The 57671-nt window shown below is 59.6% G+C and carries 54 protein-coding genes (1 of these 54 running past the window's edge); 7 read left to right on the top strand and 47 right to left on the bottom strand.

The window, feature by feature from the left end; translation table 11 throughout:
• Positions 1-673 carry the 3' portion of a DegV family protein gene (locus tag DWY51_RS07140; protein ID WP_117770347.1) on the top strand. The gene continues 194 nt to the left of window position 1, outside the view, so the window shows 673 of its 867 coding nt (coding positions 195-867); its start codon lies beyond the left edge, outside the window; it ends in the stop codon at positions 671-673.
• 55 nt (positions 674-728) lie between these two features.
• On the opposite strand, the gene DWY51_RS07135 is transcribed toward DWY51_RS07140, so the two are convergent.
• Both DWY51_RS07135 and DWY51_RS07130 read right to left on the bottom strand, forming a co-directional pair.
• On the bottom strand, positions 729-1340 hold the full coding sequence (locus tag DWY51_RS07135; protein WP_199411392.1) for a DUF1836 domain-containing protein: 612 nt from the start codon (positions 1338-1340) through the stop codon (positions 729-731).
• Positions 1341-1493: 153 nt separating this feature from the next.
• Positions 1494-2432 carry an NAD(P)/FAD-dependent oxidoreductase gene (locus DWY51_RS07130; RefSeq protein ID WP_117770346.1) on the bottom strand — a complete coding sequence of 313 codons (939 nt, stop codon included), beginning with the start codon at positions 2430-2432 and terminating at the stop codon, positions 1494-1496.
• Between the two features lie 69 nt (positions 2433-2501).
• Between DWY51_RS07130 and DWY51_RS07125 the strand changes: the two genes are divergently transcribed.
• The gene (locus DWY51_RS07125; RefSeq protein WP_233504654.1) at positions 2502-3851 is read left to right on the top strand and encodes a glycosyltransferase; all 1350 of its coding nucleotides are present in this window, start codon (positions 2502-2504) and stop codon (positions 3849-3851) included.
• A 392-nt stretch (positions 3852-4243) separates the two neighbouring features.
• On the opposite strand, the gene dut is transcribed toward DWY51_RS07125, so the two are convergent.
• From dut to DWY51_RS07110, 3 genes are read right to left on the bottom strand one after another with little or no spacing between them, the layout of a single operon-like run.
• On the bottom strand, positions 4244-4687 hold the full coding sequence (gene dut / locus DWY51_RS07120) for a dUTP diphosphatase (protein WP_117770345.1): 444 nt from the start codon (positions 4685-4687) through the stop codon (positions 4244-4246).
• A 4-nt stretch (positions 4688-4691) separates the two neighbouring features.
• Positions 4692-5135, bottom strand: coding sequence for a transcriptional regulator NrdR (gene nrdR, locus DWY51_RS07115; RefSeq protein ID WP_022093781.1), 444 nt, complete (start codon positions 5133-5135; stop codon positions 4692-4694).
• 51 nt (positions 5136-5186) lie between these two features.
• Positions 5187-5636 carry a LysM peptidoglycan-binding domain-containing protein gene (locus tag DWY51_RS07110; protein ID WP_158556925.1) on the bottom strand — a complete coding sequence of 150 codons (450 nt, stop codon included), beginning with the start codon at positions 5634-5636 and terminating at the stop codon, positions 5187-5189.
• A 163-nt stretch (positions 5637-5799) separates the two neighbouring features.
• On the opposite strand from DWY51_RS07110, the gene lexA reads away from it, so the two are divergent.
• Together lexA and DWY51_RS07100 are read left to right on the top strand one after the other, a co-directional pair.
• Positions 5800-6444 (top strand): transcriptional repressor LexA, encoded by a 645-nt coding sequence (gene lexA, locus DWY51_RS07105; RefSeq protein ID WP_147332642.1) that lies wholly within the window; start codon positions 5800-5802, stop codon positions 6442-6444.
• Positions 6444-7148, top strand: a complete 705-nt coding sequence (locus DWY51_RS07100) for a heparan-alpha-glucosaminide N-acetyltransferase (RefSeq protein ID WP_117770343.1) — start codon at positions 6444-6446, stop codon at positions 7146-7148. Before lexA ends, DWY51_RS07100 begins: the two co-directional genes overlap by 1 nt.
• Here DWY51_RS07100 and hflX read toward each other — a convergent pair.
• The 42 genes from hflX to pyrR all read right to left on the bottom strand — a co-directional run bounded on the left by hflX (position 7133) and on the right by pyrR (position 52917).
• A complete protein-coding gene (gene hflX, locus DWY51_RS07095) occupies positions 7133-8422 on the bottom strand; it encodes a GTPase HflX (protein ID WP_117770342.1) in 1290 nt (429 codons plus the stop codon). The genes DWY51_RS07100 and hflX overlap by 16 nt on opposite strands.
• Complete coding sequence (gene miaA, locus DWY51_RS07090) at positions 8422-9360, bottom strand: tRNA (adenosine(37)-N6)-dimethylallyltransferase MiaA (protein ID WP_117770341.1); 939 nt, start codon at positions 9358-9360, stop codon at positions 8422-8424. The genes hflX and miaA overlap by 1 nt, the downstream gene beginning before the upstream one ends.
• Positions 9360-10730: a tRNA (N6-isopentenyl adenosine(37)-C2)-methylthiotransferase MiaB gene (gene miaB, locus DWY51_RS07085; RefSeq protein ID WP_117770340.1), complete on the bottom strand. Its 1371-nt coding sequence runs from the start codon at positions 10728-10730 to the stop codon at positions 9360-9362. Before miaB ends, miaA begins: the two co-directional genes overlap by 1 nt.
• A gap of 49 nt (positions 10731-10779) precedes the next feature.
• Complete coding sequence (locus tag DWY51_RS07080) at positions 10780-11097, bottom strand: stage V sporulation protein S (RefSeq protein ID WP_006235982.1); 318 nt, start codon at positions 11095-11097, stop codon at positions 10780-10782.
• Between the two features lie 74 nt (positions 11098-11171).
• On the bottom strand, positions 11172-12257 hold the full coding sequence (locus DWY51_RS07075; protein WP_006235981.1) for an ATP-binding protein: 1086 nt from the start codon (positions 12255-12257) through the stop codon (positions 11172-11174).
• A 1-nt stretch (position 12258) separates the two neighbouring features.
• Positions 12259-13809, bottom strand: a complete 1551-nt coding sequence (gene rny / locus DWY51_RS07070) for a ribonuclease Y (RefSeq protein WP_117770339.1) — start codon at positions 13807-13809, stop codon at positions 12259-12261.
• 257 nt (positions 13810-14066) lie between these two features.
• Positions 14067-14759: a regulatory protein RecX gene (locus DWY51_RS07065; RefSeq protein WP_117770338.1), complete on the bottom strand. Its 693-nt coding sequence runs from the start codon at positions 14757-14759 to the stop codon at positions 14067-14069.
• An 11-nt stretch (positions 14760-14770) separates the two neighbouring features.
• Entirely contained in the window at positions 14771-15919 is a 1149-nt protein-coding gene (gene recA / locus DWY51_RS07060) for a recombinase RecA (protein WP_117770337.1), read from the bottom strand.
• Positions 15920-16176: 257 nt separating this feature from the next.
• Positions 16177-16707 (bottom strand): CinA family protein, encoded by a 531-nt coding sequence (locus DWY51_RS07055; RefSeq protein WP_117770336.1) that lies wholly within the window; start codon positions 16705-16707, stop codon positions 16177-16179.
• A gap of 12 nt (positions 16708-16719) precedes the next feature.
• Positions 16720-17268: a CDP-diacylglycerol--glycerol-3-phosphate 3-phosphatidyltransferase gene (pgsA, locus tag DWY51_RS07050; RefSeq protein WP_006235973.1), complete on the bottom strand. Its 549-nt coding sequence runs from the start codon at positions 17266-17268 to the stop codon at positions 16720-16722.
• A gap of 99 nt (positions 17269-17367) precedes the next feature.
• A complete protein-coding gene (rimO, locus tag DWY51_RS07045) occupies positions 17368-18717 on the bottom strand; it encodes a 30S ribosomal protein S12 methylthiotransferase RimO (RefSeq protein WP_117770335.1) in 1350 nt (449 codons plus the stop codon).
• A 27-nt stretch (positions 18718-18744) separates the two neighbouring features.
• Entirely contained in the window at positions 18745-19242 is a 498-nt protein-coding gene (locus tag DWY51_RS07040; protein WP_117770334.1) for a YajQ family cyclic di-GMP-binding protein, read from the bottom strand.
• Between the two features lie 26 nt (positions 19243-19268).
• On the bottom strand, positions 19269-20780 hold the full coding sequence (locus tag DWY51_RS07035; protein WP_117770333.1) for a RodZ domain-containing protein: 1512 nt from the start codon (positions 20778-20780) through the stop codon (positions 19269-19271).
• Positions 20780-23560, bottom strand: a complete 2781-nt coding sequence (locus tag DWY51_RS07030) for a DNA translocase FtsK (RefSeq protein WP_233504653.1) — start codon at positions 23558-23560, stop codon at positions 20780-20782. Before DWY51_RS07030 ends, DWY51_RS07035 begins: the two co-directional genes overlap by 1 nt.
• Before the next feature lies 1 nt (position 23561).
• On the bottom strand, positions 23562-25232 hold the full coding sequence (locus DWY51_RS07025; protein ID WP_006235967.1) for a ribonuclease J: 1671 nt from the start codon (positions 25230-25232) through the stop codon (positions 23562-23564).
• Between the two features lie 640 nt (positions 25233-25872).
• On the bottom strand, positions 25873-28119 hold the full coding sequence (locus DWY51_RS07020; RefSeq protein WP_055309899.1) for a polyribonucleotide nucleotidyltransferase: 2247 nt from the start codon (positions 28117-28119) through the stop codon (positions 25873-25875).
• Positions 28120-28268: 149 nt separating this feature from the next.
• Positions 28269-28547, bottom strand: a complete 279-nt coding sequence (gene rpsO / locus DWY51_RS07015) for a 30S ribosomal protein S15 (RefSeq protein WP_035138510.1) — start codon at positions 28545-28547, stop codon at positions 28269-28271.
• Between the two features lie 138 nt (positions 28548-28685).
• On the bottom strand, positions 28686-29435 hold the full coding sequence (recO, locus tag DWY51_RS07010; protein WP_117629181.1) for a DNA repair protein RecO: 750 nt from the start codon (positions 29433-29435) through the stop codon (positions 28686-28688).
• 15 nt (positions 29436-29450) lie between these two features.
• Positions 29451-30518, bottom strand: a complete 1068-nt coding sequence (era, locus tag DWY51_RS07005; RefSeq protein WP_199411391.1) for a GTPase Era — start codon at positions 30516-30518, stop codon at positions 29451-29453.
• A gap of 12 nt (positions 30519-30530) precedes the next feature.
• Positions 30531-30908, bottom strand: coding sequence for a diacylglycerol kinase family protein (locus DWY51_RS07000; RefSeq protein ID WP_117770332.1), 378 nt, complete (start codon positions 30906-30908; stop codon positions 30531-30533).
• A 9-nt stretch (positions 30909-30917) separates the two neighbouring features.
• Complete coding sequence (gene ybeY / locus DWY51_RS06995; protein WP_117770331.1) at positions 30918-31427, bottom strand: rRNA maturation RNase YbeY; 510 nt, start codon at positions 31425-31427, stop codon at positions 30918-30920.
• The gene (locus tag DWY51_RS06990; RefSeq protein ID WP_117770330.1) at positions 31424-32410 is read right to left on the bottom strand and encodes a PhoH family protein; all 987 of its coding nucleotides are present in this window, start codon (positions 32408-32410) and stop codon (positions 31424-31426) included. Before DWY51_RS06990 ends, ybeY begins: the two co-directional genes overlap by 4 nt.
• Positions 32391-33683, bottom strand: coding sequence for a MiaB/RimO family radical SAM methylthiotransferase (locus tag DWY51_RS06985; RefSeq protein ID WP_117770329.1), 1293 nt, complete (start codon positions 33681-33683; stop codon positions 32391-32393). The genes DWY51_RS06990 and DWY51_RS06985 overlap by 20 nt, the downstream gene beginning before the upstream one ends.
• Before the next feature lie 9 nt (positions 33684-33692).
• The gene (gene dnaJ / locus DWY51_RS06980) at positions 33693-34841 is read right to left on the bottom strand and encodes a molecular chaperone DnaJ (protein ID WP_055309893.1); all 1149 of its coding nucleotides are present in this window, start codon (positions 34839-34841) and stop codon (positions 33693-33695) included.
• Positions 34842-34922: 81 nt separating this feature from the next.
• A complete protein-coding gene (locus DWY51_RS06975; protein WP_196031227.1) occupies positions 34923-36026 on the bottom strand; it encodes a DnaJ domain-containing protein in 1104 nt (367 codons plus the stop codon).
• Positions 36027-36084: 58 nt separating this feature from the next.
• Positions 36085-37317, bottom strand: a complete 1233-nt coding sequence (hemW, locus tag DWY51_RS06970) for a radical SAM family heme chaperone HemW (RefSeq protein ID WP_117770328.1) — start codon at positions 37315-37317, stop codon at positions 36085-36087.
• A gap of 2 nt (positions 37318-37319) precedes the next feature.
• The gene (gene dusB, locus DWY51_RS06965; RefSeq protein WP_117770327.1) at positions 37320-38363 is read right to left on the bottom strand and encodes a tRNA dihydrouridine synthase DusB; all 1044 of its coding nucleotides are present in this window, start codon (positions 38361-38363) and stop codon (positions 37320-37322) included.
• A gap of 4 nt (positions 38364-38367) precedes the next feature.
• Positions 38368-40179 (bottom strand): translation elongation factor 4, encoded by a 1812-nt coding sequence (lepA, locus tag DWY51_RS06960; protein ID WP_117770326.1) that lies wholly within the window; start codon positions 40177-40179, stop codon positions 38368-38370.
• 96 nt (positions 40180-40275) lie between these two features.
• Complete coding sequence (gene rpsT, locus DWY51_RS06955) at positions 40276-40542, bottom strand: 30S ribosomal protein S20 (protein ID WP_022094714.1); 267 nt, start codon at positions 40540-40542, stop codon at positions 40276-40278.
• 133 nt (positions 40543-40675) lie between these two features.
• The gene (gene holA, locus DWY51_RS06950) at positions 40676-41638 is read right to left on the bottom strand and encodes a DNA polymerase III subunit delta (RefSeq protein ID WP_117770325.1); all 963 of its coding nucleotides are present in this window, start codon (positions 41636-41638) and stop codon (positions 40676-40678) included.
• Between the two features lie 78 nt (positions 41639-41716).
• On the bottom strand, positions 41717-44020 hold the full coding sequence (locus DWY51_RS06945) for a DNA internalization-related competence protein ComEC/Rec2 (protein WP_117770324.1): 2304 nt from the start codon (positions 44018-44020) through the stop codon (positions 41717-41719).
• The gene (locus tag DWY51_RS06940; RefSeq protein ID WP_117770352.1) at positions 44017-44730 is read right to left on the bottom strand and encodes a helix-hairpin-helix domain-containing protein; all 714 of its coding nucleotides are present in this window, start codon (positions 44728-44730) and stop codon (positions 44017-44019) included. Before DWY51_RS06940 ends, DWY51_RS06945 begins: the two co-directional genes overlap by 4 nt.
• 213 nt (positions 44731-44943) lie before the next feature.
• Positions 44944-46188 (bottom strand): tRNA uracil 4-sulfurtransferase ThiI, encoded by a 1245-nt coding sequence (gene thiI, locus DWY51_RS06935; protein WP_117770323.1) that lies wholly within the window; start codon positions 46186-46188, stop codon positions 44944-44946.
• Positions 46189-46470, bottom strand: a complete 282-nt coding sequence (locus DWY51_RS06930; RefSeq protein ID WP_035138532.1) for a DNA-directed RNA polymerase subunit omega — start codon at positions 46468-46470, stop codon at positions 46189-46191.
• A gap of 5 nt (positions 46471-46475) precedes the next feature.
• Positions 46476-47045, bottom strand: a complete 570-nt coding sequence (gene gmk, locus DWY51_RS06925) for a guanylate kinase (protein WP_006236131.1) — start codon at positions 47043-47045, stop codon at positions 46476-46478.
• Entirely contained in the window at positions 47046-47354 is a 309-nt protein-coding gene (mihF, locus tag DWY51_RS06920; RefSeq protein WP_006236130.1) for an integration host factor, actinobacterial type, read from the bottom strand.
• A gap of 239 nt (positions 47355-47593) precedes the next feature.
• Positions 47594-48310, bottom strand: a complete 717-nt coding sequence (gene pyrF / locus DWY51_RS06915; RefSeq protein ID WP_117770322.1) for an orotidine-5'-phosphate decarboxylase — start codon at positions 48308-48310, stop codon at positions 47594-47596.
• The gene (locus DWY51_RS06910) at positions 48304-49212 is read right to left on the bottom strand and encodes a dihydroorotate dehydrogenase (RefSeq protein WP_006236128.1); all 909 of its coding nucleotides are present in this window, start codon (positions 49210-49212) and stop codon (positions 48304-48306) included. Before DWY51_RS06910 ends, pyrF begins: the two co-directional genes overlap by 7 nt.
• Positions 49213-49226: 14 nt before the next feature.
• Positions 49227-49994, bottom strand: a complete 768-nt coding sequence (locus DWY51_RS06905; protein WP_117770351.1) for a dihydroorotate dehydrogenase electron transfer subunit — start codon at positions 49992-49994, stop codon at positions 49227-49229.
• Positions 49995-50110: 116 nt separating this feature from the next.
• The gene (locus DWY51_RS06900; RefSeq protein WP_117770321.1) at positions 50111-51400 is read right to left on the bottom strand and encodes a dihydroorotase; all 1290 of its coding nucleotides are present in this window, start codon (positions 51398-51400) and stop codon (positions 50111-50113) included.
• On the bottom strand, positions 51384-52328 hold the full coding sequence (locus DWY51_RS06895) for an aspartate carbamoyltransferase catalytic subunit (RefSeq protein WP_035138537.1): 945 nt from the start codon (positions 52326-52328) through the stop codon (positions 51384-51386). Before DWY51_RS06895 ends, DWY51_RS06900 begins: the two co-directional genes overlap by 17 nt.
• Before the next feature lie 4 nt (positions 52329-52332).
• On the bottom strand, positions 52333-52917 hold the full coding sequence (gene pyrR / locus DWY51_RS06890) for a bifunctional pyr operon transcriptional regulator/uracil phosphoribosyltransferase PyrR (RefSeq protein WP_117770320.1): 585 nt from the start codon (positions 52915-52917) through the stop codon (positions 52333-52335).
• Positions 52918-53369: 452 nt separating this feature from the next.
• Between pyrR and rpmB the strand changes: the two genes are divergently transcribed.
• From rpmB to DWY51_RS06875, 3 genes are all read left to right on the top strand, one after another.
• Positions 53370-53558, top strand: a complete 189-nt coding sequence (gene rpmB / locus DWY51_RS06885) for a 50S ribosomal protein L28 (protein ID WP_022094725.1) — start codon at positions 53370-53372, stop codon at positions 53556-53558.
• A 516-nt stretch (positions 53559-54074) separates the two neighbouring features.
• A complete protein-coding gene (adhE, locus tag DWY51_RS06880; RefSeq protein ID WP_117770319.1) occupies positions 54075-56723 on the top strand; it encodes a bifunctional acetaldehyde-CoA/alcohol dehydrogenase in 2649 nt (882 codons plus the stop codon).
• A gap of 88 nt (positions 56724-56811) precedes the next feature.
• On the top strand, positions 56812-57576 hold the full coding sequence (locus DWY51_RS06875; protein ID WP_035138543.1) for an aminoglycoside phosphotransferase family protein: 765 nt from the start codon (positions 56812-56814) through the stop codon (positions 57574-57576).
• The last annotated feature ends 95 nt before the right edge of the window (positions 57577-57671 follow it).

Genomic DNA, 57671 nt, shown 5'->3' with positions numbered 1-57671 from the left:
TCCCAGCGTAGGGGAGTGGGCCGAGCTCTTCAAATTGGCAGACAAGACCATCTGCATGCCGATCTCTGAGGGCGTGTCGGGCAGCTACAACGCGGCAGCCACGGCTCGCGATATGGTTCTTGCCGAGGAGCCCGACCGACAGATTCATCTAGTCAATTCACGCGCAGCTGGCGGCAAAATGGACCTCATTTTCTTGCTGTTCGACCGCTATCTTGCAAGCAATCCGAATGTCTCATTCGAGGATGCTTGCGCATACTTCGATAGCCTTGAACAGAACAGCAAAATCCTCTTCAGTTTGTGCAATTACGAAAACCTCGCCAAAGCCGGACGTATCCCTAAGGCAGCCGGCGTCATTGCCAACAAGCTCAATATCCGCATTTTGGGCACAGCGAGTGAGGCCGGTAAAATCGAACTCGTCGGGCACACGCGTGGCGAAAAGAAGATGCTCAACAAGATCATCGACACTATGGAAGCCGAGGGCTTTACGGGCGGTGAGGTCGTCATCGATCACGTTGAGAACGAAGCTGGAGCCCAGGCGCTTACTGACCGCATAGTCGAGCATTGGCCCGGCTCCAAGACCATCATCATGCCCTGCAACGGCCTGGATTCCTATTACGCCGAGATGCACGGCCTCATCATCGGCTACGGCATGGGCGTAGCTTCGGGCAAATAGAGTCAGGTGGGACAAATTAGTCAGTAATTCTTTGTCCCACCACCTTTCAAATCAATTAACTACTAAACCCGTTGAACTTGAGATAGCTCATCAGGTACGCCTTCGAAACGAAGGACGATACCGCGCTGCGCACAAGCAGCGACTCACGCGTTACCTGATGCGCCGTATCGGGCACGGGAGTCTGCTCGACGGAAAACGCCGCACGAATCGATGCCTCGAGCTGATCGACCACATAATCAAAGGCCGTCGGGGCATCGTAGCTCAATCGCTGAATGTTAAAGAGTGCCTGCACCGCAGCAATAGGTAGCACCTGCTTAAAGATGCAGATAGCGATCAGGCGGGCAATCTGCTCGCGGCCATATTGCTTTTTGACCGGAGCAGGCACCAGGCCAACCTTTACGTAGTTATTGATCATCGATGGCGTAATGATAGGCTGCTCAACGCAAAGGGACAGCGGCTCCATCCACAGCGCAACATACTCAATGACCTGGTCGCGGTAGAGCGTCACATTGGGCAACTGGTCATAGCGCGGCAGGCTCAACGTATTAAGTTTGCGCACGATATCGGACTGAATAAATGCATCGGGCAGCACAGTGGGCTGAATATCCTCAGGCTTAATGCTGACCGACGAATCGGACATCGGAATAACGTGTTTAACGTGGTTCATAAGGTTCCTCCGTTCATTTTCTATATTGTATTCTACGTTATCTAGTTTTGCATACCACATAGCAGACAAGAAAATTGGTGGGACAACGCACTGATGCATCGTCCCACCATTTAGTTAATTGATAACAACCTTACATAAGATATATTATCGTACTTATCTACGGAGAAATGCGTATGCGCTGGTTGCCGCTATGGCTCCGTCAGAAACCGCGGTCACAACCTGGCGCAAACGCTTGGAACGGATATCGCCAGCGGCAAATAGACCTGGCGTGCGGGTCGCCATGGATTCATCAGTCAGAATGCCGCCATCAGGCGCCAGATCGACTAGATGCTCGACAAGTTCGGTATGGGGTTGCGTCCCGGTATAGACAAAGATGCCGAAAAAGCCGGGCTCAAATGACTCGGCATGAGTCTCGCCGGATGCATTGTCCTTAAAGGTGATCGTCGTTGGCATGGCTTCGCCCGAGAGCTCCACAATACTAGTTTGGTACCTAACTGAAATATTATCTTTTGCAAGAACTTTTTGAACCACACCATCGGAGGCACGGAACTGATCGCGGCGCAAAACGATGGTCACGCTGCTGGCGATTTCTGACAAGAACAGAGCTTCCTCGCAGGCAGCATTGCCGCCGCCGATGACAAAAACCTGCTTGCCGCGAAAGAACATGCCGTCGCACGTCGCGCAATACGAAACGCCGCGACCGCGATACGCATCCTCGCCAACAAAACCAGCAGATCGCGGCGTGGCACCCATGCAAGCGATAACGCTCGAGGCCGACGTATCGCCCAAATCGTGATGCACCGTAAACAGCGCTGTATCGGCATCGTAATCGATACCCGTAACCATGCTCCATGTAACCTGTGCTCCCAGGCCTTCTGCATGCTGCTGAAAACGCTCGCCGAGTTCGGCGCCACTCAAGAGCGGAATGCCCGGATAGTTCTCGACCTCATTGGTTGTGGCGATCTGTCCTCCCGACATGCCCTGCTCAATCACAGTCGTCGTTAGGTTGGCGCGCGCCGCGTAAATGGCTGCAGCATAGCCCGCAGGGCCGCCGCCGATAATAGCAACATCGATCGGCTGATGGGTAGTCATGAAGAGACCTCCTGTCGAAAGATTGGCGTTCTTTGCGCTCATACCCAAATTTACGTGAACATGACACTCATGCACTACAATGATAAATCGCGTAACAAAGCTGAAGGGGAGTTATCGATGGATCAAACGCAGACGAGCAATAGCGCTCCCCTGCCCATGCAAGCCACTCCCCAACCGGAGCTAATGACCGTTTCACCTGCACAAAAACCCCTAGTAACCATTGTGCACGCATCGGTTGGATCGGGCCACAAAGCCGCCGCCAACGCGATTGCACAAGCATTTGATCTTATCCGCGGCACCAAGGGAATCCCTGAGGATGTTGAGATCGAAGTCCTGGATATCCTCGATTTTGGACGCATTAGGTTCGATGGTAATAAAACAGCGGCTTCGTTTACCGGCGCCACGCGCCCCATATATGACCTAACCTGGCGATATACGTTTACGGGACATCTGCTCTGGGGTGGCGGCACGGCATGGTCACGTATTATGTTCCCCGCCTTCAACGAATACGTCCGCACCCGCAGGCCCATGGCCGTGGTTGCAACACACATTACGGCAGCCAATGTTGCTGTGGGCGCCCGCGTCATCACGGGTATCGATTACCCGGTCATCTGCGTACCAACAGACTATGAAGTCGAAGGCTTTTGGCCCCACAAGGACACCGACCTATTCTGCGTAGCCAACGAGTTTATGGCCGAAACGCTGCGCCCGCGCAAGGTTCCCGAGTCAAAGATCCGCATAACGGGCATCCCCATCCGAGCCGGTTTCGATTCAGATTACAAACGCGAGGATGAGCTGAGCAAGTTCAATCTCCCCATAGACAAAACCGTCGTATTGGTGATGGCCGGCGCCAGTTTGCCCCAACCATACGTGCGTTTCCGTGCCGCGATGGACCACACGCTCCCCTTCTTACGCAGCTTTGAGGACATGCACTTTGTCTTTTTACCGGGCAAGGATAAGGAATACGCCACCCGACTCAAAACGCTCTTCGACGCCATGAAGCTCGACAACGTCACGGTTCTGGACTACGTGGACGACATGGCGGCCCTCATGCACGGCTGCGACCTGGCAATCCTCAAATCGGGCGGACTCACCGTCACCGAGTGTCTGTGCGCGCATCTGCCGATGATCCTGCTGGGCAAGTCCTATGGCCAGGAAAAGGCCAACACCACGATGCTCACCGGAATGGGCGCCAGCATGCATGTCACCACCGCACGAGAACTCATCGTAACCCTGCGCCATCTGCACGATCATCCCGAATCACTCAAAGCCCTACTCATCAACGGCGAAGTACTACGCCGCCCCCACGCAGCCGAAGATATAGCCATCGCAACCATGGAGCTCGTAGGCAAACCCCAAAAGCGCAAACGAGCCTTCTGCCGCTTCTACTGGGGAGGAAAGCCCGCGCATATCCGCTAGTCGAATGTCCGCCGCTCTGCCGGAGCCGCCCTTATATCATTCCATGCTCAAACATTCTCGCTTCGCTGCGAAACTGCGCGTGGAACGATATAAGGGCGGCTCCGGCAGAACGGCTGCGTTTACTTACTAGCAGCTACTTCGGTTTCCCCTCCATTAGAACCTGCAAAGGCAAAACAGGAAAATATAAATACAGTAAGCCGATGCGACAAAGGAGGCGCCCCTTTATCGCATCGGCTTACTAGAAAAGTAAATATTGTTTCAAGCGAGTAGCCGCCCGCCCGGGGCTTACCTATATCGTTCCACGCGCAGTTTCGCAGCGAGCGAAGCGACGCGAGAATGTTTGAGCATGGAATGATATAGGTAAGCCCCGGGCGGGCGGGATACGAGCGCCCCTAGGCGACGCCGCTGGAGCCGAAGCCTCCTTTGCCTCGGTCGGTTTCGTCTAGTTCTTCTACTTCTACGAGGTTGACCGTGGGGACTTCTTGGATGACGAGTTGGGCTATGCGGTCGCCTTTGTTGATTTGGATGTTGTTGGAGGGATCCAGGTTGATGAGGATAACCTTGAGTTCTCCTCGGTAGTGGGCGTCGATGAGGCCCGGCGTATTGACTATAGACAGGCCCTGCTTGATGGCCAAGCCGCTGCGGGGCTGGACAAAGCCGGCGTAGCCGTCGGGCAGGGCGATGGCCAACCCAGTAGAGACCAGACGGCGTTCGAAGGGCTTCAGAACACAGTCCTCGTTGGAGCGCAGATCCAAGCCGGCATCGGTGGGATGGGCGTATTTGGGAAGCTCAACGGTGGGGTCGAGACGCTTTATGTTGACGGTAATGTTGGACATGGAATCACCTTAGCTTGTCGAGCTCTTGCAGAAACTCATCGACGTCTTTGAAATCGCGGTAGACCGAGGCAAAGCGGATGTACGCCACCTTGTCGATCTTGGCCAAGCGCTTGAGCACCATGTCACCCAACTCATGGGACGTGACGGCCGTCAGCGTACGAGAACGCAGCTCGACCTCGATATCGTCGATAATCTCATTGAGCTTCTTAGTGTCGATATCACGCTTGATGGTGGCGCGCATCAAGCCGACGAGCAGCTTATTGCGATCGAACCGCTGCTTGGTTCCGTCCGACTTAATGACCTCGATTGGGTCTTCGCATCGCTCGAACGTTGTAAAGCGGTAGTTACACGAGCAACATTCGCGACGGCGCTTAATGGTGTTATTTGACTCCTGCATACGGGAATCAACGACGCGGGTATGTGCCTTGCCGCATTTGGGACAGCGCATGGTACCTCCTCTTAAACGATAACAAGGGTACCATGCGCAGCGCGATAATGATTACGAACGAGCAGGAACCTTAAGATGCGCACCGGCGGCGAGCGAACCATGCTCCAGATGATTGACGTTACGGATCATGTCGGAAGTCTCTTGCGTGGAAAGGCCTTCGATTGGATATTCCTCGGCAAGAGACCAAAGAGAATCGCCAGGCTGAACGCGAATGGTCTCGTAGGTAACGTTGGAAACGGACTCGGCATACGCGGCGTGACGAGCGCTAAAGACCGACGTAGCGAGGACAAAGAAGAGCGTAAGCGCAACGGCAACGGCGACAATCGTCGGAACCTTCAGGGCAACGCGAGCTGGCGCGAGTACAGCCTGCTGATTGCGGGCAGGCTTTACGGTCAAAGGCTGAAAGCCGGAGCGGCCACCCTGAACAACCGTAAAAGTGGGTTCTGCAGGCGTCTCGAGCTTAAGGGCGAGGTTTCCCTGGACCATATTCGTTGCGTTCATCATGTTCTCCTCTCGCGTGTTTTGCTGAGAACAGTTTTATCAAGCCGCGCGGACAAAAATGTCTAGCGCGAGAACGAATGTTCGGTTATTATTATCTTCGAACAGTTGTTCCTGTCAAGCAAAATTCGAACATTTGTTTGACATGGGTAGAGAGGATGCCCTGATGGCTCGCAAAATTACCAAGCGTCAGCAGCAAATTTACGACTTCATCAAGGAATATCAGCAGGAGAAGGGTTATCCGCCCAGCGTGCGCGAGATGGCTTCTGCCGTGGGCCTTTCCTCCCCCAGCACCGTGCACGCCCATCTATCTGCCCTGGAGGCGCGCGGGCTACTCAAGCGCGATGCCACCAAACCGCGCGCCCTGGAACTCTTTAACGAGGACGGTTCCTCTGTCTCAATTTCTAAATCTGACGAGCCCACCGCACCTCGCGGAACGGTCTCGCTACCGCTCGTTGGTCGCGTCGCGGCTGGGATTCCCATTCTGGCCGAGCAGAATATCGAAGACACGTTTACTATCCCGACCGAAATCGCCACTGATCAGGGTTCCTTTATCCTTGAGGTGCATGGGAGCTCAATGATCAATGTCGGCATCTTCAATGGCGATTACATCATCGTCCGTGAACAAAAGAGTGCCATGAACGGCGAAATTATCGTGGCCATGATTGATGGTTCAGCGACCGTCAAGACGTTCTACAAGGAGCAGGGACGCGTACGCCTGCAGCCCGAGAATGACACCATGGAGCCTATCTATACAACAAATCCCGTTATTTTGGGCAAAGTCGTCGGCTTGATGCGCCGGTTCTCGTAATGCAAAAACGCATCACCATCTTTGATACCGTCCGCGGGTTTACGATGATTTCAATGGCAGGTTTTCACGCTTGCTACGATCTCGCCTACCTGTACGGTTGGGATATGCCCTGGTTTACCCAGACTGTCTTTCAAGACATCTGGCGCGCCAGCATCAGCTGGGTATTCTTGTTTATCGCGGGTTGGATGTGCACTCTTTCGCGCAACAATATCAAACGTGCCGCCAAATACGCCTTAGCAGCACTCGTCGTCTGGTTGGCAACAACACTTGTCTCAGTAGACGATTCGGTTAATTTTGGCATCATCTACTGTATGGCCGCATGTACCGGCATCGTCGCGTTGACCGATCCCGTCCTTAAAAAGATTTCGGCGAGATGGGGCATGTCCCTATGCCTTGTGTTGTTCGCCCTCACCTGGAGCATCCCCAAGACGACCTACCCTGTCCCATACCTGGCGTGGCTAGGATTTCCGAGCCCTGGATTTATCTCAGGTGATTACTACCCCATCATCCCGTTTATCTTTATGTATCTTGCAGGATACTTCGCCGCACACATAGCGCAGGGAATCGGTAAGACCGCCCCAAGCTGGGCCTACGCCAACCCCCTGCCGGCGCTCGCCAGCCTTGGACGTCATGCACTCCCCTTTTATCTGCTGCATCAGCCCATCATTCTGGGCATTTTGGAGCTCGCCTACTCGGTGCGGTAACGCTCTAGACGCGGCGCGATTCGGGCCGGCAACTTCGCCACAATGCGAACTCCGTCCTCTAGATATTCCTCATGCAGAAGGGTTCCCTGCTCATGCACCAGCGTGATGAGGGCGCCCTCACGATACGGGATATCAGCAGAGAGCAACACATCGGTGGCAGCCGCCTCACGAGCAATGCGGTCGACGAGATCGTCGAGTCCCTCGCCCGTCTGGGCCGAGAACAGCACGGCCTCGGGATAGCGACGACGGAAGCTCAATCGATCAACGCTATCGAGAAGATCGATTTTATTGAATACGGTCAGCGTTAAACGCTCTCCAGCGCCGATCTCATCAAGCACGCGATCGACCGCCTCGAGCTGCCGCTCATAGTCCTCATCAGACGCATCTACGACTTTGAGAATAAGATCGGCACCTAACACCTCGGAAAGCGTCGATTTAAAGGCATCGACCAGACCATGCGGCAGCTTTTGAATAAAGCCGACGGTATCGGTAATCGTCATGCCGCGACCGCCGGGCAGGCGATACGAACGCGTCGTCGGGTCGAGCGTAGCAAACAGCTTGTCCTGCGAAAGTACCGTAGATCCGGTCAGACGATTGAGCAACGTCGATTTACCCGCATTAGTATAACCGGCCAACGCGACGCGAAACGCCGGTGACTCAATGCGGCTCTTGGATTGAACATCGCGACGCTGTTCAACCTGCTTAAGCTCACGACGAAGCGCGGCAATCTTATTGCGAATGAGGCGACGGTCGACCTCGAGCTGACTTTCGCCCTGACCAAAGCGTGAGCCGATGCCGCCGCGCGTCTGTTCCTTGGCGAGATGACTCCACATGCCACGCAGACGGGGCAACAGATATTGAAGCTGTGCCAGCTGTACCTGTAGGCGCCCCTCACGCGTCTGAGCATGCAGGCCAAAGATATCCAAGATCAATGCCGTACGATCGATAATCTTTACCGGCTCGCCCACGGCTTTCTCCAAATAGGATTGCTGCGAGGGCGTCAGGTCGTCGTCAAAAATAACGACATCGGCATCCATACGATGTACCAGGCCGCACAGCTCTTCAACCTTACCGGAACCGATAAACGATTTAGGATACGGCTTTACCAAACGCTGAGACAAGCGAGACACGCACTGGGCACCAGCCGTATGGACAAGGCGCTCCAGCTCATCGAGCGATCGACCGAGTGGCCATGCATTGTCGCGCCACTCAACACCAACTAAAATGGCACGCTCGGGCTCGGGCGACGTGGGAACAAGGGGGAAACGGGCCATTAGGCAGCCTCAATACGATGCAGGATATCCTCAACGACCTCATCGATCGTACATTCATCCATATCAAACCACACGATGCGGTCATCGCGCTTAAACCACGAAAGCTGACGCTTGGCATAGCGACGCGAACGCATCTTGATGAGTTCGCGAGCCTCATCCATAGAAATCACGCCGTTAAAGGCATCGATAATCTCTTTATAGCCAATTGCCTGCATCGACGTCAGGGCATCTCCCAGCCCCTGCCCCATAAGACCGCGGACCTCATCGACAAGACCCTGCTCAAACATCATATCGACACGCAAGTTAATGCGCTCGTAGAGCACCTCGCGATTACGCGTCAGACCAAACCATAGGGCATGATAATGCTCGCGCGGAACACTAAACTGACTTTTTTGCTGTGCATAGGAGATACCATCATCATGCATCTCGAGCGCGCGAATCACGCGACGAACATTATGGGGGTGGATGACCGCAGCGGACTCGGGGTCACGCTCGGCAAGCAGCGCGTGCAGCGCTTCCTCGCCAATGCGCTCGGCAAGCTCCTGATACTCCGCGCGGCGATCGTCCTCAAGCTCGCCCGAGGGAAAATCCATCTCATCTAGGGCGGCCTTGAGATACAGCCCCGTACCTCCGCAAAAAACCGGCAGGCAACCCGAACCAAGGAGACGTTCAACATGCGCGCGAGCGTCAGCCTGATAAAGCGCAGCAGAATATGCCACACCCGGCTCTACAATGTCGACGAGACGCAGCGGCGCCGTACACTCATCGGGCGCCATCTTTGCGGTACCGATGTCCATGCCGCGATAGATTTGCATCGCATCGCACGACAGCACTTCGGACGAAAGACGAGCGGCCAAACGGTCGGCAACATCACTCTTACCAACCGCCGTCGGACCGACGATCGCAACGGCGGAAAGACCTGCCTCGGAAGAAACCATTAGCGCGGCTCGCCCACAACGGAACCGGACAAATACCAGGTCTTGGCAACGTCAACGTCAACATCAACGATCTTGCCAACAAGCTGATCGATGCTGTAACCCTCGGGGATAGGCGCATGCACGGTCTGATTCTTGGGACTCTTGCCAAGCAGGACCGCGTCGTTCTTTTTACTCGTTCCCTCAATGAGCGCCGGCACCACAGTATGAAGCTCACCCTGGTTATACTCATGTGCCGTGGTCTCGATAACCTTAACCAGGCGGTTGAAACGCTCGAGAATAACCTCATGCGGCGTAGGATCGTCAATCTCGGCGGCCGGGGTACCGGCGCGCTTGGAATAGATGAAGGTATAGGCCTGGGCATAGCGGACCGTCTCGGCAAGCGAGAGCGTCTGCTCAAAGTCTTCTTCAGTCTCGCCTGGGAAGCCGACGATAATGTCGGTCGAGAGCGCGATATCGGGCATACGGTTGCGAATGCGATCGACCAGGCCCAAATAGTCCTCGCGTGTATAACGGCGATTCATCTCTTTGAGGATCCGCGTCGAACCTGACTGGACGGCCAAGTGCAGCTGCGGCATAACGGCAGGCGTCTCGGCCATGGCGTCGATGGTCTCGGGCAACAGGTCCTTGGGATGCGAAGACGTAAAGAAGATGCGTTCCACACCCGTATCGCCCACGGCACGCAGCAGATCGGCAAAACGCGGCTTGCCAAACAGATCGCGACCATATGAGTTAACGTTTTGGCCCAGCAGCGTAATCTCACGCACGCCCTGGCGCACCAAACCGGTCACCTCGTCGACAATTTCCTCGAAGGGGCGGCTCTTTTCGCGACCGCGCACGTACGGCACGATGCAATAGGTGCAGAAATTATTACAGCCCGTCATGATGGGCACCCAGGCGTGATACTGGGTCTCGCGATGCCACGGCATGCTCATGGCATCCCTATCCTCATGCTCATTGGTGCGGATATGACGCTTGCCGTCAAGGAACGCCTCGGCAATGAGCTCGGCCACATGTGCGATGGAATGCGTACCAAAGATGACATTGACGTTATCGACGTTGGTGAGCAGCCCCTCGCCATCGCGCTGCGCGATGCAACCACCAACGGCAACCACGCGCTTGCCCGAAGGCGAAGGCGGTAGGCTTTTGCAGGAATTGCACTGACCGTACAGGCGAGTATCAGCGGCCTCGCGCACGCAGCATGTCATGAAGACAACAATATCGGCATGCTCGGGATCGAGTGCCATAAGGCAACCATACGAATCGAGCAGACCGCTCACGCGCTCAGAGTCGTGCTGATTCATCTGGCAGCCAAAGGTGCGGATAAAGTAGGTTTTACCGGCAAGAATATCGCGTACGGAACGCTGGTCCATGTGCATAAGTCCTAACGATGGAAGGGAGGCGAATCGAGGCAAGCAGAAGCTATGCCACAGGCTTAACATCATCCATGACGACGTTATCCATTGCAGCTCGATTGATCTGGTGAACGTAGATAGAAAGGCGGATGGCCGTGCGCGACTCCCCATTAATGAGGATGTCGGAGAACACGGGCGCGCAGGAAATATCAAAACCGGTTGGAATCAAAAAACCGCGCGCGATAGCCACGGCCTTAATGGCCTGGTTAACCGCACCGGCGCCGACACACTGGATGTTGACGGGTACACCATCCTTGACCATGCCGGCGATGGCGCCGGCAACGGACGCGGGCGATGATTTGCTTGATACCTTCAGGCAATCCATGAAGAAACTCCTGCGTTTAAAAGTACGTTTTAACTGCAATAACTTTATCGTACCGAGTGGACTCGGTAAAGGCACTATTCCTCTTTGGCAAGATCGAAGGTCACGGTGATTCGATCACGCGAAACGCGAATCTTTGGGTCGCCGCAAAGGTTGAGATAGTACCGGGCGGCAAGGTCATTAAAGTCGCGCTCCACAGCACGCGAAAACTGTGCCATGTCATCCTTGGCAATACGTAGCCCGCGACGATCCTTCGCGAGATCGACAGGAGCCGGCGCATGCGAGGACGAATCACGCTCGCGCAGCAGACGCGCAGTCACACCGCGAACGGGCTTAATCTGCCCTGCCAAAATGCGATGTGCCGTGCGCTCGGACATCTCAAGACCCAAACCCGAGCAGATACGGATAAAGTCCTCGGCATCAGAGGCAAGGCCTAAACGATCGACAACCGGAAGCTCGCTCTCGTCATCAATAAACAGGAGACGAGACGTATCGAGCCGACTTGACGCCTGAGCATAAAGGGTCGCGGCAATCTCAGACGGAGAACCAAGATAGACATCGCAACCACGCAGCTCCTCGAGCGCAAACTCACAGGCAGCGCGAATAATATTATGCGGGCCGCGAGCACAGACATAACGTCCGTCCTCATCCTTGACGGCCTGGGGCCAGCTGGACTGATCGGCACGCTCACTGAGGCGGTCGGCCGCAACGCTCACCTTAAAGGCTGAACCAAGATCGACACCGGACGTGACCACACGGGCCTCGTCGGTGTTCTGCTTGATCGAAAACAATGCCATGCCACGACCGTGAACGCCCCAACGGTCCATCTTCATGCTCTCGAGCTTGGAGGTAACGCGAGCATCGAAGATTCGCTCTTGCATATCCTGCGGAACGCCCGAACCGTTATCCAGAAAGACAAGCGTGCGGACGCCATCTTCCTTGGTCGTAGCGAGATAGACTTTGTCGGCGCCAGCATCGCGAGCATTACGGAGCATTTCGATGACGATATCCTCGACATGCTGAATGTCGTGCTTTGCCTGGCGACGCTCGGCCTCCGAAACGCGGAGGCGGACATACCCCTCGCCAAGGTTCTCCTCGACGCGAAGGTTGCCCTCCCCCGACATCGACGCGATAAATGAGATGAGCTCGTTCGCGTCGCTCATGTTATTTAGCGATATCGACAGCGCGGCTCTCGCGAATCACGACGACGCGCACCTGACCGGGATACTCCATCTCTTCCTCGATCTGATGGGCGATGTCGTGAGCCAGGACCGTGGACTGGGCATCGGAGATCTTGTCCGGCTGAACCATGACGTGGACCTCACGACCAGCCTGCATGGCATAGGTACGCTCGACGCCTTCATGGGAGTTGGCGATCTCCTCGAGCTTCTCAAGACGCTTGATGTAGTTCTCGGCAGACTCGCGACGGGCACCGGGGCGAGAGGCAGAGACAGCATCGGCGGCCTGTACCAGGACATCGAGCACCGTGTTGGGATCGACGTCGGCATGGTGAGCCTCGATAGCGTGAACGATAACGGGCTTCTCGCCATAACGGCGGGCAAGCTCGGCGCCGATGACGGCATGCGGGCCCTCGACGTCATGGTCGATTGCCTTGCCCAGGTCGTGCAGCAGGCCGGCGCGCTTGGCGGTCACAACGTCCAGGCCAAGCTCGGAAGCCATCACGCCGCACAGGTCAGAGACTTCGAGGGAGTGCTGAAGCACGTTCTGACCAAACGAAGTACGGTAGCGCAGGGCACCAAGGGTCTTGACGATCTCGGGGTGCAGGTCGTGAATGCCGGTATCGAAGGCAGCCTGCTCGCCAGCCTCGCGCACGCGCTGTTGAACCAGGTCGGCAGCCTTGTGATACATCTCCTCGATGCGGGCAGGGTGAATGCGGCCGTCGGCGATGAGGTTCTCGAGGGCGACACGGGCGGTCTCGCGACGGACCGGGTCGAAGCTCGAAAGAACGACGGTCTCTGGCGTGTCGTCGATCACGAGGTTGACGCCGGAAACCTGCTCGAAGGTCCGGATGTTGCGACCCTCGCGACCGATGATACGGCCCTTGAGGTCATCAGAGGGAATGTGCACGGAGGTAACGGTGACCTCGGCTGTGTGGTCGGCAGCGCAGCGCTGAATCGCCAGGGACAGAATCTCCTGGGCGGTCTTGTGGCACTCGGCGCGAACCTGCTGCTCGGACTCGCGAATGATCGTGGCAGCCTCGTGGGTGACCTCGCCGCGAACCTTATCGAGGAGCTCCTTGTGGGCGTCCTCGCGGGTAAGGTCGGCGATACGCTCGAGCTCGGAGGTCTGCTTGGCGCAGAGCTCCTCAAGCTCGCGGGAGCGCTTCTCGACCTGACCGGCCTGGCTGGACAGCTGGTGCTCACGCTTGTCGAGGGCATCGTTTCGGCGATCGAGGGACTCCTCGCGCTGCATCACGCGGTTCTCGAGCGTACGAATCTCGCTCTTACGCTGCTTGTCCTCGGCCTCGGCGGCCTGCTTGTTCTTGATGATCTCCTCTTTAGCCTCGAGCAGAGCCTCTTTTTTGAGGGTCTCGGCCTGACGCTTAGCATCACCGATCAGGGACTCAGCCTGTGCGTGTGCCGACTGGATCTTTTCGTCGGCCTCGTGAAGACTACCCTGCTTGGCGGTGCGCATGTAGGCAATGGCGGCGATGGCACCCAAAACGATGCCAACGAGCGCTGCGATGATAGGCATGCTCACTCCTTTTTATGGATTCGTTACACAACAAAGCGAACCGTCCTTACGAACGGCTCGCGACATTTGAGTAATATGGGCGCAGCTTATGCGGGTCGGATACAGATAAACATATAAACAAACTCATCACAGATGAGCACATATCACAAAGCAAATGACAGTGTTTATCGTACGTTGAACCACAACAACTGTCAAATAAATGGCCCCGGCACGGCGGCTAAAACGCGGTGAACGGCAGGGTCACAAAACGCATACGCCTAAACCGCACATTCCTCGCGTTCGGCATCGAGACGTGCCTTAACGGCATCGGCGGCGATGTGATACGAGAAGCCCTTGCCCATCAAAAACCGAACCAGTTTTTCGAATCCGCGCGTCTCTGGAACACGCCGCTTGGCGAGCAGGGCTGACGCACGCGCCAAATCGTCTTCGACGGCAAAATAATCCTCGGGATAACCGGGAATGTCATCGAGCACGACATGACGGCGCTTGAGCTCGGTCTCGATTTTGCGCTGTCCCCAACCGCGCCGCTTGCGCTCCTCGATAAAGTACGAGCAAAAGCGGTTGTCGTCTAAAAAGTGATACTCGGTGGCGCGCTCGACGGCGAAATCGATCGCGGGCTGGTGAAAGCCGTAGCGAGCCAGCTTGTCACGGACCTCACCCGTCGCATGGTCGCGGCGCGATAGCATCTCGGTCACCATGGTAAGTGCACATTTACGCTCGATGAGCTGCACCGCCTCACGGAAGTTGTCCCAATCACAGGGAAGATCGGGGCGGTTTTTGACATACAGCCACGCGACCCGCACGGGAATCCAAATGGACCGCTCAAAACCGCCCTCAAGCTCACAATCGATATGTGCGCAAGGCTTTTTGGACGCATACCCGCTCGAGAACGAGGAGGCCGCCTTCTTATCGGGAAAGACGACCGTGGCCTCGGTCACCGTATACGACATGAGCGTAACCGCTACTCGTCGTCATCATCGAGCATGGCGGAACCATCGATGGCGTAAAGCTCGTCAAACTCCTCAGGCGCAGGCTGATCGGTCAGCTCGACCTCGGACGGAGCATCGTCATCAAACTCAAGTCCACAGGCAAGGCGGACCTTATGCTCAATCTCGTCGGCACAATCGGGGTGTTCGCGCAGGAACGCCTTGGCGGCCTCGCGACCGTTGCCGAGCTTATCCTCGCCATAGGCAAACCAGGAGCCCATCTTCTTGCAAATGCCGCACTCGACAGCCATGTCCAGAATCGAGCCCTCCTTAGAGATGCCCGTACCGTACATGATGTCGAACTCAGCAGAACGGAACGGAGCTGCCACCTTGTTCTTAACGACCTTGGCGCGCACGCGGTTACCGATAACCTCGTCCTTAAGCTTAATGCTGTCGATGCGGCGAATGTCGATACGCACCGAAGAGAAGAACTTAAGGGCGCGGCCGCCCGTCGTGGTCTCGGGGTTGCCGAACATGACGCCGATCTTCTCACGCAGCTGGTTAATGAAGATGCACGTCGTGTTGGACTTGGACAGCGAGCCGGCGAGCTTGCGGAGCGCCTGGCTCATCAGGCGAGCCTGAAGACCGACCGTAGTGTCGCCGATTTCTCCCTCGATCTCGGCACGCGGGGTCAGCGCGGCGACGGAGTCGACGACGATAGCATCGATGGCGCCGGAACACACGAGCATGTCAACAATCTCGAGCGCCTGCTCACCCGTATCGGGCTGGGAAATCAGTACCTCGTCGATATCCACGCCGATGCGCGCGGCATACGTGGGATCAAGCGCGTGCTCGGCATCGATAAATGCCACAACGCCACCCATTGCCTGGGCCTCGGCCAGGATCTCGAGCGAAAGCGTCGTCTTACCGGAGGACTCAGGACCGTAAATCTCGACGATACGGCCGCGCGGCACGCCGCCGATACCCAGCGCGGCATCGAGGGCCAGGGCGCCCGTGGGAATGGCCTCGACCTCGAGCTCGGGGCCACCGTCGCCGTACCTCATGATGGAACCCTGGCCGAATTTCTTCTCGATCTCGGCCTTGGTGGTGGCGATCATCTCATCGCGCTCTTTACCCGTCGTGCGAGCATGAACGGTACGTACGGGACCTGAATTCTTGGCCATGAATAGCCCTCCTCTTAACAACCTGCATCGATAATAAACGAACGGCTGTTCGTGGTCAACCGTTCAGGCCAATCATATGCAGGCGGTCTTTCCAAAACCCAACCAAACGCCGACCAAACACTGACCAAATACTTGACCACAAAGGACCAAATATGAACAAGGCAGGCAAAAATACATCTACAACCAGCACAAACGCTAAATTTGTCAGAGGTCCCTATCTCCACAATTAAGGGGCCCTAAGGCCCCTTAAAACATGTCTATTCCATAGAGTTGAGCACAAGGGCAATGCGCCCCAATGCCTCCGCGACCGCATGGGCACGAACACACGAACGGTCGCCCTCATAGTGGCAGCGCACAGAGTCCACGACCGGCACGCCCCCATCGGCGGAACGATGCGCCCAGCCAATATAGAAAGTGCCCGCCGGATCGTCCTCAGTGCCACCGCCGGGGCCGGCATAACCCGTTACGCTCACTGCAATATCGCTCTGGTACAGCTCCAGCGAACCCACCGCCATCTCGCGCGCGGTCTGATGCGACACCGCGGTATAGCGGTCGAGCGTCTCCTGCTCAACACCAAGAACACGATGCTTAATCTCATCGCAATAGGTCACCGCACCGCCACGCAGCACCGCCGAGGCGCCCGGGATATCGGCAATCGTCGAGGCGATCATACCCGCCGTCAGCGACTCAGCCGTCGAAACCGTCACGCCCCGAGCGCTCGCGCGCTCGACAATATCACGCGCCAGCTCCTCGTTATGTGCGGAAATCTGCTCAAAAGAGTCCGTCATACCCACCAGGACCTAGACCGAAAAGACGATCTTGCGGCAGTTCCAGAAGTACTGGGCGCCCGAGATAACGGTCAGGACAACGGCAACGGCGTACAGGAAGCGCGACACCGAGTAGATGCCGAGCGTCAGCGCCACCGGGCCAAGGTGCAAGCCGGCCATAGCAAAAACGCACAGGTAACCGCAAATGGAGACCATCGTGGTTGCCGTCTTGTACTTGCCGAGCTTATCGGCCGCAACGACCACACCGGCCGCACTCGCGACCATGCGAAGGGCGCTCACCAGCAGCTCGCGGAACAGGATAATGAACACGGACCACACGGTCACCGCGCCAAAATCCAAGAACAGCAGCAGGGCCGAGAACACGAGCAGCTTATCGGCGATGGGGTCCAAGAATTTACCGAAGTCGGTGATCTCGTTGCGCGAACGCGCCAGATAACCGTCGACCTTATCGGTGCACGACAGGATCACATACAGAATGAAGGCAGCGGCGGCGAGCGGGCCGTCGAAGGTGCTCCAATCCGTACCGGCAACACTCGTGTGAGAAAGCGCCGACACGATCATGAACACCGGGATAAAGACGATGCGAACGCACGTCACGATGTTGGCGGGCGTCCAGACACTCGTCAGTTCCTTATTGCTCTCGTTAGCCACGACGCTCTCCTACTCCACAACATGACCGATAAGCTCATAGCAGAAGCTATCGGTAAACTCGACGGTCAGAATATCGCCCATGGACGCCTCGCTGGCGTCCAGATGCACCGCGCCATCGGAATCGGGCGCCTGGAACCAGGCATGGCCGATCAGCTCGGCGCCATCCTCGGTCTCTTCGATACCGTCGACGATCACCTGGGCGCGCTCGCCCACATGTGCGGCAGTGGCGGCAAAACCGAGCGACTCGGCCAGGTCCATGGCCTCCTGGGCGCGCTCGAGCTTGACCTCTTCGTCGACCTGACCCTCCATCTTAGCGGCCAGGCTGCCCTCCTCCTGCGAGTAGGCAAAGACGCTCGTGTAGTCAAAGCCGACGGTGTCCATAAAGTCGATAAGGTCGCGGAACTCGTCGTCGGTCTCGGTCGGGAAGCCGACCATGGCCGTGGAACGGATCACGATGCCGGGGATACGCTCACGCAGATCGCGGAACAGGTCCTCGAGCTCCTGGCGCGAACCAGAACGGCGCATGGCCTTGAGAATGCGCGCGTCGCAGTGCTGCACGGGGATATCGATATAGGGCAGCACCTCGGGCGTATCGCGAATCGTCTCGATGAGTTCGTCAGTCATGCCCTCGGGCTGCAGATAGAGCACGCGGACCCAGACGTTGTGCGGGCGCACGGCCTCGGCGACGGCACGCAGCAGCTGCGCCAGATTGCGCGGCGAGCCATCGGCGACGTCCTCGTCGGCAAAGTCGGTACCCCAGATGCCCGTGTCCTGGCCGATCAGCACGATCTCGCGCACACCGCCGGCAACCAGGTCGCGCACCTCGGAGATGATGCTCTCGGCATTGCGCGAATGATAGCGGCCGCGGATGTAGGGAATCATGCAGAAGCTGCAGAAGCGGTTGCAGCCATCGGAAATCTTGACGTAGGCGACAGCACCCTCGACGGTACGTTTGACCTGCGGGATATAGGCTGCAATCTCGCGCTCGACACCCAGCACGCCATCGATGACCGCCACGATGCCGTCCTCCTCGTCGGCCTTCACAAAGGCAGCGACCTCGGGCAGCTCGTCAGGCAGGTCGTCGCCATAGCGCGACGGCACACAGCCGCACATAACGATGGGGCAAGAACGAACGCCGTCCTGAACCTCGTTGGCGAGCTCGAGCGTGGTCTCGATGCTCTCGGACGTTGCGGAGGCGAGGAACGAGCATGTATTGACGATGGCGATATCGGCATCCTGCGGGTCGAATGCATCCTCGTAGCCCGCAGCAGTCAAAAGAGAACGCATGCGGTCGGTGTCGACCTCGTTCTTAGCGCACCCGAGGGTGATGTAGAGCACGGAGCCCAACGGTGTATCCATGTTGGAGAGCGGTCCTTTCGAATGATATTAGCGGTAGTTGGTGAACTGTAGCGGCTGGCCGTAGTCCTGGTCGCGCAGGAACTGGATTACGGTCTGCAACGCATCCTTCGAAGCAGAGGAAACACGCAGCTTGTCGGCCTCGATGGTCACCTTGACCTTGAGCTTTTGGTCCTTGATGTCCTTGTTGATCTTCTTGGCGGTCGCCTGGTCGATACCCTCGACAATATGGCCGAGCACGCGCACGGTGCCGCCCGATGCCGCCTGAGGAGCATCCCACGAGACAGCCTTGAGGTCAATGCCGCGCTTGATGAGCTTGGAACTCAGCACGTCGATAATCTGCTTAGAGACAAAGTCAGCCGGGGCGCTGATCGTAAAGAGCTTGTCGCCCTTCGAAAGCTCGATCGTGGCGCCGGAATCCTTAAGGTCATAGCGCTGGGAAATCTCGCGCGTGGTCTGCTGGAAGGCGTTGTCGACCTCTTGCATGTTGACCTCGGACACGACGTCGAAGCTGGAATCTTTAGCCATGATGTTTCCTTTCGCGTACGAGCGGCTTAGTAGCTATCGTACGAATAGTCAATAGAATCGGTGGGTGTCTGACCGTCAGTTGCGGTATCGGCGCCATCCGTGGACTGGGCATCGGTAACGTCGGTGGTATCGGCACCATCGGTGGTATCGGTACCATCAGAACTTTCACCATTCTCGGAATCAGTCGTCTCCTTCTTGGGAACGGTGATCGTCACACGCGCCACGCCCGAGGTCTTGGTATCGTAACGAACCTTTTCACCGTTCTTGGTAACGGTGACATCGGAAGGCTTGGACGTGGTGATCTCGATCGAGGACTCGGGCGAGTACTCCTGCTCAAAGGGGCCAGTCGCTTGGGCGCCATAGACCGACTTGCCGTCGACCTTGACCTCAATCCACGCGGTCTTTCCCTTGGCAACGGAGACTTTGACCTTCGTGACCTCGTTCTCTTCCTTCTTGGCCGTCGTCTTGGTAGCGTCCGAGTCAGTCGACTCATCCGTCGCCTCATCGGTGTCTTCGTCCTCGTCGACCGTTTCGGTCTTCTTAGAAGACTTCTTGGTCGTCGTCTTGGTAGCAGTGGGCGTCTCGGGCGTGGTCTCGGGCGCCGAAGATGCGCAGCCGCGCAGAAGCACCACGATGAGCACAATCAACAACAGCGCAACGGCACCGATGCCGGCGTAGACGATACGCGGATCGAGCCCGTTGTTTTGAGGAGTACGTGATCCGCCGCGTCCACGATTGGAACTGCTGCGGCCGCCTCCCTGAGGCATACGACCACGATTGCTATCGGAACGGCCGCGATAGCCACCCTGGCCCTGAAGGCTGCGCTGACCCGAGCGGGGCGCAAGTTCACCGCGGCCTTGATAGCCACGCTGGCCCGAACGCGGAGCCGAAGAGCGCTGGCCATACGGCTGTGATTGAGAGCGAAGACGCGGCGTCACCTGCGTGGTATCGGCATCCGCATAGCCACCGCGAGAGCGACCAGAAGAGACCCCACGGTAACCGCGATCGGAATAGCCGCCGTCGCCGTAGCCGGCACGAGGGTCACGAGCCACGCCGCGGGCAGCGGGAAGTGCACGGTCCTCGGGCATCGGCGTACTGCGGAACCGGTCACGCTGCGAACGAATCTCCTCGCCCGAACCCGTCTCGGTAATATAACCGGCCTGCTGAGGACGCTGTCCATAACGCGTCGAACGACCGCCCTGAACCATCAGGAAGCGCCCGTTATCGACCGAGGAACGCGAATTGACGTAGCCAGCGGCGTCCTGAAAACGACCGCCCTGCTGCGACGTCTCGCGTTCGTATGCCATCAGGTCGTCAAAGTAGGCATTGACGACCTCGCGCGGATTGAGGCCCAAAAAGCGAGCATAGCTCGAAATCATGCCCTGCGCATAGCCGCGCGGCGGCATCGAAGCAAAGTTACCGGTCTCGAAAAACTCGATGATCTGCGGCCTGATTTTGATGGTGTTGGCGACCTGCTGAATGGAAAGGCCCATTCGGCGACGCTGCTCGAGCAGCATGTCACCAAAGCGTGCAGCCATCAGAATCCTCCAAACTCACGATCTTCACGTGCCATCTCGGCGTCGACAGATTTCAGCGCGGCAAGACCCTCTTCGTCCAGCAGAACCTCACGCGGCTTGGAACCGTCAGGCGGACCAACGACACCCTTTTCTTCCAGCATGTCCATAATACGCCCGGCACGCGCATAGCCAACCTTCAGACGACGTTGCAGGCCAGATGTGGAGCCAAGCTGCGATTCCACCACAATATGGGCGGCTTCCCAAATGAGCGGATCGTCGTCTTGCGGCTCGGCGACTACGGTGCGGACAATGCCGCCGCCACCCGCCATGGACATGGAAGCGGGCGTCACGGCAGACAGGATCTCCTCGTGGTAGTCGGGCTCGCTCTGCGACTTGACGAACTCGACAATCTCGTTGATTTCATCATCCGAGACAAAGCAGCCCTGGATACGGCGGGGCTTGCCCCAGTCGACCTTGGAGAACAGCATGTCGCCCAAACCGGTGAGCTTTTCGGCGCCCATCTGGTCGATGATGACGCGCGAGTCGATGCCCGTGGCGACGTTAAAGGCGATGCGGTTGGTGATGTTGGCCTTAATGAGGCCCGTCACCACGTTGGAGCTGGGGCGCTGCGTGGCCACGATAAGATGAATGCCGGCGGCACGGCCCAGCTGTGCAATACGTACGATCGAGGCCTCAACATCCTTGCCGGCGACCATCATCAGGTCCGAGAGCTCGTCAATGATGATGACCAGGTAGGGCATCTTTTGCGGCGGATTGTCGTAATGCTCAAACTCGCCGGCGGCCTGCTTTTCGTTGTAGGTCGAGATCTTACGCACGTTGAGACGCTCGAAGACCTTCAGGCGACGCTCCATCTCGGACACGGCCCATTGCAGAGCGCTCGCGGCCTGCTTGGGCTCGGTCACCACGGGCACATAGAGATGCGGCAGTCCGTTATAGCCCGCAAGCTCGACGCGCTTGGGGTCGACCATGATCAGGCGAACGTCCTCGGGAAGAGTACGCATGAGCAGAGTCGTGATGATGGAGTTGATCATCACCGACTTTCCAGAACCGGTCGTACCGGCAATCAACAGGTGGGGCATCTTGGCAAGGTCGGCGACAACCGGCGTGCCCTCGGCATCGCGGCCGATGGCGAGCTCGAGCGGACCGCCCTTCACATAGGGCAGCACGTCGCCCAGGTTGACGTTCTGGCGCTTGCGGTTGGGAATCTCGATGCCCACGAGCGAGGTGCCGGGGATCGGGGCAAAGATACGTACCGACTGGGCAGCGAGCGAAAGCGCGATATCGTCCTCGAGGCTCGAAATCTTGCTCACGCGCTCGCCCTCACCAGGTTGCAGCTTAAAGGTCGTCACCGTGGGGCCGGCGATCCAGCCGACCACGCGGGCACTGCGGCCAAACTCAAGCAAGGTGGATTGCAGTGACTCAGCGGTCTGCTCCAACTCCTTGTCCGAAGACGCGGCGGAAGCCGACTGCGGGTTGGCATGCAGGATTTCGAGCGGCGGAAGCTTGAGGCCGTCCTCTTCTTCGCCCTCGTTATCTGCGGCGCCACCGTCCGCTCCCCCATCGCTAGCCGCAGCCGATTCGACGGCACTCGAGGCAGGCGCATCGGCAACCTTGGGATGCTTCAAGAAGTCGGGAATCTGAGGTGCTGCCGAGACAGGATTCACGGCAAACGGCGGCTCGAACTCGTCGATCTTATCGGGGTCGTCTTCCATCGAAAGCTGGCCGGTTACCTGGTCGCGCTTTGCATGGCGACGCGGCAGCAAAGTTGTCTTTGCGGTCTCAATCGGAGCCTCGTCGTCCTCGTCATCGCCCTCGGTGAGCTCAATCTCGCTATCGGACCAAGACGGGTCGGGCTCGCTTGTATTGAGCTTAGGCGCAGCCTTGCCCTTCTTGGCATGGCGGCGCGGCAGCAGCGTCGTCTTAGCGCGCTCAACCTCAACCGACTCGGACACGTCGACAAACGGATTCTCGTCCTCGTCGTCATCGTCCAAAACCGGGTCCACATCGTTGTCCATGACCGTGGTCACGGCAGCATCGGAGCCCTTTTGACGAAGAATGCTCAGGTGCGGACGGGCAACGCCGGGCACCGACAGGGCTTCGTCGTCACCCCACGGGCTGGCGTTGACATCGGCACGACGGCGCTCGGCAAAATCGGCCGCACGGTCGCGAGCAGAGCGCAGCACGCCACCCACCGAAAAGCCGATGATGACCAAGCCCACGACGACAAGGCCCAACAGGACTACCATCGCGATAGGCTTACCCAGGGCATTCTGCAGCGCACTCGCAATAAACGCACCGATGTAGCCACCCGAGGCGGACAAATTTTGCGGCGTGAACATAAGGTCACACGAGACACTCGTACCCGGCACCATCAGCGAAAGAATGGAGACGACGGCGATAAAGACCACGGCTCCGCCCGCAACAGAGCGCACGTTGAGCGGCGAGTCCTCGCCTAAAAAGAGCGTGGCGGCAAACAGCAAAATAACGATCGGCAGCACGTAGGCGCCCAGACCAAAGCCCAGGTGGTAGAAACCGGCAACCGCAGCCGTAACGGGTGCAGTCGCCGGCGAAATCACGGCAATGAAGGACGCAATCGCCAAAACGGCGATGACCACGCCGGCGATATCGCGGTTGGCCGAGGGCTCGACCAGGGGCTCAAAATCGTCGAAGTCGGTCTCGTGGCCCTTATTGGCACGAAGATGGGAACCGGCACCCTTAGCAGATGCCGGTTGGTTGTTGGCTTTATTGCCTTTGGCGTTTTGTGCAGATCCGCGCGCCAAACTAAACCTCCATGACGACCGGGATGATCATCGGACGAGTGCGCGTACGACTCCAGATAAAGTTAGAGAGCGAGTCGCGCACGGCCTTGCGAATGGCATCGGAACCGCTGCTCGTAAAGCTGAACTTGCCCTTCTCAATCGTCTTCATAATAGACGCGGAGGCATCCTCGGAGAACTGGTCGTCGATGGCAAACGAGACGCCGCGGCCCGAGAACTCGATGGCCTCAATCTTCTTGTGCTTGAGCGAGACGATGGCGACGGCCGTGACCATACCGTCATTGGCGAGCTTCTGGCGATCGCGCAGGACGATGGGGTCGGTATCGCCGATACGCAGGCCGTCGACGTAGACGACGCCGGACTCGACGGGCGTACCACGCTTGACGATACCACCGCGCATCTCGAGCGTGTCGCCGTTATCGAGGATAAAGATGTGATCATCCTTGATGCCCATCTTGCGGGCCAGCTGGGCATGGGCGCGCAGATGCACGGCCTCACCGTGAACCGGCATAAAGTACGTGGGCTTGGCCATGGCCATCAGGAGCTTAAGCTCCTCCTGGCTACCGTGACCGGAAACGTGAACGAGAGCGCGGTTCTTATCCCACACGTCGCAGCCGAGCTTGGCCAGGCTGTTGACGACCTGCTGGACGGCTTTCTCATTGCCGGGAACAGGAGTTGCCGAGAGGATAACGGTATCGCCCTCGTGGATGGAGAGCGTCTTGTGCTCGCCATTGGCCATGCGGGACAGGGCCGACAGCGGCTCGCCCTGCGAACCGGTGCACATGACGACAATCTTGTCGTCAGGCAGGTTATCAATGTCAAAGGCATCGATGATATCGGCGTCGTCGATGTTGAGGTAGCCAAGCTCGCGCGCCACGCGGGTGTTAGTGAGCATGGAGCGACCGGTCACAACGACCTTACGGCCGCACTTGCGGGCGGCATCGCAGATCTGCTGCAAACGATGGATGTGGCTCGAGAACGACGCGACGAACACGCGACCCGGGGCGTTCTTGATGGCGTGCAGCAGGTTGGGACCAACCTCGGCCTCTGACTTGGTAAAGCCGGGAACCGTGGCATTGGTGGAGTCGGAAAGCAGTAGGTCGATGCCCTGCTTAGCAAAGCGGCTGATAGCGGCATAGTCGGGCGTGACGCCATCGATGGGCGTCTGGTCGAGCTTAAAGTCGCCGGTGTGCATAACGGTGCCCTGATTTGTGCGGATGAACACGCCCAGAGCGCCGGGGATGGAGTGCGTCATCGAGAAGAAGTCGAGCGAGATGCCGCCGAGGTTGACATGGCTGCCGCCCTTGACCTCGCGGAACTTGGGTGCGCGGATGCGGAACTCAGAAAGCTTGCCCTCGATAAAGCCAAGCGTCAGCTTGCTCGAGAAGATGGGCACCTTATTGTTGAGGTCCTGCAGCAGGTACGGAAGCGAACCGGTGTGGTCCTCGTGGCCGTGGGTGACGACGATACCGCGGAGCTTCTCCTCGTTCTCCAGAACATAGGTGTAGTCGGGAAGCACCAGATCGATACCAGGCTGGGAGTCATCCGGGAACATGAGACCGGCGTCGACGAGCACCATGTCGTCGCCGCACTCGAAGACCGTCATGTTCTTGCCGATGCCGTCAAGGCCGCCGAGCGGAATGATCTTCAAGGGAGATGATTTTTTAGCTGCCATAGGTTAGTGTGGTTTCCTTTCTTCGAAACGGGTCTGGAACAACCGACGGGGCGCTTCTGGCAAACCGACCGCCGGGAACGTACAAACATGCATCACAGAGTCGACGCAGTAACCACAGTATGATACCCATTTGCCCACCAACAGACCACCCATGCATCAAAGCCCCATCTGAACTGGTCCATCCCGCCGGTTTCCCGTGGGGCGGGCACTGATGAAGTTTCCTGCTCTACAGTCCTGCTCACGACGGAGGCCACATTAAGTGGCCTCCTGTTCGTGCGGAACTCGCGATAAACTTCATCAGTGCCCGCCCCACGGGAAACCTGCCAAATAGAGACAGATTTATTTTGGTCGGTTTTATCTGGGAAGATGCTGCTGCGGTTATCTACAGATCTGTAATCTGACTACTGAATAGACTGTCTAACTAAATAGCGAGCGGCATTAACCAGCCCTTTTGCTTGCGCCCGGGAGGGACGCATATGAAGTTTATCGCGAGTTCCGCACGCAAAGGAAAGCACTTAATGTGCTTTCCGTCTTGCGCAGGACTGAAGAGCAGGAAACTTCATATGCGTCCCTCCCGGGCGCAAGCAAAAGGGCGACCCCATTGCGGAGTCGCCCTTGTTGAACTGCTTATGTGGAGCTGCTACTCGGCGTCGTGGTGACGGCGGGGCTTGCGGCCTCCGTTGTCGCCGGGACGGCGCGGACGGTCGCTACGCTCGGAGCGCTCGCGACGCGGACGCTCACGACGCTGGAAGTGCTCGCCGTCGCCCTCGGAGGCACCCTCGGCGCGAGCCGGGGCCTCGGGCTTGTCAAGACGATCGAGCGAGATCTTGCCGCGATCGTCGACCTCGATGACAACGACCTTGACCTCGTCGCCCACGTTGAGGACGTCCTCGACCTTCTCCACGCGGCCCTTGGCGACGCGGGAGATGTGCAGCAGGCCGTCCTTACCGGGCAGCAGGTTAACGAAGGCGCCGAAGGGCTGGATGGAGACCACGCGACCGGTGTACTCCTCGCCCGGCTCGGGAACCTTGATGATGAGCTTGATGCGCTCGACGGCCTGGTCGACGGACTCGCCGGTGCCGCCGACAAAGACGGTGCCGTCCTCCTGGATGTCGACCGAAGCGCCGGTCTCATCCTGGATACCACGGATGACCTTACCGCCGGAACCTATGACGTCGCGGATCTTGTCGGTCGGAACCTGGATGGAAACGATGCGCGGAGCGGTGCTGCGCGTAGTGTGGCGCGGCTCGGGGATAACATCGAGCATCTTCTGCAGGATGAAGGCGCGACCCTCCTTGGCCTGCTGCAGAGCGCGGGCCAGGATATCGAAGGTGAGGCCGGTGGCCTTGTTGTCCATCTGCAGGGCGGTGATGCCCTCGGTGGTGCCGGTGACCTTAAAGTCCATGTCGCCCAGGAAGTCCTCGAGACCCTGGATGTCGGACAGGACCACGGTCTTGCCCTCCTCCTGGATCAGGCCCATGGCGATACCGGAGACCGGGCGCTTAATGGGCACGCCGCCGTCCATAAGGGCGAGCGTGGAACCGCAGGTCGAAGCCATCGAAGAGGAGCCGTTGGACTCCATGACCTCGGAGACCACGCGGATGGCGTAGGGGAACTCGTTCTCGTCGGGAAGCACCGGAAGCAGAGCGCGCTCAGCCAGGTTGCCGTGACCGATCTCGCGGCGCTTGGGGCTGCCCATGCGGCCGGTCTCGCCGGTGCAAAACGGCGGGAAGTTGTAGTGGTGCATGTAGCGCTTGCCCTCGGTGGGCTCGATGGTATCCAGACGCTGGCCCTCGTTGAGCATACCGAGCGACAGGACGGAGAGCACCTGAGTCTGACCGCGCTGGAACAGGCCGGAGCCGTGAACGAGCGGCAGGTAGTTGTCCTTCACCATGATAGGACGGATCTCGTCGGCGGCACGGCCGTCGACGCGCTCGCCGGTCTCGACGACCATGGTGCGCATGGCCTTCTTCTCGAGCTTCTTGAGCGCCACGGGGATCTCGCGCTCCCAAGCAGCCTGCTCCTCCTCGGTGAACTCGGCGCGGATGGACTCCTTCAGAGCCTCGACCTTGCCGATACGGGAGAGCTTGTCGGCGTCGCGCAAGGCGGCTGCCATCTCGTCGTAGTGGGCGAAGATGCGCTCCTGGACCTCCTCGACGGGCTGGTCGAGCGGGTACTCCTTCTTGACGATGGGGCCGTTGACCTGCTCCCACTCGGCGACGAACTCATCCTGAGCCTGGCAGAAGGCAGCAAGGGCCTCCTGGCCAAACTTCATGGCGGCGAGCATGTCGTCCTCAGAGATCTCCTCGGCGCCGGCCTCGACCATCGAGATGAAGTCGGCGGAGCCGCCCAGCTCCAAGTCCAGATCGGAGTTCTCGCGCTCCTCGTAGGTGGGGTTGACGATAAACTCGCCGGTCTCCACGTTACGGCCGATGCGCACGCAGGCAAGCGGGCCCTCGAAGGGCACGCCGCCGAGCGTCATGGCCAGGGAAGCACCCATGACGTTGATGACGTCAAAGGGGTTGACCTGGTCGGCGACAAGCGAGGTAGCGACGATGTGCACCTCGTTGCGGAAGCCGTCCGGGAAGCTCGGGCGAATCGGACGGTCGATCATGCGCGCGGTGAGCGTGGCCTTCTCGCTGGGACGGCCCTCACGCTTGAGGTAGCCACCCGGGATGCGGCCGGCAGCGTACATCTTCTCGTTGAAGTCGACGGTCAGCGGGAAGAAGTCATAGTTCTTGCGCTCCTTGGAGACGACCACGGTATCGAGCATCGTGGTGTCGCCCTGCTTGACCAGGCAGGCGCCGGTGGCCTGCTTGGCAAGCTCGCCCGACTCAAAGGTGTAGGTCTTGCCGTACAGCTCAAAGGTCTTGGATACGAGTGTCATTGTTCTCCTTTACCCCACAGGCCCCTTGCCTGCGGGCTTCTCATGTGACGCGGACCCCCTGCCCCCGCCACGCTTCAGAGCGTGATTGTTCGCGCCCTTACACAAAAAGAGCGCCCCGCTGCGCAGGACGCTCTTAGCATGTACAAATCCTACTGGATGTTGTCGCGGATGCCCAGAGCCTTGATGAGCTCACGGTACTCGACGATGTCGTTCTTCTTGATGTAGGAGAGAAGACGACGACGACGACCGACGAGCATGAGCAGACCACGACGGGTGTGGAAGTCCTTCTGGTGGGACTTCATGTGCTCGGTCAGCTCCTTGATGCGCTCGGACAGGATGGCGACCTGAACCTTGGGGTTGCCGGTGTCGACCGGGGTGTTACCGAACTGGGCAGTCAGCTCCGCCTTGCGCTCTTTGGAAACAGTCATTGTTTCACCTTTCTTTTTGCGTCGCCATCGGGCGACTCGATTCGCCTCGGACTGGGAAGCCGCCGGTGGAGCGAGCAACCAAGGTCGAGGTACCAACAGGTCGGTATGTTACCACAAGCAGCCCGCGCCTGCGCATCATCACCGACCCAACATGAATTCCATCGCACGGAGGCGCTGATCGGTGTGCGTCGCAGCCCAAACATGCGAAAGCCCCAGCAAAAAGGCTGCGGTATGCGGGTCGATTCGCTCGGCCAAAAGCGCATCGAAGGTCATGGACATGAGGGCGCGCAGCCATGCGGCCTCACCGGTCGACACCAGTTCGGCACCTGGAACGCTCGACGCGCACGACCCGCACATGAGGCCGCCCGCCTGGGGCGAAAAATACGACAGCATGGGGTCTCCGCACAGCACGCAGGCCGAAAAATCGGGTCGATAGCCAACGTGCGACAGCAGCTTAAAGACATATGCCGCCACAAGTAGATCCATATGCGCCGTGTCGAGCCCGCTGCCCACCAGGGCAAGCGCTCGCTGCGTTATAGCAAAGGTAAACGGGTCCTCGGCGTCCTCGAACGAGCACACGCGCGCGACCTCGGCGATCGCGCTTGCGGCGCAGGTCGTCTCGTAATCGGGCGCAACGCCGAGCGGCGCCTCCATAAGCTCGGCCTGGGAAACCACGTCGAGTGACCGTCCATGTGCGAGCAGCATATCTACCGTACAGAACAGCTCGCAGCGCGCAGCCAGGCGTCCGCCGGGTTTGCGGGCGCCCTTTGCCACGGCACGAACCTGCCGCCCCCGCTCGTCAAGCATCGTCAAGATCAGGTCGGTCTCTTTGAGCTTAGTCTTATCGAGCACGAGCACTTTCGTGCGATATGTCCGGGAGCCTGCCATGCGCGCCGCGCGTCCTTAGTCCTCGGCGTTGTAGCCAAAGCGGCGAATCTGGGCCTCGTCGTCACGCCAGCCGGCCTTGACCTTCACGTCCAGCTCCAAAAAGACCTGCGTGCCAAAAATGCGCTCAAGATCGCGACGGGCGTCGATACCGATATGCTTGATCATCTCGCCGCCCTTGCCGATGATGATGCCCTTTTGGCCCTCGCGCTCGACGTAAATGGTGGCGTGCACGCGCAGCACCTTCTTGGTCTGCTCGAGCGCATCGCAGATCACGCCAACGGAGTGCGGGATCTCATCACGGGTGCGGCGCAAGACCTTCTCGCGCACAAACTCGGCAACGAGCGTCTCATCGGAAGCGTCGGTACCCATGTCCTCGGGGAACCAACGCGGACCCTCGGGCAAAAAGTGCGCAACGGTCTCGATAAAGGCATCGACGTTGAAGTTCTTGACCGACGACGTCACAATCTCGTCGTCATATTCCATAAGCTCGTGGGCAGCCTTAAGCTGCTCCATGACCTGTGCGGGGTCGGCCTCATCGGCCTTGGTGAGCACCAGGACCTTCTTGCAACGAGCGCATCTGACGCGCTCGGCAACCCAGGCGTCTCCCCTGCCGATCGGCTTGGTGGCATCAATCAAAAACGCGACGACGTCGACATCGTTCAACTCGAACAGTGCGCTCTTGTTGAGCTCGGACCCCAGGCCGTCCTTGGGCTTATGAATACCCGGGGTATCGACAAAGACCAGCTGGTAGCCGGGACGGTTGACGACGGCGCGCATGCGGCGGCGGGTCGTCTGTGCCACCGGCGAGGTGATGGCGACCTTTTTGCCATAGCAGGCATTAAGCAGCGTGGACTTGCCGGCGTTGGGACGACCGACCAGGGCCACGAAGCCGCTGCGGAAACCGGGTTCCACGTCACCAAAGCCCATAGGACCGTCGTCCTCGTCGCACAGGGAGTCGAGTTCCTCGTCGCTCATGCCCTCAAACGGGTCGAACTCCTCGACATCCTCGAGCTCCTCGGTATCCACCGCGTCAAGGAGCTCGTCATCCAAAACTTCATCGGTAGGCTGCATATTGTCGGACATGGGAATCCCCTTCTAAATAAAGCCGAGCGCGTGGGCAAATACCAGCACGCCCACAATCGCGGCGGTGATGGAAAGTATGTATACGGAAGCGGCGGCGATGTCCTTCGCACGCTTGGCCAGCGGATGGAGCTCCTGGGTCGCCAGGTCGACGATGGCCTCCATAGCGGTGTTGCACAGCTCGCCGTGAATCACCAGGCCGCAACAGATGATAATCGTGGCCCACTCGGCAATGTCGAGCCCCACGACGCAGCCGGCAATGACGGTGCACACGCCCGCAACGAGCATGACCTTAATGTTGCGCTCGGTCTTGACGGCGGTGACGAAGCCCTCCATGGCGTAGGAAAACGACTTTAAGAAGGACGGATGGTCCTTGTTCGATCCGGGAATCATAGACGGCTCCTAGTCGTGGGCGTGGTTGGTGATGGGGCCGACGTGGACTAGCTTAGGGTCCTCGCCGCGCTCGAGCGCCAGATCGCGCAGGATGGCGTCCTCGCGGGCCTCCATGACCTCGGCCTCGTCGTCCTCGATGTGGTCATAGCCCAGCAGGTGCAGCATTCCGTGTACGAGCATCAGACGGCACTCGTCAGCGGGGCTATTGCCAAAACCGGGGGCCTGACGGGCAATAACCTGCGGGGCCAAGATAATATCGCCGAGCTCGAGCGTCTCATCGGCGGGAATGTCATCGTCAAAGGCCGAATCGCACTCAAACGAGAGCACATCGGTGGTGCGGTCGATACCGCGCCACTCGTGGTTGAGCTCGTGCATCTCGTCCTCGTCGACATACGAAAGGGAAATCTCGACTCCACGTTCAACGCCCTCGGCGGCAAGCACAACCTCGCAGATGTGCTCCACCTCCTGCGCGTCGAGCAGCGTATCGAGCTCGGCATCGTTGCTGATCAATACACTCAACGGGACTCCTTTCGGTCGCGCGGGCGCTGCTCGCGCACGTCATCATAAGCTTCATATGCCTCGACGATACGACCCACCAGGGCATGGCGCACCACGTCGGCACGCTCGAGGTGAGAAAATGCGACATCGTCGACACGGCCCAAAATCTGCTCAACGTCAGCAAGACCGCCACGACGACCCACCAGGTCGCGCTGGCTCAGGTCGCCGGTAATCACGAACTTGGAGTTGAACCCAAGGCGTGTCAGGAACATCTTCATCTGCTCGGGCGTGGTATTTTGCGCCTCGTCGAGCACCACGAAGGCATCACTCAGCGTGCGGCCGCGCATGTAGGCAAGCGGGGCAATCTCGATCACGCCACGCTCCATAAGCTCATCGGTGCGCTCGCGATCCATCATGTCAAAAAGGGCGTCGTAGAGCGGACGCATGTAGGGGTCGATCTTTTCCTCAAGGGTACCGGGCAAAAAGCCCAGATTCTCCCCCGCCTCGACAACCGGACGCGTCAAGATCAAACGGCCCACCTCGTGACGCTTGAGCGCGGCAACGGCGAGCGCCATGGCCAGATAGGTCTTACCGGTACCGGCTGGACCCAAGCCAAAGGTGATGGTATGCGAGCGAATGGCATCCACGTAGCGCTTTTGCCCGAGCGTCTTGGGACGAATGACGCGGCCGCGATACGAAAGCAGCATGTCATCGCGAAGCGACGTAGCCTCGTGCTCACCGTCGCGCAAGACGGCCAGGCAGCGAGAGACATCGTCGGCAGACAGCGTGCGCCCGGCGGCCGCCTCGCGAAAAGCATGTTCGAAAAAACGCGCCACGAGTTCGACCTCATCCGGGTCACCGCTCACGGCGATGCTATCGCCACGGGCGACCACATGGGCGCGAACCAAGCTCTCGAGCGCACGAAGGACGCCGTCGCCGGCGCCCAAAACGCACGAGGGATCAATTCCCTCGGGAACGGTAAGTCTAATCTTCGAGGCTTCCATGAACCTCCCTGCGTGCATGGACCAAGCCGGAATCATCGACTCCGATGATAGCAACATCGAGCAGGCACGGGGCTGTAAGTCCACAGGTATCGTCAAGACGGGCATGATGGAACGAGCCGAGCGTCAGGTTGTCACCATACTCGAGCACGGCACGCTCGACCATGCCCACGCGACGACGAGCGTCGGCAATAGCGAGCTCCTGTGCGGCGGCCCGCATACGGCGGCTGCGCTCGGCCATAACCTCGGGTGGCACCTGGTCGGGCATGTCGGCAGCAAGGGTACCGGGACGCTTGCTGTAGCGGAACACGTGCATACGCGAGAAACCCACACGGCGGCACAGCGCCAGCGATTCCTCGAACTCCTCGTCCGTCTCACCAGGAAAACCGACGATGACATCGCACGAAAGGGACGCCTGGGGCAAGATGGCACGAATCATACGCACCGTGTCCTCAAAGGCCTCGGCGCTATAGGGACGGCCCATGCGATGCAGGGTCGCCGTGCAACCGGACTGCACGGGCAGGTGCAAAAACGGGGCGATACGCTGCGGATAGCGCGCCATAACCTTAAGCAGGCGCTCGGAGATATCCATGGGCTCGACCGAGGAAATGCGCACATGCGGAATAGACGTGCGCTCCATGATGGCCTCGAGCAGCTCATCGATTTCGACGTGCTCGTCGGTCGCGCTCTTGCCATCGTAGGCACCCAGGTTCACACCGGTCAGCACCACCTCGGGCACGCCGGCCTCCTGGGCCTCGCGAACTTGCTCGAGCACGGACTCGACGGGCACGGAGCGCTCGGGGCCGCGTGCCTTCCACACAATGCAATAGGTGCAGCGATGGTTGCAGCCGTCCTGAATCTTCACGCCCAGGCGAGAGCGACCGAGCGCATCGACCACCTCGCCATCGCTGCAGGCGGGAACGCTATCGGATTCGACACCCAGCACCTCGCAGACGCGCTCGGCGACGTCAATCTTGGACGGCTCGGCGATCACGCGATCGGAGAGCTCCAGCAACTCCTCGGGATGCAGGTTGACGACGCAGCCGGTTACGACCACGTAAGGCTCGCCCGGATAGGCCAGCGCATGACGGACGGCCTTACGGGTCTTGGCCTCGGCCTCGCCCGTAACGGCACAGGTGTTAATGACGATCAGATCGGCATCCTGCGGCTCCACAATAGCAAATCCCAGGCGCATAAGATCGGCAGTGATACGGTCGGACTCAACCCGGTTGACGCGGCAGCCGAGGTTGACGACAGAGATATGAGGTGCGAGCACGCGGGCTCCTTAATCGAGGATATCGTCGAGGGCACTCTTGATACGGTCGGTCACCGACTTCTTACCGGAAGCGACGTCATCGCCCATCTCATCGGCAAAAGCGCGGAGCAGCTCGCGTTGCTTATTGGAAAGATTGGTGGGAACGACCACGCGCAGTTGCACGATCAAGCGGCCACGCGAACCGCCACCGCCAATGCGCGGCATGCCGTAATTATTGACGCTCACGGTGTCACCGTACTGGGCGCCGGCGGGAACCGTCACCTTGACGACCTCGTCGGGCATAATGCCCTCGACCTCGATCTCGCAGCCAAGCGCAGCCTGCGCAATCGAGATATCGCTCAGGAGGTACAGGTCGTCACCGTTGCGCTTAAAACGCTCGTGGTCGGCAACACGAACGTTGACGATCAGGTCGCCCGAGGGCTCACCGCGAAGGCCTGCCTCGCCAAAGCCGCTCACGCGCAGCTGGCGACCGGTCGAAACGCCGGCGGGGATATCGATGTCGATCTTTTCGTGCGAAGGTGTGCGGCCCTGACCGTCGCAGGTCTCGCAGGGATGGTCGATGACCGTGCCCTCACCGTGGCAGTCGGGGCAAGGCGAAGAGGACTGAACCTGGCCCAGGAACGAGCGCTGGACCGTCGTGACATAGCCTGTGCCGTGGCAGCGGCTGCACTGCTTTTCCTGTGCGCCCTCGGCCCTACCAGTGCCGTTACAATCCTCGCAGGGGGCAAGGCGGTCATAGCTGATCGTCTTTTTGCAACCGAGCGCCGCCTCCTCAAGGGTCACCGAAAGGGAGATCGCCATATCGCGGCCGCGACGACGCTCACGGCGATTTCGGGCGCCACCGCCGGCACCGCCGCCAAAGAACGACGAGAAGAGGTCGTCCATGCCCATGCCGCCAAAGATATCGTTGATATCGACGTAGCCCGAACCACCAGGGCCGTCCGCGGTGCCGTAACGGTCGTAGTTAGCACGCTTCTGCTCGTCGGAAAGAACGGAATAAGCCTCGTTGAGCTCTTTGAACTTGGCCTCGGCCTCGGGGTCGTCCGAAACGTCCGGGTGTACGGTACGGGCCTTCTTTAGAAACGCGCGCTTAATCGTCCGCGCATCGGCATCCTTGTCGACGCCAAGTACCTCGTAGTAATCCCTATTTTCCGACACGACCGAATCCTTCCGACTTTCATTATTGTCACAGTGCGTCCTATACCCAAGCTGGGCCGGCCGCAAACAGAGGGCTAGATGTTATTGCATTGCGTAGGGCGAAAGCATGGCACGTTGCGAGCAGCTCGCAAACCAAACCGACACGAGCGCGAACATAAATCCGTTGGCAAAACCGTTGGCAAACTGCATCGCGCCGCGCTTCCACCACAGCAGGCTGCGGTGCAGCACGCCGTCCGAGACCACCATGAAAAGGCCCATGGCAAACGGAATAAAGCACATCACGGCAAAGGCCGAGAACACGCCCGATATGGCCGACAGCACCAAAAACGGCGCCACGATGCCCATCAGGTAAAAACCGGTACGGGCCTTGCCTTCCAGACGCTCGGCCTCAACATGGGCACGGCCGACAAGATCGCCGCCCGAGGCACCGTTGGTGCCGGCGTGACCCATGCCGCCAATGCGGACCTCGTCGCCATCGTGCGTGCCGGCAGGAAACTCAATTGTCTGCTCGGAGGTCACACGGGTTCGACCGCTGCCGCCGCAATCGGGACAGGGGTCGGCGACGACCTTACCGGAACCTCCGCACTCGGGGCAGACCGACTGGAACGTGCCGGCACCGAACAGGAAGGACAGGTCGACGTCGATGTGGCCGCGACCGCCGCAGCTCGGACAGGTATGTGCATGCTCGGACGAAACAGAACCCGAGCCTCCGCAGTGACCACAGGTATCGAAGCGCGTATAGCGAACGGTCTTGCGGGCACCGCCCTTGGCCTCCTTGGCGTCGAGCTTAATATCGACGACCACGTTGGCGCCGTTCTCGGGATTATAGGCAGCCTGCCCGCGACGCGGCTGGCCCCAGGCGCCCCCGAAGGGGAAACCGCCGTCAAAGGGATTGCCGTAACCGGCGCTGCCGGCATAGCCACCGCCATAGGGCGAAGCCGTCGGTGCACCGGCAAAGGGATTGCCCGAGCGCATGGCGTCGTAGCGCGCACGCTTCTGCTCGTCCGAAAGCACGGCGTAGGCCTCGGAAACCTCTTTAAACTTTTCCTCGGCATCAGGTTCTTTGTTGACGTCCGGATGGAGCTTGCGGGCCTTTTGCTGGAAGGCCTTCTGAATATCACGCGAGGTGGCGTCCTTGGAGACACCCAAAATCTCGTAGTAATCTTTTTCGTTCATCGTCGCCATGCGCGGCAACCTCCTGCTCACAGCAGCGTATATATTGCGGTAATTCTACCCGAGCGGCCTAGGCTAGACCCCAAAACAGCTCGAACAGCACATTTCCATCGAGCCAGCCCAAGTGGGTGGGCGCTAAACGAGCACGGACATGGCCCGCGAGGACGTCTGCCGAAGTGAAGGGTCCCTCATGGACTCCGAGCGTCTCGGGCACCCAAGTGGCAAGACCCAATTCGAGCGCGCGATCGCAGACAGCTGCCAGCTCGCCCGTTGGGATGACGCAAGCTGCACGAACCAACAGATCGGACGCAATACCGCGCGTCAAGCGACAAGCGAGCATCAGGTCTTCAGCCGCAGCCTCACGCTGCGACAGATATTCGGCCTCGAACGCCGTCGCGTCATCGTCACGTTGCACCAGACGCACGCGGTACGAATCGCCTCGAGAAGACACGCCGGGGAACAAACCTGCAAGACGATCGAAATCCTCGGCATCGAGCATGCCCGCGGCAGAGCGACCCAGGCCCAAATAGCCCTGGCCGGTCCAGTAGGCAATGTTATGGGCGCACTCATGTCCGTCGAGCGCATAGCTTGCCACCTCATACGGGTGATAGCCGGCCGCACCCAGACGCTCACGCGCCACATCCATGCACGAAGCTTGAAAATCCTCGTCGGGCTCTACCGACTCGTCGCGGCACGCCATGCGATAAAGGGGAGTCCCCTCCTCAAGCGTGAGCGGGTAGACCGACACATGATGCGGAGCCGCCGCCAGCACGCCATCGAGCGTGCGCCTCCAACTCGCTGCGGTCTGCCCGGGAAGTCCGCACATAAGGTCGCACGACACGTCAAGCCCAGCGTTCTTGACTGTCGCGATGGCGGCGAGCGCCCGATCGGCATCGTGAATACGGCCGATAGCGGTAAGTTCGATGTTATCGAGCGTTTGCACGCCCAGAGAGACGCGTGTGACACCAACCTTGGCAAGCGCAGCGGCAAGCTCGGCGGTCAGCGACTCGGGATTGGCCTCGCAGGTAAACTCAACGGGGGCGCACCACGCACGAATACGCCGCGCCAGCTCCACCAGGCGCTCCCCCGCCAGCGACGGCGTACCACCGCCAACATAGACGGTGCGGATCTGTTCAAGGGCCCTAGCCTTGCCAAAAGCATCGAGGCGCGCGAACAACTGCTCAAAATAGACATCGAGCGCAGCGCTCAGGTCGCACGGAGCAAAACTGCGCGAGTCAAAGTCGCAGTACCGGCACTTTTGGGCGCAAAACGGCACGTGCACGTACAGCGCGGTAACGGCCACCCTTAAGCCTCCAGCGGATGTGGAGGCACCGATTCGCCGGCGGCAAGGGCAGCCTCGCAGGCCACCACATCGCGCTCGATCTCATCGACCAGCGCCATAAACTCCTCGTAAGTGGAACAGCGCACCACATGGGCACGCCAAGCGGCGGCATGGGGCATGCCTTTTAAGTACCAGCTTGCGTACGTACGGGCACGCGACATGAGCGGCAGGAGCTCATGCGTCAGCGTTAGGTGCTCACGCAGGGCGTCTAGGCGCTCAACGGAGCTGCGCGCCGGCACCGGCATGCCATCGAGCGCAAGGGCGCGAGCATCACCGAACACCCACGGATTGCCGTAGATGCCGCGCGCGATAAACACCGCGCTGGCACCAGAACTGCGCAGATGCTCCGCGGCATCCTCGGCGCAGAACACATCACCCGAACCAATCACGGGAATCTCGACGGCGTCGGCAACCTCATCGACAACCGACCAATCGGCCTGGCCGGTGTAGAGCTGCGTGGCACAACGACCGTGCACGGCAACTGCAGAGGCGCCCGCCCCTTCAAGCATCTGGGCAAACGTTGCGGCGTTGCGGTCCTCGGCATAAAAACCCTTGCGGATCTTCACGGTCACGGGAACATGCGCCGCGCCCACCGCTGCCTCGACAATCTTCTCGGCCAGGTCGGGCGTGCGCATAAGCGCCGAGCCTTCGCCCTTAGTAACGACCTTGCGAGCCGGACAGGCCATGTTGATATCAATCAATGACAGGCGATCGCCCACACGCTCCTCGACGGCGGCGACGGCACTCGCAAACTGCTCGGGCTTGGAGCCAAAGAGCTGCACGCAAATCTGCTGCTCCTTGTCGGCCGGTAGCACCAGGCGCCAGGTCTTGTTGCTGGCATAGGCAAGGCCCGCCACGCTCACCATCTCGCTATAGGCGAGATTGGCACCGCGGCGGCGGCACATGATGCGATAAGCGGGATCGGTTACGCCCGCCATGGGAGCCATAAGGAACGGCTGCTCGGCATAGGCGCCCAGCAGCCGCTTGCTGTATTCGGAAAGCGCCATAGACCTACTCGTCCACCTTGAGGATCGCCATAAAGGCCTCCTGCGGGACCTCGACCGAGCCGATGGCCTTCATGCGCTTCTTGCCCTCTTTCTGCTTCTCGAGCAGCTTGCGCTTACGCGAGATATCGCCGCCGTAGCACTTAGCAAGAACGTCCTTGCGACGCGCTTTGACGGTAGAACGGGCGATGATTTTGTTGCCGATAGCACCCTGGATGGGAACCTCGAACAGCTGACGCGGGATGATCTCCTTAAGTTTGTCGCACAGACCACGGGCCAGGCCATAGGCCTTGTCCTTATGGACGATAAACGACAGCGCGTCCACCTCGTCGCCCGAAAGCAAGATATCGAGCTTGACGAGCTCGGAGGGACGATACTCGTTGAACTCGTAGTCGAGCGAGGCATAGCCCTTGGTACGGCTCTTGAGCTGGTCAAAGAAGTCCAAGATGAGCTCGGCGAGCGGCATATCAAAGCGCATCTCGACCGACTTGCTCGTGAGATGAATCATGTCGGTAGTAATGCCGCGGTGCTCGATAGCGAGCTGCATGACGGCACCCGTATACTCGGGCGGGCAGATAATCTTGGCCTTGAGGTAGGGTTCCTCGATACGCTCGATGCGCGTAGCCTCGGGCAGATCCTGCGGGCTGCGGACATCAATCATCTCGCCGTCAGTCTTGTAGACGTGATAGTCCACCGAGGGGCTCGTGGCAATGAGGTCAAGATTGAACTCGCGCTCCAGGCGCTCCTTGACGACCTCCATATGCAGCAGGCCCAAGAAGCCCACGCGGAAGCCAAAGCCGAGCGCCACCGAGGTCTCGGGCTCCCACACCAACGACGGGTCGTTGACGTGCAGCTTATCGAGCGCGTCACGCAGGTTCTCGTAGTCCTTGTTATCGATCGGGAACAGGCCCGTATAGACCATGGGCTTGGCCTCGCGGTAGCCGGGAAGCGGCTCGGGGCAGGGATTCGACGCCCACGTGAGGGTATCGCCCACGCGAACGGCCTCGGGGTCCTTCAGGCCCGTGACCACGTATCCGACCTCGCCGACCGTGAGCGCGTCGACCGGGGTCTCGGCGGGACGCTTGACGCCCACGCCATCGACCAAAAAGTCGCCCTTTGCCTGCATCATGCGCAGGGTATCGCCCTTTTTGATGGAGCCGTCAAAGATGCGCACCGTGGCGACGACGCCACGATACTCGTCGAAGTACGAATCCAGAATGAGTGCCTTGAGCGGAGCATTTGCATCGCCCTTGGGCGGAGAGATCAAAAAGACAATGGACTCCAGCAGATCGTGGATGCCCTCGCCGGTCTTGCCCGAGACGCACACGGCATCATCGGCAGGGATCGCCAGGTCATCCTCGATCTCGGTCTTAACCTCGTCGGGATGGGCCGAGGGCAGGTCGATCTTGTTGATGGCCGGCACAATGTCCAGATTGGCGTTCATGGCGAGCGTCGCGTTGGAGACGGTCTGCGCCTCGACGCCCTGCGTGGCGTCGACAACGAGCACCGCGCCCTCACAGGCTGCCAGCGAGCGCGAGACCTCATAGGTAAAGTCCACGTGGCCCGGCGTATCGATCAGATTGAACTGATACGTCTCGCCATCGTCGGCGTCATAGGACACGCGAACGGCATTGGACTTGATCGTGATGCCGCGCTCGCGCTCGATATCCATGGTGTCGAGCAGCTGCGACTCCATGTCGCGTTCGTCGACGGTATGGGTGAGCTCGAGGATGCGATCGCTGATCGTGGACTTGCCATGGTCGATGTGCGCAACGATTGAGAAGTTGCGGATGTGGGAAATGTCAATTGAAGTATTCATGCGGACTATCTTACCCGAGCGGTACAAAAAATGGAGCCTGTTCCATAAAACAGGCTCCATTTATGCGCGTAATCTGTGTGGTGTGAAATTTACAACTTAGGCGTTGATGCTGTTCACGAGCTTGGCAAGACCGGACTTGCGGTTGGAAGCCTGGTTCTTGTGGATAACATGCTTGGCGGCAGCCATGTCGAGACGCTTGGTGACGGTCTTGAGGGCAGCCTGGGCCTTCTCGGCGTCGCCCTCGGCAACGGCGGACTGGACGTGCTTGGTCAGCGTCTTGAGCTCGGACTTGACAGCCTTGTTACGCATGCGAGCTGCCTCATTGGTGCGGATACGCTTCTTCTGAGACTTGATGTTTGCCACTTCTGGAGTTCCTTTCGAGTTCCTTGCAAAAAATGTATGACACCTCTGAGACACGGTGAGGTCATGCAAGCGCCTACTATAGCACGCTCCCCCTCAAAGGGATAGAACGAATTTGTCAAATAGGCAGGTATCATCACGATTTTCTCAAGATGTACGTAATCCAGAGCAAAAGCGCGGTCTGAGAATCGGCCGAACCCTTCAGCGCGAGCTCCACATCGACCGCGCCCTCGAGCGCGGCAACGAGCTCTGCCATCGAAAAGCGACGTGCCCAGGTCAGGTGATTCTTGACCTGCCAGGACTGGAGCTTAAGCGTTGCGGCCAGCTCACGACCCTGTCCGCGCGCATCGAGCGCCTTGGCAACGATAAGCTCGCGGATGCGGCCGCACAGCAATGTGTAAGTCCACACGTAGCTCTTGGCGGGCAGTAGATTGAAGAGCTCGAGCGAGCGTCGCATGTCACGGGCCGAGACCGCATTGAGAAAGTCCCAGGGCTGGACTTCGGCCGTGCGCACAATCCAGCGCTCCACATCAGCAAGCTCAATCTGGGGCGCCTCGACCATCTGGGCAAGCTTAGCCAAATCGTTATCGAGCATGCGAGTGTTTTCACCCGAACGCGAGACGAGCTCCTCGGCGGCCGCCGTCGAGATCGACTTGCCGTGCTGCGTCGCCATCTGCTGCACGCGGCGCGGTAGCTCCCAGCGCTTGGTACCGGAGCAATCGATCACCGCCTTCTTGTCGATCTTGGCGATCGCCTTATACAGGCGCGTGTTCTTGGCAAGCGAGTCGGCGATGATGAGACAAACCGTCGTGGGGCTGGGACTCGCCAGATAGTCGACAAGCGGCTCGGAGATCGCTTTGGCGAGTTTTGAGCAGCCGTCAAGGATTACCAGGCGAAACTCGCTGCCCATGGGAAAGGTGTTGAGCGATCCGATAATCGACTCGATATCGGGGTCTTTGGTCATATCGCGCTCGTCGAGGTTGAACTCGACCATACCCGACTTTTCCAGACGCGCTTTCATACGCGAGACGGCGTGATCGCGCTTGACTCCGTCGGTACCGACGATCAGATATGCCGGCAGCAGACCGGTTTCGGACATTGCGCTCCCCTCCCGCAGACTCTCGAATTCGTACCGTGCCATTTTAGCCCAGGGGTTGGTCCCGCGCCAACGGCAGCATCACGGTCGCTGGCATCGCATGGCAAAACCTGTTACGGTCGGCGAGACGGTAATGTCTCCTTGTTCAATGGTACATGCGAACGCGCCGCCCGCATCGCGAACGGCATCGATGCAGGCATCGGATGGATGGCCGTAGCGGTTGCCCTCGCCCGCACTCGCCATAGAGAGCTCGGGCTTAAGCGTTTCCAGCAGGTCTTTGTCGACGGAAACTTTTGAGCCGTGATGCCCCAGCTTGAGCACATCGATATCACCCACCTCCTGTACAAACTCGCGCTCCTGATCGAGCTCGGCATCACCAGTGAGGAGCATACGCAGGCTCTTGCATTCCCGGGCATAGGAGAGCAGCAAGACAAGCGAGTCCTCATTGCCCTCGCCATCCACCGTGTCAAACGGCCACATCACACGAGCCCGAAATGCGCCGATATCGACCGTATCCCCGCGAGCCACCTGCCGATACGTTACGCCGGGGCGATTCAGGACCTCAGCAGGCGCACCGTCCAGCGCATCCGCTGCAACTGCAATGGTTCCAACCGAAAACCGATCGAGCACATCGGGAAGACCACCCCAATGATCTTCGTCCCAATGTGTCACGAAGACGGCGTCGATATGGTGGACATTGTTGCGAACCAACGCCGCTACCACGCGCTCGTCGAGCCCGCAGTCGACGAGCGCTACTGCGCCGCCCTCGCGGATAAGAATCGCATCGGCCTGGCCCACATCGAGTACCGTCACCGAAGGCGGAGCGAATCGATCCCAGTAGACGTACGGAATCGCAGCCAAGAGCACCAGGCATGCAAGCCCCACCGCCATAAGACGTGCACGGGGACGCGGCCACCAGACCAGCAGAACCGCCAGCAAACACGGCACTAGGTAAATCCACATGCTATCGGGCGGCACGCTCACGGATGCACCCGGCACGGCGGCAAACAGCTGCTCGAAAAACAGCGCGCAACGGGCGGCAATCATGGGCACAACGAGCGCCCAAGTCCGCAACGGTCCCACGAGCGAAAAGGGAACCAGCACGATGGACACAGCAAGCAGTACGCTCACCACCGGACCGATGACCGCATTTGCCAACGGAGCAATGAGCGAGAACGTACCGAATGCAGGAATGGTAATGGGAAGGGTCGCCAACTGCGAGCACAGCGTGACGGAAAGCATGCCGGCAACGCCCGATGGCACACCCAGCTCACCCAAAGCGTAGGTCGCATAGGGGCAAAAGCACAGAATGGCTAAGACGCTAGCACATGAAAGCTGAAAGCCCATCTCGAACAGCACCGTCGGCCTCAGTAGCACAAAGATGGACATGGTTACGAAGAGTGCCGATGCGCCGTGCCGACGACGACCCGCTCCGTTTACGACAAGCGTCGCGAACACCATGCAGCACGCGCGCACGGCCGAGGGAGACGCGCCCGTAAAGGCAGCGTAGCCCACAAGCGTTATCGCCAATATCACCCGCTGAAAACCACGTGAGCACCGAGTCTTTTGCAATACGCCCTCGATCACAAACCCCACGATAGCCAGATGGCTGCCCGAGACGGCGATAAGATGCGCCGTTCCCGTCACCGAAAACCAGTCGCCCGCCGGCTGGGCGCGCAGCTCGGCCGAACGACCACAGACGACACCGGCTATGAGCGCACGTGCCGGGTCGGTCGCAGGCGCGATGGACGCAAGCAGCCAATTTCGCAGCCGAAGCAGCGGCCCCGGAGAGCCCTCATCGACCGACACAATCCGAACGGCTTTAACCTTGCGCACCTCGCCTCGGAGCACGCGCAATCGTCCATACGCATCGTTCTCAAAACGTGAAACGCGACCGATAACACGCACGTGCGCCCCGACCTTGAGCTCGCGGTCGCACGATAGGCGAACCGTTGCCAAGTTCTTACCGTCCGCGCGTACCTCGCAGGTATAGGAATACACGTCGTCGTTTATGGATGGATCACCCTGCACGACAAACTCGAGGCTGCTTGCCGCTCGACCGTCGAGCGCCTTCGAGGCGTTGAGCGCGCCCGCAGCCCACCACGCCGAGACGACCGCTCCCGCCACGAGACCGACGGACGCGGCATACAGCCACCGCTTCCAAGGGGCAAGCCGCGCACAAGATTGAGCCAGCACAACGAATACCGTCGCCGCAACGGGAATGGCCCATAGCAGCCCGACCGCCGGCGCCTGCTCCCTCAGCAGCGCATCAGCGGCCACGTTGAGCACCAAGGCGCAGCTCATGCACATGCCGGCACACAGGGCCATCGTCCACGGCATCAGGGGCCGCGGAGGCATCACATGTTCGCGCTCGGTCGCACTCATACGCAGATGCAATCTTTGATTTTGGCAAGCTTCTTCTCGCCGATTCCCGACACACGCATCAGATCGTCAACCGAGGCAAAAGCACCGTTCTTTGTACGCTCATCGATAATCGACTGTGCCACGGAGGGACCGATGCCCGAGAGCGTCTGCAGCTCTGCCGCGCTTGCCGTATTGATGTTGACTAGGCCCGTTGCGCCACTCACGCCCAATGATGCGGAAGCCCCACCATCAACACCGGCTTCCGCAATGGACGCCTGCTGCTCCCCCACCGTTGGAACGTGAATCTTCTGCCCATCGACGACCTTGGATGCCCGATTGAGCCCCGTAACGTCTGCCTCGGGCGCCAGCCCGCCGGCGGCATCTATCGCCTGAGCCACCCGCGCGCCGTCCTTGACGCGATATACACCGGGCGACACAACGGCACCATCAACATCGACATAAACCTCTGCCGCGGCAGACGCCTTAGACGAAGAGCCTTCGGATGTCTTTCCGCTCGAGGCATCGCCGGATCCCGGCTCCACTAACGAGCCCGAACCATCAGTGCGCTCAAACGACACGCCGCCAGTACCGCCGCCAAGGTTCGCCATCGCCAAGCCGCTCGCCATCGCAATGACGACCAGTATCGCCATCACCACTGCCTTATGACCGAGCAGCTTGTCCGCCAAGCGGTCCATCCGTTTGACCCGTTCGTGTTGTTCGCGCTGCGCCATAGCAAAACCTCCCAACAACATCGTGTCAGGAAAAGAGTCCTGCAACAGCCATTCTCCAAAACCGGTTTTCGCGGTCAAACCAAAAGCCGACCAAAACCTTGCGAAATACTGTCCATTTATTCAGGCACACGTCAGCAAATGAACACTTAGCCGCAAAATGCCCAGATAGCAAAAGACCGACGATGCAGACGCATCGTCGGTCTATGCACAAAATTACTCGTGATCTTGGTAAATCTCACGCGTAGCAAGCTCCGAATGTTTGCGTTTTAAGGTCTTAGGGGCCTTATACGTGTTGCTCTCGAAGTCAATGTACTCGGTCTGCTTGAGCAGGTGCTCGATCATCTCCTCATGATCGAACAACTCCCAGGCCTCATGCACGGCATCGAGTTTAGCGTGCGTCTCGGGACGACGCGGCATAAACAGCGTGCAGCAGTCGGGAGCGGCCTCAGTCGAAATATCGAACGTACCGATCTCCTCGGCACGCGCGATGATCTCCTGCTTGTCCGAACCGATGAGAGGGCGGAACACGGGGATCTTCACGGCCTCGTTGACGGCCATGATGTTCTCAAGCGTTTGGGAGGCAACCTGCCCAAGCGATTCACCCGTAACGATGGCCTTGGCACCCTCGATGTGTGCAATGCGCTCGGCAACCGAATACATAATGCGGCGATACATAATCACGCGCAGGTTGCTGGGACAGGTGACCGAAATCTCACGCTGGCAGTCGCCAAACGGCACCACGTACAGGCGGCCGATCTGGACACCTGGCTCAAGCGCACGGATGATGTCCTGCACCAAATACTCGCTCGTATCGGACGTCTGCGGACGACCGGAGAAATGTACCGGCACGCACACCGCGCCGCGACGCGCGAGCATCCAGGTCGCCACCGGAGAATCGATACCCGACGACAACAGCGTCACGACCTTGCCGGCAGAACCCACCGGCAGACCGCCCACGCCACGCTCGGAGCGCGCATACACGTAGACGCTACCCTGGACCACCAGTACGTGCACCATCGCATCGGGGTCGCGCATTTGAACCTTTTTATCGGGGAAGGCCTCGCACAGTACCTCGCCCACCTGACGATTGATATCAATCGAGGTGAGCTCATAGTCAGTATTGGAGCGCTTGGCGTGCACCTTAAACGAATCGAAAGGACCAAACTCGCGCAGTGCCTTCACGGCGGCGGCGCAGTACTCTTGCGGGTCGCGGTTGGTGTGATACGCCAAAGACACACGAGCAACGCCGGGAACGGTGCGAATGACACGCGCCGCCTCATCGGCCTGATGCTCGTTAAAGGTCACGAGAATATAACCGGAAATTCGAGACACGGCATTCACGGAAAAGGCGGCCAAGGCCGCCTTGATGTTATCCATGAGGATATGCTCAAAATGTGCGCGGTTCTTACCCTTCAGTCCAACCTCGTGATAGTGGACCAGGCAGACGCGAGCCGCCATTTAGGCTTCAGCAACCTTGTGGCCGAGCGCCTTCTCGTAACGGGCCTCGTCGTAAGAGATGTCGCCGTCGACAATCTCGTCCATAGCCATCGAAATGGTATCGGCACCGGAAAGCCCGATGGTGATGTCATCGACATCCTGGACGGCAAGCACGCGGTTGTGCTGGCCACGCAGCATGCTGTTAATGTCGCAGGCGCGCTTGGAGGCAAGCGAAGCGAGCAGGAAGCGGTTGTGATCGGTCTTCTCCAGAAGATCGTCAATGCAAGGCTTTACAACGGACACGGACCTCAGATCCTTTCATGCATATCGAGAACGCGAACGAGCTCATCGGTCGCGCGGTCGAGATCGTCATTAACCACGACGTCGTCGTAGCGGTCGGCAAGGGCAAGCTCATCGGCGGCGTTTGCCATACGCAGCTCAATCGTCTCGGGCGTCTCGGTACCGCGACCGACCAGGCGCTCGCGGAGTACCTCAAGCGAAGGCGGCTTGATAAAGATCAACACGGCCTCGGGGAAACGCTCCTTCACCTGCAGGGCGCCCTGGACATCGATCTCCAAAATCAGAGATGCGCCAGAGGCGAGCTTGGATGTGACCTCGCTCACCAACGTGCCGTAGCAGTTACCGTGGACCTCGGCCCACTCAACAAACTCACCGTTTGCCACGCGGCGGTCGAACTCCTCGCGCGTCAGAAAAAAGTAGTTGACGCCGTCGACCTCACCTTTGCGTGGTGCTCGCGTGGTAGCCGAAACCGTCAGGCCCAGGTTCGAGCGGCGCTCGCGCACACGAGTGACGAGCGTACCCTTCCCTGCGCCTGACGGTCCAGAAATCACAAAGAGCTTGGAATCCTGAGCGCTCACTTATTTGGTCAGCTGCTCGAGGAGCTGCTCGCGCTGACGGACGCCGAGGCCCTGGACGCGACGGGTAGCGGAGATACCAAGCTCCTCCATGATCTTGGCGGCCTTGGCCTTGCCATAACCAGGAAGAGACTCGATGAGGGTGGAAACCTTCATGCGGGAAGCGATGGGGTCATCGGAGTTGAGCACGGACTCGAGGGACTTCTCGCCCTTCTTGATCTGCTCGCGAAGCTCAGCGCGGGCGTGACGTGCGGCAGCAGCCTTCTCAAGAGCCTGCTTACGCTGCTCATCGGTAAGCTGAGGGAGTGCCATTCGTACCTCCAAATAGTTGGGTTATATCTGATTCAATAATTGGCATTTTAGCACGTAGAACGTACAAAATGCCCAATCGCGGCTCCATAGGTTAGACGATACCCGCAAAAAGTGCAATATACTGCGCCCAAAGTTAAGCCCCTGACCTGCGATTCCACACAAAGGATGGGAAAGTTTACGCAGGCACAGGGGCTATTTTGTGCTAATGAGACCCAAAAGTGGTGACTTAGGGGAATCTTTTACGCGATGTTTTCGACCAGCTCGGCGACAATGGCGTCAAAGGCGGCAACCGGATCGTCGGCGCCGGTGATGGGACGGCCCACCACAATGTGGCTTGCGCCACGCTCGATAGCCTGGGAAGGCGTCGCCACGCGGGACTGGTCGCCTAAGGCGGCACCCACCGGACGCACACCCGGAGTCACGATCAGGGCATCAGGACCCAGCAGCTCACGCATGTCGTGAGCCTCCATCGGCGAGCACACGATGCCATCGATGCCGTTGGCCTGAGCGAGCTTTGCCAGGCGGGCGGCCTCCTCGGCCACCGGCGACTCGACGCCAATCTCGCTCAAGGCATCCTGATTCATGCTCGTGAGCACGGTGATGGCGACGAGCTTGGCGCGGTCCTCGCGCGCCTCCTCGGCACCCTCGCGGCAGGCAGCGAGCATGGCGCCCGAACCCAAGCCGTGAACCGAGAGCAGGTCGGCACCGGCAAGCGAGGCCGAACGGGCGGCACCGCGAACCTGATGCGGAATATCATGGAACTTAAGGTCAAGGAAGACCTTAAAGCCCAGGTCCTTAAAGGTCTTGACGATCTCGGGGCCCTCAGCGTAATAGAGCGTCATACCAACCTTAAGCCAGGCGGCATGGCCCGAAAGCTCGTGGGCAAGCTCGAGCGCACGCTCGCGGTCGCAGTCGAGAGCGACGATTACGCGGTCGCGGGCATCGGTCTCTAGCATTCGAAAGCACCTACCAGTTCGTTGATGTCCTTCACGCCTTGGGACTCAGCCCAGGCCTCGAGCTCGTGCGCGATCTTGAGCGAAGCGCACGGATCGACGAAGTTGGCCATGCCGACCGACACGCAGGTGGCGCCGGCCAGGATAAACTCAGCCGCATCCTCGCCGGTCATGACACCGCCGACACCGTTGATGGGGATATCGACGGCCTGGGCAACCTCCCAGACCATGCGCACGGCGATGTGGTGGCACAGCGGGCCCGAAAGGCCGCCCTTGGGCTTGGCCACGCGGGACTTGCGGGTATGGACGTCGATGGCCATGCCCTGGATGGAGTTGATGACTGAAAGGCCGTCGGCGCCGGCAGCCTCGAGGGCCTTGGCGATCTCGGCGACGTTGACCGGAGCCATCTTCACGAACAGCGGCTTATCGGTCACCTTGCGGCAGGCAGCCATAACGGAAGAGGCGCCCTCGGGCGTGGAGCCCATGGCGGCACCGCCGGCGGCGATATTAGGGCAGCTCACGTTGATCTCGTAGCCGGCAGCCCAGGGGCACAGCTCGACATACATCTCGAGTGCGCGGACAAACTCGTCAACGGAGTGGCCGGCAACCTGACAGATGACCTGGCAGCCGTCCTTGGACAGCTGTTCGAGCCACGGACCGGACTCGCGGGCAAAGGCGGCCACGCCGGGGTTCTGAAGGCCCACGGAGTTGATCATACCGCCGGGAATCTCGGCCATGCGGGGCGCGGGATTGCCGGGCCAGGGCTCGGCAGCGCAACCCTTGGTGGTGATGGCACCCAGCTGGGAGACATCAAAGAAGTTCTGGAACTGCCAGCCGTAGCCAAAGGTACCGGCTGCGGTGTTGATGGGGTTTTGCATCTTGACGCCGCCGAAATCGACGGCCATGTTCACGGTACCCACTAGAAGACCACCACCTTGGAAGCATCGAACACGGGGCCGCACATGCAGGCGCCCTTCATACCGTCGACCGTCTCGACATTGCAGGTGTTGCAGGCGCCAAAGCCGCAGCTCATCATGCGCTCGAGCGACACCTCGCAGTACGCGCCGGCCTCGGCGGCAGCGGCGGCGACCTTCTTCATCATGACGGCGGGGCCGCAGCTGGCCACATAGTCGTAGCCGCCCTCGCCGAGCAGCTCGGATGCCGGGTCGGTGCAAAAACCGTGCGTGCCCAGCGTGCCATCATCGGTGCACACGTTAACCGTATCGCACAGCGCGCGGAACTCATCGACGCCCACGGCCTTGGACGCGGTGCCAAAGCCCAGGCACACGTCGACGGCTACACCCTGCTCGGCAAGCTTGTCGGCAAGGCACAGCACGGGCGGAACACCGATGCCACCGGCGACGAGCAGGGCCTTCCTGGTGCCCTCGGGTACCATCCAGCCACGGCCACCGGGGCCCAGCAGGTTAGAGGTGGAGCCAGGGCCCATCTGGGACAAACGACGGGTATCGTCGCCCACGACGGCGTACCACAGCTCGACGGTGCCAGCCTCGGCGTCGGCGCGGTAGTAGCTCAGGGGCACGCGAAGCAGCGAGGACGCATCGCCGGGTACGGCGATGTTCACAAACTGACCGGGCTTGAGCGCACTTGCAAGCTTGGGGGCCGAGATGACGAGCGAGAAGATGCCGTCGGCAATCTCCCGGTTCGAGACGACCTCGAAGTCGTGCATGCGTGCAGTGGAAGGTGTGGGCATAGACGCTCCAATCCCCCATGCGGTTGCATGGTCCAAACGAACAGAAAGCGCGGCACCGCAAGGGCGCCGCGCACAAAAGCGATAAGGCTATGCTAGCAGATGCAGCCGTCGGCAAGCGTCTGCTTACCGCCGACAAACACATCGGTGGCACGACCGGTGAGCGTGCGGCCGGCAAAACCGGAGTTCTCGGCGCGCGACTCGTAACCGTCCTCGCCAACCGTCCAGGTGGCGGACGCGTCGAACACGGTCAGGTCGGCAACGGAGCCCGCCTTGACCTGAACCTGGTCGAGACCCAGGATCTCACGCGGCTTGATGGCCATGAGCTCGACCATGCGGCCCATGCTCATCTTGCCCGTGTTGACCAGCTCGGTGAGTACGAGCGACAGCGAGGTCTCGAGGCCGATCATACCAAAGGGCGCAAGCTCGAACTCACGGGCCTTCTCCCACGGGGTGTGAGGAGCGTGATCGGTGACGATAACGTCGACGGTGCCGTCGATGACGCCCTGACGGATGGCCTCGGCATCCTCCTCGGTGCGCAGCGGCGGATTGACCTTGAGCGAGGTGTTGTAGGTCTCGTCCAAGTCGTTCTCGGTCAGAAACATGTGGTGCGGGGTGGCCTCGCAGGTCACCTGGACGCCAGCGGCCTTACCGGCACGCACGAGCTCGAGACCGTGAGCGGTGGAGATGTGCTGGATGTGCAGCTTGGCACCGGTCAGCTTGGCGATCTCGATGTCGCGGGCGATCTGGAGCTCCTCGCCGGCAGCCGGCCAGCCCTCGAGAGCCAGACGGGTCGAGACCTTGCCCTCGTTGATCTGGCCGTGGCCGACCAGGTCCTCGTCCTGGCAATGGCTCATAAAGACCTTGCCGAACATCTTGCCGTAGTCCATGCAGCGACGGAGCATACCCGCGCCCTGCACGCCGCGACCGTCGTCGGTGAAGGCGACGGCGCCGTGGGCGACCATATCGCCCATCTCGGACATGGCCTCGCCCTTAAGACCGCGGGTCATGGCGCCCGACGGATAGACGCGGCAGTGACCGACCTCGGCAGCGCGGGACTTGACGAACTCCACGACGGTGCCGTTATCGGTGACGGGATCGGTGTTGGGCATGGCGCACACGCCGGTAAAGCCGCCCTTGGCAGCTGCGCGGGTGCCGCTCTCGATGTCCTCTTTGACCTCGTAGCCGGGCTCGCGAAGGTGAACGTGCATATCCACCAGGCCAGGGACGAGGTACTTGCCGGAAAGGTCGCGGACCTCGGCTCCCTCGACGGCGAGATTCTCGCCGACCTCGGCGATCTTGTCGCCGTCAATCAGGACGTCAACGACACCGTCAAGCTCGACGGACGGGTCGACGACGTGGGCATTCTTAAGAAGCAAGGCCATTATCGGCACCTCCAAGCAGCAGATACAGGATAGCCATACGCACGCAGATACCGGCGTAGACCTGCTCCAGGATGACGGAGCGTTGCGGGTGGTCGGCCATATAGGAGTCGAACTCGACGCCGCGGTTGATGGGGCCCGGGTGGCAGATGATCGCATCGGGCTTCATGAGCTTCTCGCGGTCCTTGGTCAGACCGAAGAGCTTGTGGTACTCACGAATGGTCGGGAACGGGGCACCCTCGAGGCGCTCCTGCTGCACGCGCAGCATGTAGACGACGTCCAGCTCGGGCAGGACGGAATCGAGGTCGCTCGTCACGTGGTCGCAGCCCAGGACCTCGGGCGCCGGCGGCAACAGCGTGCCGGGGGCGACGGCGTAGGTCTCGCAGCCCATGATCTTAAGGGCGGGAATCAGCGAGCCGCAGACACGGGAGTGCGCGATATCGCCGACGACAGCGACCTTCAGACCGTGGAAGTCACCCTTGTGCTCCCAGATGGTGTACAGGTCGAGCAGGGCCTGCGTGGGATGGTTGTGCTTGCCGTCGCCGGCGCAGATGACGCTCGCGGGCGAGTTCTGCGTGACGATGTAGGGAGCACCGGCGTGCTTATCGCGCACGACGATGCAGTCGATCTTATAGGCGTTGAGGGTCTCGACGGTGTCGACGAGGCTCTCGCCCTTGACCGTGGAGGTCGAGGAGCCGCCAAAGTTGAGGCTGTCGGCCGAAAGACGCTTCTCGGCGAGCTCGAAGGAGCTACGGGTGCGCGTCGAGGGCTCGTTGAACATGTTGACGATGGTCTTACCCTTGAGCGTGGGGACCTTCTTGATCGCACGCTCGTTGACCTCAGAGAACGCCTTGGCGGTCTCGAGGATGAGCTTGATGTCCTCTTCGGAGTACTCGGTAATGTCGATCAGGTGCTTATGGTTGAACGCCACGGTACTACTCACCTCCCAGCGGCGCGGAGCCCACGTGGGAACCCGGCGCGACGTCGTTAATCTCGACGGCGGTGTGGCCGTCGACTTCCTTCATATATAGGTGCACGTTCTCCTCATGCGACGAGGGAACGTTCTTGCCGACAAAGTCCGGCGAGATGGGGAGCTCGCGGTGACCGCGGTCAACGAGAACTGCCAGCTCAATACGGCTCGGACGGCCCAGGTCCATGACGGCGTCCAGAGCAGCGCGGATGGTACGACCCGTGTACAGGATGTCGTCCACCAGCACGACGCGCTTGCCGTCGACGCTAAAGGGAATGTTGGTGGCGTGGATCGCGGGAGCGAAATTGGTCGCATAGTCATCGCGGTAGAAGCTGATGTCCAGGCTGCCGAGCGGAACTTCGACGCCCTCGATCTCCTTGATCTCCTCGGCGAGCTTCTTTGCCAGAAGGTCGCCGCGCGTGACGATGCCGACCAGAGCGAGGTCTTCACAGCCCTCGTTGCGCTCGAGAATCTCGTGCGCGATGCGGGTCATCGCTCGATTGACGGCGGTCTCGTCCATGATGACCGCCTTGGGGGAAGTCGTGCCCATCGATCTCCTTCCTCACATGTCTTGACTGCTGACACAGTCAAAAAAATAGATGCCCGACCGCTTAAAGCGGACCAGACACCCACAGGAAAGGCTGCTCGCATGGCAGCTATGTAATTCCATGTGGGTATCTCGTACCCCTTTAATGGTCAAGGGATAGTGTAGCCAACCTCGAGCTTAATTGCGAGCATAAATACAGAGCAATCCGTAAACGGAGCCCAATGCTCCATAAACCTATATATATTTGTGGGACGAGCTTGAAAACGCACGCACGAGCTGGCATAATCCCCTCTGCTGCACGCAAATCGGATCTACGTCCAGGGCCGTGGCGTGGGCACTATCGCCAAAAGAGGAATATCTCTGTGTAGATTGCGCACAGGGAGCGACTTCTGTGCTATAGTTCAGGCTTGTTTGTTAACGCGACATGTTCGTTTGTCGCCCAAGGAGGGTCAGTTATGTCCAAAGTTTGCGAAGTTTGCGGTAAGCACCCCGTTGCCGGTCGCTCCATCAGCCACTCTCACCGCGTCACCAACCGTAAGTTCCGCCCCAACATCCAGCGCGTCTACGTTGTCGTCGATGGTCACCGTCGCAAGATGAACGTTTGCTCCACCTGCCTCAAGTCTGGCAAGGTTGCGCGCTCCTAAATAAGGTCTTACCAACAAGTACCTCGGACTCTCCGGGTCAAAGACCTCGCGTTCATATAGAACTTACCAAAGGCGTCCTCCCCTACGGAGGGCGCCTTTTTGCACTCATTGGGGACAGACTTACATGAGTGTTTGCAGATGTCAAAGGGATCGTAACCCAGCTGGTATGCCCTGTAGCTTGACCAGCGGTACGCCTCGATTGAGCCAAGCGCACCTTTCACGAGATTGAGACGAATATAGTCGAGCAGCTGCACCGCCTGCGTGTCTGACTCAACCGCGACCCGCGAATAGCAATTGTCAAGAAGATGCCCCGTTCTTCCCGTTTTCCGATTGAAATTCTCATGTAAGTCTGTCCCCAATGAGCGGGGCGATGCAGCAGGCAGATAGTTTTAGTTAAAGCGTTTCAGTTTATTGAAGCGTTTTAGTGTGCCTTTTACGGGAATCTTACCGTTCGCCGAATAATTTCTTGCTATCATGCAAGGCGTAGGGTAAATCTCCGATCGCAAGGAGACACAAATGGTGAAAAAGTCACCGGAAAACACTACTCCCGCAATTGTGGACAACGTAGAGGCGCTTGAGGCTAAGCTCGCTCAGATGCGAGAGGCCCAGGCGCTTTTTGCTACGTACACGCAGGAGCAGGTCGACAAGATCTTCTATGAGGCCGCCATGGCCGCCAACAAGGCTCGTATCCCGTTGGCGAAGATGGCCATCGAGGAGACCGGCCGCGGCGTTCTTGAGGACAAGGTCATCAAGAACCACTACGCCGCAGAGTACATCTACAACGCTTACAAGAACACCAAGACCTGTGGTGTCCTGGAGCGCGACGAGGCTTACGGCATCACCAAGATCGCCGAGCCCATCGGCATCGTGGGCGCCGTCATCCCGACGACCAACCCCACCTCCACCGCGATCTTCAAGACGCTGATCTGCCTGAAGACCCGCAACGCCATCATCATCTCCCCGCACCCGGCTGCCGCCAAGTGCACCATCGCCGCCGCCAAGCTCGTGCTTGACGCCGCCGTCAAGGCCGGCGCCCCCGAGGGCATCATCGGCTGGGTCGATGTCCCCTCCATCGAGCTGACCAACATGGTCATGCGCGACGTCGACATCATCCTCGCCACCGGTGGCCCGGGCATGGTCAAGGCCGCTTACTCCTCGGGCAAGCCCGCCCTGGGCGTTGGCGCCGGTAACACCCCGGTCGTCATCGACGACACCGCCGACGTGCTGCTCGCCGTCAACTCCATCATCCACTCCAAGACCTTCGACAACGGCATGATCTGCGCCTCCGAGCAGTCCGTGACCGTCATCGACACCATCTATGACCAGGTCAAGGCCGAGTTCCAGAAGCGCGGCTGCTACTTCGTCAAGCAGGGTGCCGAGATGGAGGCCCTGCGTGCCGCCATGTTCAAGAACGGCGCTCTCGATCACCGCATCCCCGGCATGGCCGCTGCCAAGATCGCCGAGCTCGCCGGCATCGAGGTTCCCGCCAAGACCAAGATCCTGATCGCCGAGGTCACCTCCACCGACCCCGCCAAGGAGGAGTTCTCCCACGAGAAGCTCTCCCCGGTCCTGGCCATGTACCACGCCAAGGACTTCCAGGAGGCCGTCGACAAGGCCGAGCACCTGGTGCTTGCCGGTGGCCCGGGCCACACCGCCTCTCTGTACGTGCACCCCGCCCAGGCCGAGAAGATCAGCCTGTTCGAGCACGTCATGAAGGCCTGCCGTATCGTCATCAACACCCCGTCCTCGCACGGCGGCATCGGTGACCTGTACAACTTTGGCATGAAGCCGTCTCTGACCCTGGGCTGCGGCTCCTGGGGCGGCAACTCCGTCTCCGAGAACGTTGGGGTGAAGCACTTGATCAACGTTAAGACTGTGGCCGAGCGCCGTGAGAATATGCTGTGGTTCCGCGCTCCCGAGAAGGTCTACTTCAAGAAGGGTTCCACGCCCGTCGCCCTCGACGAGCTGGGCAACGTCATGGGCAAGAAGCGCGCCTTCATCGTCACCGACCAGTTCCTCTTCAAGAATGGCAACACCCGCGCCATCGAGGCCAAGCTCGACGAGATGGGCATCGCCCACGACTGCTTCTACGACGTCGAGCCCGATCCGTCGCTGCAGTGCGCACGTCGCGGCGCCAAGCAGATGGCTCTCTTTGAGCCGGACGTCATCATCGCCGTCGGCGGTGGCTCCGCTATGGACGCCGGCAAGATCATGTGGATGATGTACGAGCACCCCGAGTGCAAGTTTGAGGACATGGCCATGGACTTCATGGACATCCGCAAGCGTATCTTCACCTTCCCCGAGATGGGCAAGAAGGCCTACTTCGTCGCCGTCCCGACCTCTTCGGGTACCGGCTCCGAGTGCACGCCGTTCGCCATCATCACCGACAAGGAGACCGGCATCAAGTGGCCGCTCGCCGACTACGCGCTGCTCCCCAACATGGCTATCGTCGACGCCGACAACTGCATGACCGCCCCGCGCGGCCTGACCGCTGCCTCCGGCATCGACGTCATGACCCACGCCATCGAGTCCTACGTCTCCATCATGGCTTCCGACTACACCAAGGGCCTCTCCGAGCGCGCTGCCAAGCTCGTCTTCGAGAACCTGCCCTCCAGCTTCACGAACGGCGCCAAGGATCCGCACGCCCGCGAGGAGATGCACAACGCCTCCTGCATGGCCGGTATGGCCTTCGCCAACGCCTTCCTGGGCCTCAACCACTCCATGGCCCACAAGCTCGGCGCTTTCCATCACCTGCCCCACGGCCTCGCAAACGCTGTCATCCTGACCCGCGTCATGCGCTACAACGCCGCCGAGGCACCCGTCAAGATGGGTACCTTCTCCCAGTATCCTTACCCCAACGCGCTGCACAACTACGCCGAGATGGCCAAGTACTGCGGCATCGAGGGCAAGGACGACAAGGAGGTCTTCGAGAACTTCATCACGAAGCTCGAGGAGCTCAAGGACTTCATCGGCGTCAAGAAGACCATCGCCGACTACGGTGTTGACGAGCAGTACTTCCTCGACACCCTCGACGAAATGACCGAGCAGGCATTCAACGACCAGTGCACCGGCGCCAACCCGCGCTACCCGCTCATGAGCGAGATCAAGGAGCTCTACCTGGACGCCTACTACGGCCGCGAGCCCCAGGATTACGCCGTCTGCTAGTTTTAGCACGGTTTTTAACGGCGGGGGTGCACGGGTGTTTCACACACCCCCGCCGTCGCTTCTATCGCATCGTTGAAAGGATGCAACCATGCTGCTACCCGATTCCAAGACCGAGCTCGTCCGCCGTGGCAACAAGGTCGTTTACGACCTGGGCGACAAGATTGTCAAGGTCTTTAACGAGACCAAGCCTGTCTCCGACGTGTTCAACGAGGCTTTGAATCTTGCCCGCATCAATGAGTGCGGCATCCGCAGCCCCAAGGCGCTCGAGGTTTCCCAGCTCGAGAACGCCAACGGCTGGGCGCTCGTGACCGAGAAGGTTCCGGGCACCACCCTTGCCGAGAAGATGACTGCCGAGCCCCAGCGCTTTGGTGAGTACCTCGAGATGTTCGTCGACCTCCAGATCGAGATCCACGGCTACACCTCCCCGCTGCTCAACCGTCAGCGCGACAAGTACGCCCGCATGATCGACAGCCTTGATCAGCTCAATGCCACCACGCGCTACAACCTTCAGGAGCGTCTGGACGGCATGACCAAGGAGTTCAAGGTCTGCCACGGCGACTTCAACCCCTCCAACGTCATCGTCGGCGACGACGGTCAGCTCTATGTGTGCGACTGGGCACACGCTACCCAGGGCTCCCCTGCTGCCGACGTTGCCACCACCTACCTGCTCTTTGCCCTCAACAGCAAGGATCAGGCCGAGGCCTACCTGGAGCTCTACTGCGACCGCGCCGACATGCCCATGCAGGTCGTGCGTCAGTGGACGAGCATCGTCGCCGCTTCCGAGCTCGCTCGCAAGCGCAACGTGAACGATGAGTTCCTGAAGAACTGGATCGACGTCGTCGATTATCAGTAATATCTGAGCGATTCATTTCGCATCGGAGGCACAAAGGAAAACCCCGCAGCTCGAATGAACTGCGCCCCAATTCTTGGACGGGCTAATAAGCGGCC

Source organism: Collinsella sp. AF25-2LB (genome assembly GCF_003458415.1).
Lineage (GTDB): Bacteria > Actinomycetota > Coriobacteriia > Coriobacteriales > Coriobacteriaceae > Collinsella.
The sequence above is the reverse complement of the archived record's forward strand: the minus strand, read 5'-3'. Positions and strand labels throughout refer to the sequence as shown.

What these genes read in the sequence shown, in the direction of transcription:
- recA (WP_117770337.1), bottom strand. Translation starts at nt 15,919, where the DNA reads ATGGCCAAGAATTCAGGTCCCGTACGTACCGTTCATGCTCGCACGACG.
- DWY51_RS07025 (WP_006235967.1), bottom strand. Translation starts at nt 25,232, where the DNA reads ATGGCAGCTAAAAAATCATCTCCCTTGAAGATCATTCCGCTCGGCGGC.
- DWY51_RS07130 (WP_117770346.1), bottom strand. Translation starts at nt 2,432, where the DNA reads ATGACTACCCATCAGCCGATCGATGTTGCTATTATCGGCGGCGGCCCT.
- adhE (WP_117770319.1), top strand. Translation starts at nt 54,075, where the DNA reads ATGGTGAAAAAGTCACCGGAAAACACTACTCCCGCAATTGTGGACAAC.
- hflX (WP_117770342.1), bottom strand. Translation starts at nt 8,422, where the DNA reads ATGGCCCGTTTCCCCCTTGTTCCCACGTCGCCCGAGCCCGAGCGTGCC.
- DWY51_RS06900 (WP_117770321.1), bottom strand. Translation starts at nt 51,400, where the DNA reads ATGGCCTTGCTTCTTAAGAATGCCCACGTCGTCGACCCGTCCGTCGAG.
- DWY51_RS06875 (WP_035138543.1), top strand. Translation starts at nt 56,812, where the DNA reads ATGCTGCTACCCGATTCCAAGACCGAGCTCGTCCGCCGTGGCAACAAG.
- DWY51_RS06905 (WP_117770351.1), bottom strand. Translation starts at nt 49,994, where the DNA reads ATGCACGACTTCGAGGTCGTCTCGAACCGGGAGATTGCCGACGGCATC.
- DWY51_RS06940 (WP_117770352.1), bottom strand. Translation starts at nt 44,730, where the DNA reads ATGGCGCAGCGCGAACAACACGAACGGGTCAAACGGATGGACCGCTTG.
- DWY51_RS06975 (WP_196031227.1), bottom strand. Translation starts at nt 36,026, where the DNA reads ATGGCGACGATGAACGAAAAAGATTACTACGAGATTTTGGGTGTCTCC.
- pgsA (WP_006235973.1), bottom strand. Translation starts at nt 17,268, where the DNA reads ATGATCGTGTCGGCGCTTTCTCACACGAGTGTTGCCGGTACGGATTGG.
- DWY51_RS07110 (WP_158556925.1), bottom strand. Translation starts at nt 5,636, where the DNA reads ATGAACGCAACGAATATGGTCCAGGGAAACCTCGCCCTTAAGCTCGAG.
- pyrR (WP_117770320.1), bottom strand. Translation starts at nt 52,917, where the DNA reads ATGGGCACGACTTCCCCCAAGGCGGTCATCATGGACGAGACCGCCGTC.
- pyrF (WP_117770322.1), bottom strand. Translation starts at nt 48,310, where the DNA reads ATGCTAGAGACCGATGCCCGCGACCGCGTAATCGTCGCTCTCGACTGC.
- lexA (WP_147332642.1), top strand. Translation starts at nt 5,800, where the DNA reads ATGGCTCGCAAAATTACCAAGCGTCAGCAGCAAATTTACGACTTCATC.
- DWY51_RS07035 (WP_117770333.1), bottom strand. Translation starts at nt 20,780, where the DNA reads ATGGCTGCACGCTTTGGTGACATGCTGCTCGAGCAGCGTCGCCGAATG.
- DWY51_RS06990 (WP_117770330.1), bottom strand. Translation starts at nt 32,410, where the DNA reads ATGGAAGCCTCGAAGATTAGACTTACCGTTCCCGAGGGAATTGATCCC.
- DWY51_RS06910 (WP_006236128.1), bottom strand. Translation starts at nt 49,212, where the DNA reads ATGGCCGTCGATTTCGGCGGCGTCAAGATGCAAAACCCCATCAACACC.
- miaA (WP_117770341.1), bottom strand. Translation starts at nt 9,360, where the DNA reads ATGGTTTCTTCCGAGGCAGGTCTTTCCGCCGTTGCGATCGTCGGTCCG.
- era (WP_199411391.1), bottom strand. Translation starts at nt 30,518, where the DNA reads ATGTCCGACAATATGCAGCCTACCGATGAAGTTTTGGATGACGAGCTC.
- lepA (WP_117770326.1), bottom strand. Translation starts at nt 40,179, where the DNA reads ATGAATACTTCAATTGACATTTCCCACATCCGCAACTTCTCAATCGTT.
- DWY51_RS07055 (WP_117770336.1), bottom strand. Translation starts at nt 16,707, where the DNA reads ATGACGGACTCTTTTGAGCAGATTTCCGCACATAACGAGGAGCTGGCG.
- thiI (WP_117770323.1), bottom strand. Translation starts at nt 46,188, where the DNA reads ATGGCGGCTCGCGTCTGCCTGGTCCACTATCACGAGGTTGGACTGAAG.
- recO (WP_117629181.1), bottom strand. Translation starts at nt 29,435, where the DNA reads ATGGCAGGCTCCCGGACATATCGCACGAAAGTGCTCGTGCTCGATAAG.
- holA (WP_117770325.1), bottom strand. Translation starts at nt 41,638, where the DNA reads ATGTCCGAAACCGGTCTGCTGCCGGCATATCTGATCGTCGGTACCGAC.
- nrdR (WP_022093781.1), bottom strand. Translation starts at nt 5,135, where the DNA reads ATGCGCTGTCCCAAATGCGGCAAGGCACATACCCGCGTCGTTGATTCC.
- DWY51_RS07075 (WP_006235981.1), bottom strand. Translation starts at nt 12,257, where the DNA reads ATGAGCGACGCGAACGAGCTCATCTCATTTATCGCGTCGATGTCGGGG.
- rpmB (WP_022094725.1), top strand. Translation starts at nt 53,370, where the DNA reads ATGTCCAAAGTTTGCGAAGTTTGCGGTAAGCACCCCGTTGCCGGTCGC.
- dusB (WP_117770327.1), bottom strand. Translation starts at nt 38,363, where the DNA reads ATGGCGCTTTCCGAATACAGCAAGCGGCTGCTGGGCGCCTATGCCGAG.
- rny (WP_117770339.1), bottom strand. Translation starts at nt 13,809, where the DNA reads ATGCCTATCATCGCAGCGCTCGTTGGCATCGTTTTGGGTGCCATCGCC.
- DWY51_RS07100 (WP_117770343.1), top strand. Translation starts at nt 6,444, where the DNA reads ATGCAAAAACGCATCACCATCTTTGATACCGTCCGCGGGTTTACGATG.
- DWY51_RS07040 (WP_117770334.1), bottom strand. Translation starts at nt 19,242, where the DNA reads ATGGCTAAAGATTCCAGCTTCGACGTCGTGTCCGAGGTCAACATGCAA.
- rimO (WP_117770335.1), bottom strand. Translation starts at nt 18,717, where the DNA reads ATGGATACACCGTTGGGCTCCGTGCTCTACATCACCCTCGGGTGCGCT.
- DWY51_RS06945 (WP_117770324.1), bottom strand. Translation starts at nt 44,020, where the DNA reads ATGAGTGCGACCGAGCGCGAACATGTGATGCCTCCGCGGCCCCTGATG.
- mihF (WP_006236130.1), bottom strand. Translation starts at nt 47,354, where the DNA reads ATGGCACTCCCTCAGCTTACCGATGAGCAGCGTAAGCAGGCTCTTGAG.
- DWY51_RS07020 (WP_055309899.1), bottom strand. Translation starts at nt 28,119, where the DNA reads ATGACACTCGTATCCAAGACCTTTGAGCTGTACGGCAAGACCTACACC.
- dut (WP_117770345.1), bottom strand. Translation starts at nt 4,687, where the DNA reads ATGTCCAACATTACCGTCAACATAAAGCGTCTCGACCCCACCGTTGAG.
- DWY51_RS07080 (WP_006235982.1), bottom strand. Translation starts at nt 11,097, where the DNA reads ATGGATTGCCTGAAGGTATCAAGCAAATCATCGCCCGCGTCCGTTGCC.
- DWY51_RS07065 (WP_117770338.1), bottom strand. Translation starts at nt 14,759, where the DNA reads ATGTCGTATACGGTGACCGAGGCCACGGTCGTCTTTCCCGATAAGAAG.
- miaB (WP_117770340.1), bottom strand. Translation starts at nt 10,730, where the DNA reads ATGGACCAGCGTTCCGTACGCGATATTCTTGCCGGTAAAACCTACTTT.
- DWY51_RS07000 (WP_117770332.1), bottom strand. Translation starts at nt 30,908, where the DNA reads ATGATTCCCGGATCGAACAAGGACCATCCGTCCTTCTTAAAGTCGTTT.
- rpsO (WP_035138510.1), bottom strand. Translation starts at nt 28,547, where the DNA reads ATGACTGTTTCCAAAGAGCGCAAGGCGGAGCTGACTGCCCAGTTCGGT.
- DWY51_RS07135 (WP_199411392.1), bottom strand. Translation starts at nt 1,340, where the DNA reads ATGAACCACGTTAAACACGTTATTCCGATGTCCGATTCGTCGGTCAGC.
- DWY51_RS07125 (WP_233504654.1), top strand. Translation starts at nt 2,502, where the DNA reads ATGCACTACAATGATAAATCGCGTAACAAAGCTGAAGGGGAGTTATCG.